Consider the following 54110-nt stretch of genomic DNA (forward strand, 5'->3'; position numbering starts at 1 on the left):
TGGCTGAAAACTATCTTGCCGCTCTCAAACTCGTCGCAGTCCGCCTCTGGTTACGCGATAATGAGTCTACGGCCTAGGCCTTCCCTGGATGATGGCGCGTATCGCCCTGGCCCTTGCACCGCACCAGCGATTTGCTAAGCGCTGAGGATCAGCGAGGCATATCGTCATGAAAAATCCGCACGGTGTTCTGGTCATCGAGACCGAGCGAACCATTCTAAGGGCGCACCAACTGGAGGATTTCGACGCCTATACCGCCATGTGGGCCGACCCCGTCGTCACCCGCTTCATCGGCGGCAAGCCGCGCACGCGTGAGGAAAGCTGGATGCGCTTCCTGCGCCATGCCGGCCTGTGGTCGCTGCTTGGCTACGGCTTCTGGGCCATCGAGGAGAAAGCGACCGGCCGTTTCATCGGTGAGGCCGGGTTCCACGATCTGAAGCGCGACATGGAGCCGTCGATCGAAGGCATCCCCGAGGCGGGGTGGGCGCTCGCACCGGCCGCGCACGGCGCCGGCCTTGCCACGGAGATCGTCAGCCGCGTGCATGGCTGGGGCGACGAGACGTTCGGACGTGCCAGAACCGTCTGCATCATCGATCCCGAAAATACGGCTTCGCTGAACGTCGCCAGGAAGTGCGGCTATATCGAGCTGACGCAGACCCTCTACCATGATGCGCCGACCATGCTGCTGGAGCGGCTGCCCTGAGGGGTGTCAGGCGAGGCGAGGGCGCCGACAATCACCCGGCCAGGCGCTACAAACGCGTAATCCGGACGGAAAACCGCTGCACACCTTGACCTGCCGCAACCGGCCTTGGGCGCGCAGCTTCCTTACAGGGGCGGCGAGCGGAAGTTGGAGGCCTTTCCGACGCCATAACCGCGGAGCTAGGGCTAAGCCTCCGTCGCGAGGCTCGCCTGCTCCAGCATGGAGGCATCCTCGCCGAAGGCGCGAGTGGCGCGGGCCGCCGCCTCGAGCAGCGGGCGCTTCATGCGCTCAAGGAACGCAGCGTCGACGCGCGTGCTTGGACCAGCCAGCGTCAAGGCGCCAAGCAGCGCGTGTCCCGGCCCGAAAACCGGCGCCGAGACGCCTGCCGTTTCGGGGTCGCGGTCACCCACAGCGAGACAATTGCACGTTTTGCGGATGGTTTCGTAGGGTTCGCCCTGCTGTCCCGAAAACGCCGCCAGCACGCGCCCGCCCGAACCGGCCAGCAGAGGCAATACGTCGCCTTCGCGTATCGTGTAGCGGATCGGATGCTTGGATTCGACCCGGTAAAGACAGGTGCGCACGTCTCCTGAGCGGACGTAGAAGGCAACACTCTCCCAACTTCGTTCGGAGAGATCGCGCATGATCGGCAACAGGATGTCCACCGCCACCACCGAACGCTGGTAAAGCGCGCCCAGCCGAAAGGCGGCGGGTCCGACGCGATAGCGCCCATCGTCCAGGCGCTCGAGCAGTTGCCCGCGCAACAGCGAATTGGCGAGCCGCAGGATCGTGCTTTTGTAAAGACCGGTGCGCATCGCGATTTCAGCAAGACTTAGCGAGCGGTCGGCCGTGCTGAAGGCGTCGAGGATGGCGATCGCCCGGTCGAGTGCCGCAACACCTTCGACGGAGGTGCGCCGGATTTCCGCATCAGCCGAGTTGCCTGGTAAGTCCATTGCGGTTCCCAATTCGGTGAAGCCCGAGCGGAACCACTCTGTCGCGCCACCGGACCGTTCTGTCCAGCAGAATGTCGTTCCTGTTGACGGAACAAGGTAAAATCTGCTTGAACTTGATCACGGGTCTGTGAACAGGCGCGTTTTGGCAGGCACCGGAGGAGGTGTCGTGATCTGGAGGAATCCCATGCTGAACAGACGCAGATTTTTGATGAGTACGGCGGCGGCTGGCGCGGCCGGGCTGGTGGCATCGCATTTCTCACCCGCCTTCGCCGAAGGTGCGCCTCAAGTCCAGATCTTCGTGCCGGCGGCGCCCGGCGGCGGCTGGGACCAGACGGCGCGCACGATGGATCAGGTGCTGCGCGGCGAGAAGCTCATCTCCGGCTCGCAGATCACCAATGTCGGTGGTGCCGGCGGCACGGTAGGGCTGCCGCAGTTCATCAATCAGTGGAGCGGCAAAGGCAATTCGCTCATGGTCGCGGGCATGGTCATGGTGGGCGCCATCATCGCCAACAAGGCAGCCAACAACCTGACCCAAGTCACGCCCATCGCCCGTCTCACCGGGGAGTTCGAGGCGCTAGTGGTGCCGGCGGACTCGCCGTTCAAGACGGCCGCCGATTTCGTCGCGGCACTCAAGGCCGATCCAACGAAGGTTCCTGTCGCGGGCGGCTCGGCCGGTGGCTCCGACCACATCCTGTTCGGCCTGATCGCCAAGACGGTCGGCGTTCCGGCTCCCAGCCTCTCCTATGTACCGTTCGCGGGCGGCGGCGAAGCTCTGTCGGCATTGCTCGGCAACCAGGTGGCGGCCGGCATTTCCGGCTTCGGCGAGTTCTCCGAGCAAGTCAAGGCGGGCGCGCTAAGGCTGCTCGCCATTTCGGCCGACAAGCGCCAGGACGGCATAGACGCGCCGACGCTCAAGGAAGCCGGCATCGATGTGGAACTGTTCAACTGGCGTGGCGTCTTCGCGCCGCCCGGCATTTCCGACGCCGACAAGGCGGCGATGATCACGCTGGTCGAAACCATGGCCAAGAGCGATGCATGGGCGACCGAATGCAAGAACCGCAACTGGACGTCCATCCTGCTCACCGGCGACGACTATGCGAAATTCGTCACCGAAGATTCGGCTCGCATCGAGGCCATCCTCAAGGATCTCGGTCTCGCCTGATTTCCCCCAAGGGGGCGGCTCGTGCCGTCCCTCATTTTTCAACTGCAGCCGGCCGCAGGGAGACGATCGGTACTAGAGGGTACGGCGAAGGTTGGCCGCGGTCTCGGCCAACCGTAACGGGGAGGATATTCATGAGCACCATCAACCAGCCGGCGGCGCCCTCGCGCCTTGCCGTGCCGGAATTGCTGATCGGCGTCGGCCTTCTGGCCTGCGCCGGGGCCGTGGCCTGGCAGACGCTGGCGATCCCGGTCTCGCCGCTCTATTCCAAGGTTGGTCCGACCGTTTTTCCCTATCTGACCATGGTCGGCCTGGTTGTGCTTTCCCTGCTGCTCATCCTCACCGCGCTTCGCGGCGGCTGGCAGCCGGACGAGGAAAAGGAAACGCCGACCGACTGGAAGGCGATGGGCTTCGTCGTCATCGGCCTTCTGGCCAATCTTGTGCTCATCCAGCCGCTCGGCTTCACGGCCGCATCGGTCATCATGTTCGTTCTGGTCTGTTACGGCTTCGGCAGCAGGCATACGCTGCGCGATGTGCTCACCGGCCTGGTGCTGGCGCTGGCTGCTTATTTCGGCTTTGCCAAGGCGCTCGGCGTCAACATCGGCGCTGGTTTCGTCGAGAACCAGCTGAATATGGTGATCGACGCGTTCACCAGCACGCTGCGAGGCTGAGACCATGGATACGCTCGGCCATCTCGCGCACGGTTTCGCGGTCGCTTTCAGCCCGACCAATCTTTTGTGGTGCCTGCTCGGCACCACGCTTGGCACCGCCATCGGGGTGCTGCCCGGCCTTGGGCCGGCACTGACCATCGCGCTCCTCTTGCCGATCACCTATCAGGTGGCACCGGAGGCGTCCTTCATCCTGTTCGCCGGTATCTACTACGGCGCCATGTATGGCGGCTCGACGACCTCGATCCTGCTCAACACGCCCGGCGAGAGCGCAACCATCGTGACGGCGCTGGAAGGCAACAAGATGGCCCGCTCCGGCCGCGGCGGCGCAGCACTCGCCACCTCGGCGATCGGCTCTTTCGTCGCCGGCACACTCGGCACGCTGGGCGTCGCCTTCTTGGCCCCGGTCGTGGTCAAGTTCGCGCTGGCCTTCGGCCCGGCGGAGTATTTCTCGCTGATGGTGCTGGCATTCATCACGGTTTCGGCGGTGCTTGGGTCGTCGTCTGTGCGAGGCCTGACCAGCCTGTTTGCCGGCTTTGTAATCGGGATGATCGGCGTCGATCTGCAGACGGGCCAGCCGCGCTTTACTTTCGGCATGACCGAATTGCTCGACGGCGTCGACGTCATCATCGCCGCCGTCGGCCTGTTCGCGGTTGGCGAGACACTCTACATGGCCTCGCGCCGCTATGCCGGCAAGGACGAGATCGTGCCGCTGAAAGGCTCGCTCTACATGACGGCGGCCGAGTGGGGGCGTTCGTGGAAGGCCTGGCTGCGGGGAGCGGCGATCGGCTTTCCGATCGGCGCCATGCCGGCCGGCGGCGCCGAGATCCCGACCTTCCTGTCCTATGCCATCGAAAAGAAACTGTCGAAGCACAAGCAGGAGTTCGGTACGGTCGGCGCCATCGAGGGCGTTGCAGGCCCCGAAGCCGCCAACAACGCGTCCGCCGCCGGCGTGCTGGTGCCAATGCTGACGCTTGGGCTGCCGACCTCGGCGACGGCGGCGATCATGCTGTCGGCCTTCCAGAGCTACGGCATCAACCCCGGACCGCTGCTGTTGACGACACAGGCCGATCTCGTCTGGGGGCTGATCGCCAGCCTGTTCATCGCCAATGTCATCCTGGTCATCCTCAACCTGCCGCTGATCGGTCTGTGGGTGCGGCTGCTGAAAATTCCCGCGCCGCAGCTTTATGCCGGGATCCTGGTGTTCGCCACTGTCGGCACCTATGGCATCTCGCAGTCGCCGATCGATCTCGTCATCCTTTATCTCCTGGGCGCCGCGGGCTTCCTGATGCGGCGGTTCGATTTCCCGACCGCGCCCGTCATCATCGGCATGATCCTGGGGCCGCTCGCCGAAACCCAGTTCCGCCGGGCGATGACCATCTCGAACGGCGACTGGTCGGTGTTCTACAAGCATCCGCTGTCGCTGACCTTGCTGACGCTCGCCTTCATCGGCCTGGTCGGGCCGCATGTCTGGGCCTTCATCGAGCACCGGCGGCGGCGCGGTCCCGAACATGTGCCGGGCGATGCCTGAGCGATCTGAAAAGATATGACAGACCTGCTTTCCGGTATCCGCGTCCTCGACATGACCAATGTGCTCGCCGGGCCTTACTGTGCCTATCAGCTGGCCTTGCTCGGGGCCGACGTGATCAAGGTCGAGGGGCCGCATGGCGGCGACCTGGCGCGCCAGCTTGGCGGCTCGCCAAAGCTCAACAGCGCCGGCATGGGCGCATCCTTCCTGGCCCAAAACGCCGGCAAACGATCGGTCATGCTCGACCTCAAGAAGGAGACGGATCGCGAGCGCTTCCTGGACCTGGTCGCCAGCGCCGATGCGCTGGTGGAGAATTTTCGGCCCGGCGTGATGACACGGCTCGGGCTTGGCTACGAGATGCTGAGGGCGGTCCGCCCGGGCCTCGTCTATTGCGCGATATCGGGTTTCGGGCAGAGCGGGCCGATGCGCGACAACCCGGCCTATGACCAGATCATCCAGGGTCTTTCCGGGATCATGAGCATAACCGGCACGCCGGAAACCGCGCCGCTGCGCGTCGGCTATCCCGTCGCCGACACGCTGGGAGGCTTGGTCGGCGCGTTCTCCATCGCCGCGGCGCTGGTCAGGCAGAAGACATCGGGCGAGGGCGCGTTCCTCGACGTGTCGATGCTCGAATGCACGCTTTCCGCGCTTGGCTGGCCTGTTTCCAATTATCTGACGGCAGGGGTCGATCCCAAGCCGATGGGCAATGAGAACATGACGGCGGCTCCCTCGGGTGCCTTCCGCACCGGCGACGGGCTCATCAACATCGCCGCCAACAAGCAGGAGCAGTTCGTGACGCTGTGCCGGCTGATCGGACGGCCGGAACTGGCGTCGGACCCGCGCTTTGCCGAGCGCGAGACCCGCAAGCAGAACCGTGCCGCGCTCAAGGTCGAGATCGAGGATGCTCTGGCAAGCGATCCGGCGGCAATTTGGGAAGAGACGCTCAACCGAGCCGGCGTGCCGGCGGGCCGGGTACTGACGATCCCGCAAGTGCTGACCGAACCACAAGTGCTCGAACGCCAGGTGACGGCTCGTTTCGAGGATGTGGCTGGCATGGATGGGCCGCTGACCGTCCTGCGCGGCGGGTTCATGGTAGACGGTACGGCACCGTTGCCGACGCGGCCGCCGCCTGTGCTGGGCGAGCACATGGACGAGGTGTTCGCCGGCCTGCCGCCGCGCGCCAAGGCAAAGGCCCTGACATGAGCGGCGTGGAGAAGAAAACAGGCCGCGCGCGCGGCGAGGAATGGTGGCAGACCGGCATCATCGAGATGAGCCCCGGTGTGATCCGGCTGCGCGGCTACGAGATCCAGGACCTGATCGGCCGCGTCAGCTTCCCGGCTGTCATCTGGCTGATGCTGCGTGGCGAATTGCCCAGCGAAGACGAGGCGGCACTGCTCGGCATTGCCTTGGGGGCGGCCGTCGACCACGGGCCGCAGGCGCCGTCGATCGCCATCGCCCGCATGGCGGCCACCTGTGGCGTCGGCATCAACAGCGCCATGGCCTCGGCCATCAACGTGCTGGGCGACGTGCATGGTGGCGCCGGTGAGCAGGCGCTTTCCTTCTATGGCGATATTGCCGTGGCGCTTGATGGCGGGATGGGCCTCAATGAAGCGGTTTCGACACGTCTCGACCGGTTCTTCGGGCAGGAGAAGGGCTATGTGCCGGGGCTTGGCCATCGCTTCCATCCTGTCGATCCGCGCGCGCCGCGCCTGCTGGAACTGGTCAGAGATTTTGCCGCGCGTGGCGTGGTCAACGGCCGCTTTGCCGACATTGCCGAGGCGATCGAGGCCGACGTCGCGCGGCGCAAGGGCAAAAAAATCCCGCTCAACATCGATGGCGCCACCGCCGTCATCTATGGCGAACTCGGCTTTCCGCCGCCGCTGACGCGCGGACTCTTCGTGCTGTCGCGTTCCGTCGGCATCCTGGCGCATGCCTGGGAGCAATCTCAGCAGTCCGAGCGCAACAAGGGGCCGCTGCCGCGCGAATGGCTGTGGGCCTATAGCGGCCCGCCGGCACGGCCGCTTCCTGAAGATGAGGGCGCGGACAATTGAGGCTTATGCCTGCTCGAGCGGCGCGGGTCCGGGAAACTTCAAGGTGTTCACCAGCGTCGAGAGATCGGGCTCATCGATGAGCATCGCGGCGTCGGCCGGCGCCAGCCAGGCTCGCTGCCGCCGCTTGGCTTCCTGCCAATCGGCAAGCTCTTCCGTCACTTCCAGCAGAAACACGACGACGTCGACGCGGACAAAGCGGTTGGCCAAACGTTTCCAGTAGGAATAGGTGCCCGCCGGCTGCTTCAGCGTCTTGCCGAGCACGCCGGCTTCCTCCAGTGCCTCGATGGTGGCTGCCTTGCGCCCGCTCTTGCCTTTCATCGGCCATCCCTTGGGCACGATGAAGCGTCTCGTGGTTCTCGATGTGACCAGCATCACCTCGATGCCGCCATGCGCATTCAGCCGGAAGGGGATCGCCGCCACCTGGCGGATCCTTTCGCCTTTCTTGGCTTGGCGTACGGTCTTTTTCTTGGTGGCTGCCATCTCGATAATCCAGTCGCTGCAATGCCCCTTAGCGTGCTGCGAGGCCTTTGCAAAATCCAAACTGCCGCAGGGGCACCTGAAGTGCCCTATCATGTAAGTCGGCTAAATAAAAGAAGCTGCCGTTCGTCAGCGGCAGGTGCTCACGGCGGTGTTGCCGATTATCTGCGTCTGGCAGCTCGGCCTAACCTGCGGCACGACCGGCGGCGGTTGCTGGACGATGATGCGATCCTGGGCACGATACTGCTGTTGCTGCTGCTGAAACTGCTGCCGCTGAACCCGGTTTTGCAACGCCTGCAGATCGTTCTGCTGGATGGCTGTGTTGTTTCTGACCGTGGAATTGAGCACCTGCGCGGAAGCGGGCATCGCAAAGCCGGCGCAAACCGCTCCAGCCAGCACCACCAAGGTTGATATCATCGATGAACGACGCGCACACATCCATCTATTCCTGCAAAAAAATCTCATCACACCAGATATATAGGGCTTTTGCCCGACGATGCCATGCGAGAATGCCGATCACCCTCACACCGCGCCCGCTCAAGGGCTGCCACCCGCGCAGGCTGCGTGTTTCCGGCAAGGAAGAAGGGTCGGTTGCAGGTTTCAACTTTTTTCCACCAAGGAGTGGGAGATCGAAGGCCGCTTCGGCGCGGCGGAGAATCTGCTGGCACCCCCCGCATTGCACTTGACGGAGGCGATCGATTCGCCGCTCTATCGGGTCGGCGCCGGCCTCGAGCTGAATTGCGTCGATTGCGTCGTCATGTCCGTCAGATATAATGGCGCCTTCGGGGAAACGGTCAAACAGAATGCAGTCAGCGCGTCTCTCAAGGTCAGTTTCTAGGCTGGCTCGAGGCGGAGCCGGGCGGGAGAGATCTTGATGAGGAAATACGCGTATTTTGCAGCAGTGCTGGGTGCTGCCTGCATCGCAGGCCTGCCGGCCATGGCGGCGCAAACCAAGGGCGACAAGGTGGCGGCAACGCCGCCCGCCGCAGCTGACGTGCCGCAACTGCCGGGTGGTGCTTCGGCCTTGTCCGAAACCCATGGCGACTGGACGGTCAATTGCCAGATATCGGGCACGAACAAGGTCTGCAGCCTGTCGCACCAGCAGTTCAACAAGCAAAGCAACCAACGGCTTTTGGCGATCGAGCTGTCGAGCAAGACCGGCGAGGATGCGACCGGAACGCTTGCCTTGCCTTTCGGTCTGGCGCTTGCCAAGGGTGTCGCGCTGACCATCGACGATCAGAAGCTCGACGGCAGCCTGCCGTTCAGCACCTGCCAGGTGGTCGGCTGCCTGCTGCCGGTGGCGTTCGATGCCAATGTCACGCCGCTGCTCAAGAACGGCACCACACTCAAGATCGATGCGTTCGCGGCCGATACGGGGCAAGTCGTAAGCTTTTCCATTCCGCTCAATGGCTTCGGCGGTGCGCTTGCTCGCACGGCGGAGCTTTTGGCCAACTGACGGCTTAGCTCACCGCAAGCGACAGGGTGTTGGCGGCAAACGCTTCCGCCGACACTTGTCAGACGACGATGGTTTTCAATCGCTCGGCGATGACCGCGGCAAGCCGTGCCGCTACCTCGTCCTTGGTCATTTCAGGCCATTCCTCGACGCCGGCTTTCGACACGACCCGCACCCGGTTGCGATCACCGCCCATCACGCCTGAAGGACCGATGCCGCTTTGGTGGGACACATCGTTGGCGACGATGAGATCGGCCCCTTTCTTCGTGAGCTTGGCCTCGGCGTTGCGCAAGAGATCCTGCGTCTCGGCGGCAAAGCCGACGACCAGGCCTGGTCGCTGCTTGTGATGGCCGACACCCGCCAGGATGTCGGGGTTCTCGACCATGCGCAGCACCGGTGGGCCTTCGCCCGCGACCTTCTTGATCTTCTCACCGGCTGAATTCTCGGTCCGCCAGTCGGCAACGGCGGCGACGAACACCGCGGCGTCGGCGGGCAGAAGCTGTTCCACCGCGTCGCGCATCTCCTGCGCCCGTTCGACATGGAGGGTCTTCACTCCGGCCGGATCGGCGATGGTGACGGGACCGGAGACGAGGCGCACATCGGCGCCGAGCCTTGCCAATGCCGCGGCGATGGCGTGGCCCTGCTTGCCGGACGAGCGGTTCGCGATATAGCGCACCGGGTCGATCGGCTCGTGCGTCGGGCCCGACGTGACGATGATCTTGCGCCCCGCCAGTGGCCTGGGGCCGGCATCGAGTAGCGCCTCGACCGCGGCGACGATCTCAAGCGGTTCGGCCATGCGGCCTTCGCCGGCCTCATTGCTCTCAGCCATCTCACCCTTGGCAGGGCCGACGAAGGTGATGCCGTCCTTGCCCAAGCTCGCGCGGTTGCGGCGGGTGGCGGGATGCGACCACATCCTGGGGTTCATCGCCGGGGCCATCAGCACCGGCTTGTCGGTGGCGATGAGCACGGTCGAGGCCAGATCGCTGGCATGGCCATTGGCGAGCTTGGCCATCAGGTCGGCAGTGGCGGGCGCCACCACCAGGAGGTCCGCCTCGCGCGACAGCCTGATGTGGCCGACGTCGTGCTCGTCATTGCGGTCGAACAGGTCGGTGAAGACATGGTCGGCGGAGAGCGCACCGACCGACAGCGTGGTGACGAACTCCTGCGCCGCCGATGTCATGACGACGCGCACCGCCGCGCCGCGCTCGCGCAGCCGACGGATGAGGTCGAGCGCCTTGTAAGCGGCGATGCCGCCGCCGATTATAAGCAGGATGCGCTTGTTGGAAAGCGTGCCTCGCGGCAAGCTCTTGCCTGCTAATGCTGACGCCGGGGTCGGGGTGCCTTGCGAGGTGGCCAGTTCGTGCAGCGCTTTCTCGATCTGGTCGAGACGGCCAACAGGGCCGACCTGGCTGTCGACGGCGGCCCGGATCATCACCCGCGCCTGTTCTTCCATGGAGCGATCGTTTTCCGCCGCCAGGCGGCGCAGCAACTCCTTGACCTCATCGTCCAGGTTGCGGATCGTGATGCTGGCCATGTGATTGCACTCTACTCATCCCGCTTGATGGCGATGATAGCAATGCAATCAAATTGCCGCAAGCAGCTGGCTTGCCGCGAATACGGGCCTAATGAAGCTGCCAGGCAATGTAGACCAGCGTCAGCGCGATCACCCATAATGCGACACGGCCGGAACGGCTGTAGCGCGCTTCGGCCTTGCCTATGGCGCGGGCAGTCGCCTCATCGAAGCGCAGGCCGTGCTCGGCCATCAGGTCGATCTCTCGCGACAACCGTTCCGTACGGGCCGCGAGTTCCGGCGCCTGGCGGATCAGCGTCAGTATTGCCTTGCCGCCGTCGCGCGCGTCGGCGAGCAAGCCGCGTGGCCCGAGGTTCCCGGCTATCCAGCCGCCGACCACCGGTTCGGCGGTCTTCCACATGTTGAAAGCCGGATCGAGCGTGCGCGCCACGCCCTCGACAACCACCATGGTCTTCTGCAGCAGGATCAATTCCGGTCGTGTCGCCATGTCGAAGAGTTCGGTCACCTCGAACAGCAGCGTCAGAAGCTTAGCCATCGAAATAGTTTCGGCGGGTTGGCCGTGGATCGGCTCGCCGATGGCGCGGATCGCCTGCGCGAAGGCAGAGACATTGTGCTGGCGCGGCACATAGCCCGCCTCGAAATGCACCTCGGCGACGCGCAGATAGTCGCGTGTGATGAAGCCGTAGAGGATCTCCGCGAGGAAGCGGCGCTCCTTCTTGCCAAGGCGTCCGGCAATGCCGAGATCGACGGCAACGATGGTGCCGTTCGCCTCGACGAACAGATTGCCCGGATGCATGTCGGCGTGGAAGAAGCCGTCGCGCAGCGTGTGGCGCAGGAAAGATTGGATGAGGTTGGTGGCGATTGCCTTCAGGTCATGGCCGGCGCTTTGCAGGCCGGCGATGTCGTTCATCTTGACGCCGTCGACCCATTCCATGGTCAGCACGTCGCGGCCGGTGCGTTCCCAGTCCACCGAAGGGACGCGAAAGCCAGGGTCTTCCCTGGTGCTTTGGCCAAGTTCCGAGAGCGCGGCCGCCTCGAGGCGCAGGTCCATCTCGATCCTGGTGGTCTGCGCCAGCGTCTCGGTCACCTCGACCGGCCTCAGCCGGCGCGACGACGGTATGTATTTCTCCTGCAGGCGGGCGGCGAGGAAATAGCTTTCGAGGTCCTGGAAGAAGCGGCGGCGCACGCCCGGCCGGATGACCTTGACCGCTACCTTCCTGGCGACGCCACCATCGACGGTTTCAGCGGCATGGACCTGGGCGATGGAAGCCGCGGCGACCGGGTCGCCGAACCGCTTGTAAAGATCGCCGAGTTTGCGCCCGAGCGAGGCTTCGATGGCGGCGACCGCTTCGGCCGTCGGGAAGGTGTGCATCTTGTCCTGCAGCATGGCGAGATCGAGCGCCATGTCGTTGCCGACGACATCGGGCCGCGTTGCCAGGAACTGACCAAGCTTGACGTAGGATGGGCCGAGCCGGACCACCGCCTTGGCCAGCCGATCGCTGCGCTCATAGGCGAGCGCGCGACGGCGGGTGAACAGCCGCGCCAGCCGCCAGCCGAATTTCGGCAGGCCGGATAGTTCCTCGCCGGGCAAGGCGGCAACGACGCCCTCGCGCACCAGCACCCAACCGGCCCGTACGAGCCGGAACGCCGCGCTGACGGTGCTCATGGCCGCGTCCGCCCTACCGGTTCATCGAACTGGCGCAAGGCTCGTCGCGTGAGGAAGATCGGCGACGGCTTCAAAGCTTCCAGCCCGAATGCAGGGCCGCTATGCCGCCGGAATAGTTGCGGAAGGAGACGCGGTCGAAGCCGGCCCGAGAAATCATCGCCGCGAAGTTTTGCTGATTGGGGAATTTTGCGATCGATTCGACCAGATAGGAATAGGGCTCGCCGTCCCCGGTGACCAACTTGCCGATCCTGGGGATGGCATTGAACGACCAGGCTTCGTAGACCTTGTCGAGCAGCGGCATCTCGACCTCGGAGAACTCCAGGCACAGGATACGGCCGCCGGGCTTCAGCACGCGGAACGCCTCGCCCAGGGCCACGTCGATATGCGGGACATTGCGAATGCCGAACGCGATGGTGTAGGCGTCGAAGCTGGCGTCGGGGAAGGGCAGTTCCTCGGCATTGGCCTCGACGAAATCTGTGTTGCCGGACAACCCCTTCTTTTCAGCCCTGTCGCGACCGACGGCAAGCATCGAGCCATTGATGTCGAGCACGGTGGCATGGGCATGGCCATGGCTGGCATCGACGATGCGAAAGGCGATGTCGCCGGTACCACCGGCAACATCGAGCACGCGCCAGCCCGCGCGCTTAGGCGGATTGAGCCAGGCGACCATGGCATCCTTCCACAGCCGGTGCAGGCCAGCAGACATCAAATCGTTCATCAGGTCGTAGCGGTTGGCGACCTTGTGGAAAACATCGTTGACCAGGGATTGCTTCTCGCCTTCCCCTACACGCTTGAAACCATAGGAGGTTTCCATGCCGCCGGCGGCCGTGGCTCTCTCAACTGACATTTTTTTGATCCGTCATAAAACCGGCGGGACCATAGCCGATCGATGATGCGGGCGCTATTGTTTAAGGCGCGGTGTTCAGCCGCGCTTCCAGGTGGTGGGTTTTAAGACCTGGACTGACCGACGGGATGTTTGAATGCCTCTGAAAGCGGAACTGCACTGCCACATCGAAGGGGCAGCGGCGCCCGATCTCGTCATCCGCCAGGCGCAGAAATACGGCAAGGACACCTCGCCTTATATCCAGAACGGTTGTTTCGTCTGGCACGATTTCACCTCCTTTCTCGCCGCCTATGACTTCTCCGCCGACCTGTTCCGGACCGAGGAGGATTATGCGCGGCTGGCCGACCACTATCTGACCAGCCTGGCCCGCGATGGCGCCATCTACTCCGAGGTGTTCACCTCGCCCGACCACGCGACGAAAGCCGGGCTGTCATCCAAGGCCTACACCGATGCGCTCGGCGAAGGCATGCTGCGCGCCAAGGCAAAGACCGGCATCGAGGGCCGCATGATCGTCACCGGCGTGCGCCATGTCGGTGTCGAGTCGATCGAGCGCGCGGCACGCTTCGCGGCGCGTTGCGGCCATCCGCTGGTTACCGGGTTCGGCGTCGCCGGCGACGAGCGCATGGGCGAGATGGAGGACTATGTCAGGGCTTTCGAGATCGCGCGCGAGGCCGGGCTCGGCATCACCGTCCATGCCGGCGAACTGACGGGCTGGGAAACCGTCCAGGCGGCACTCGACCATATCCGCCCGTCGCGCATCGGCCATGGCGTGCGCGCCATCGAAAACCCCGACCTTGTCCGGCGCATCGCCGACGAGGGTGTCGTGCTGGAATGCTGCCCCGGCTCCAATATCGCGCTCAAGGTGTTCGACAGTTTCGCCGACCATCCCTTTCCCGCCCTGCAGGCGGCCGGCTGCAAGGTGACGCTCAACTCCGACGACCCGCCCTATTTCTGGACCTCGCTGAAGCGCGAATACGATATCGCCGCCGAACATTTCTCGATGAGCGAAAAGGCGCTTGCCGCCGTCACCAGGACCGCCATCGAAGCCGCCTTCGTCGACAGGAAGACCAAGACAGCGCTTCTTGGTCGGTTGGACGCGAAAGTTCGGTGAACAGTGAGTAGTCAGTAGTCGGTAGTGACGGTGCACGCATCGAGCGGTTGAAGGCCGGCGCTTTCACTGACGCAGGGACTCGCAAATCGGCTCACTATTCACTACTCACTGTTCACCACTCACTATTCCGTCGGAGCACATCATGAAGGGCGTCACCGTCGTCGATCATCCGCTTGTCCAGCACAAGCTGACCATCATGCGCAAGAAGGAGACCTCGACGGCCGGCTTCCGGCGGTTGCTGCGTGAGATATCGCTGCTGCTCGGCTATGAGGTCACCCGCAATCTCGAACTGACGACGACAACGATCGAAACGCCTATGGAGACGATGGAGGCTCCGACGCTGGAGGGCAAGAAGCTGGTCTTTGCCTCGGTGCTGCGCGCCGGCAACGGCTTGCTCGAAGGTTTGCTCGACCTGGTGCCGGCGGCCCGCGTCGCCCATGTCGGCCTCTACCGCGATCATGAAACGCTGGAGGCCGTCGAGTATTTTTTCAAGGCGCCGAGCGACCTCGCCGACCGGCTGGTCATCGTCGTCGACCCGATGCTGGCGACAGCCAATTCGGCGATCGCGGCGATCGACAAGTTGAAAGAGCGCGGCGCCACCAACATCCGCTTCCTGTGCCTGCTGGCGGCGCCCGAAGGCATCGAGCGCTTTACCAAGGCGCATCCGGATGTTCCGGTCTTCACCGCGTCCATCGACCGCCAGCTTAACGAGAAGGGCTACATCATGCCCGGCCTTGGCGATGCCGGCGACCGCATGTACGGGACGAAGTAATACCGAACAATGTGCTTGGTTTTTTTTTACCAGGCGTTTACGCAAAGACGTGGTTCCGGCGCGCGTTAAAGCGGCAAACACCATCCGGCGCTAATGATCAGCTCTTCACAAAGGCCGATCCATGCTGCGCAAGCTTCTCATTCTCAGCGTCTTTGCCGGTGCGTCGGCATCGATCCCGGTCGTCTACCAGTCGAATCCGCGAATATTCGAAAACCTGCTGAAATCGGCGGTGACGGCCAAGCCAGCGGCCGAGACGCAACCGGATGTCAGCCTGGCCTCCGTTCCCGACAAGCCGGTAGCGCCGCTGCCGACCGGCCGGAAGGTCGTGGTCGCGGCGGACGGGCGCGGACACTTCTCGTCGACCTTCAGGCTCAACGGCCGTCAAGTCGACGGCATGATCGACACCGGTGCGACGCTGGTCGCGGTCAATATGTCGACGGCACGCCGGATCGGACTGTCGCTCAGTCCCTCCGATTTCAGCCACGAAGTCAACACCGCCAACGGCACCATCAAGGCAGCCGTGGTGACGATTGATCGTCTGCAGATCGGCAGCATCAGCGTCGAAGGTGTGCAGGCGATCGTGCTCGACGACAAGGCACTGCGCACCAACCTGATCGGCATGAGCTTTCTCAACAGGCTCGGCAAATACCAGGCTGAGAACGGCACATTGCTGCTGGTTCAGTAGGTCCACTCAGCCACGCGGCAGAATCCGCCGGATGACCGACTTGTCGGCGGCCGGCTTCGAAGCACCGATCGCATAGGCTGAAAGCACGGTCGCGGCTGCCGTCTCGGCATCTAACGGTGAGCGGGCGTGGATCAGAGCCAGCGCATCTCCGGCGTGTACTTCCGCGCCTATGGGCAGCAGCCTGGTGATGCCGACCGAGGGGTCGATCCTGTCCTCGGGCCGGGTGCGCCCGCCGCCCAGGCCGACGACCGCGAGACCGATGTCGCGGGTGGCGATGCCAGTGACGAACCCCTCCGACGTCGCCTTCACCGCGATTTCCGTTGCTGCTTCCGACAGATATTTCTCTGGCTTCTCGATGAAATCGGCGGGGCCGCCAAGCACCGTCACCATGCGCGCGAAGGTGGCGGCTGCGCGGCCGCTGGCGAGTGTCTCGGTGGCGCGTCGCATGCCGTCCTGGTTCGACGACACCAGTCCCGCCGACTGCAGCATTTCGGCTGCCAGCGCCAGCGTCACGTCCTCCAGCCGCCGGTCGCGCAGGCGGCCGGTCAGGAAATCGACGGCATTGCGCACCTCGACGGCATTGCCGGCGGCGGAGGCAAGCGGTTCGTTCATGCCGGTGATCAGTGCCGAGACTTTCAGTCCGGCGCCGCTGGCGACCTCGACGAGGCTGTTGGCAAGCGCGGTCGCATCCCGGGATTTCTCCATGAAGGCGCCATTGCCGACCTTGACGTCGAGCACCAGCGATTGCAGGCCCGCCGCGAGCTTCTTCGACAGGATCGATGCGGTGATCAGCGGCACGGACTCCACGGTTCCGGTCACGTCGCGGATGGCGTAGAGCCGGCGATCGGCAGGTGCCAGGTCGGCGGTTTGGCCGATGATGGCGCAGCCGGTTTCAAGCACGGCTTTGCGGAACAGCGTGATGTCGGGTTGGCTGATGTAGCCGGGAATGGCATCCATCTTGTCCAGCGTGCCGCCGGTATGGCCGAGACCACGGCCCGAGATCATCGGCACATAGGCGCCGCAGGCGGCAACGATCGGCGCCAGCATCAGCGAGACATTGTCGCCGACACCGCCCGTCGAATGCTTGTCGGTGACAGGGCCTGGCAAATCCGACCAGTCGAGCACGTCGCCCGAATCGCGCATGGCCAGCGTCATCGCCACCGCCTCGTCGCGGTTCATGCCGTTGAAGAACACCGCCATGGCGAAGGCCGCGACCTGGCCATCGGTGACGGTACCAGACGTCACGCCGTCGATGAAGGCGGCGATCTCGTGAGGCGCCAGCTTGTGGCCGTCGCGCTTGTGACGGATGATTTCCTGTGGAAGCATCAGCTCTCCAGCAGCCCGTCACGGAACACGCGCTGCAGCACCGTTGCCAGCCGCGATCCGCCAACCGGCGCCATGTCCTTGGTTTCCTGGTGCGAAAGCTCGGCTCCGGTCATGCCGGCGGCCAAATTGGTGATGACCGAACAGGCAGCGACGCGAAGGCCGAGGAAACGCGCGAGAATCACTTCCGGCACGGTCGACATGCCGACGGCGTTGGCGCCCATGATGCGCGCCATGCGGATTTCGGCCGGCGTCTCGAAGCAGGGGCCCGAGAACCACATGTAGACGCCCTTGTGAAGCGCAGTGCCGGTCGCCTTCGCCGCGCCTTCGATCGCGTCGCGGATGCCGGCATCATAAGCTTCGGTGAGGCCGACGAAACGGCGGTCGCTGGGCTCGCCGATCAGCGGGTTGGTGCCGGAGAAGTTGATATGATCAGTGAGCAGCATCACCGAACCCGGCGGCATATCCGGATCGACCGAGCCGGCCGCGTTGGTGAGGATCAGTTTCGTGATGCCGATGCCGGCGAGCACTTCCAGCACCGGACGCATCGCCGCGGCGTTCCCATGCTCATAGTAGTGGGCGCGGCCGGACAGCATAAGCACGGGAACGCCGGCAAACAGCCCGGCGACCACTTGGCCGGCGTGGCCGCTGACACCGCTCCTGGGAAAGCCGGGCAGGTCGGCATAGGAGACGCGGATCGGATTCTCGATCCGGTCGACCAGGCCGCCCAGGCCCGAACCCAGCACAAGCGCGGTCGACGGCGCCAGGCCGTCCAGCCTTTCGATAAGGTGGTCGACCGTTTTTTGCGTCATATCAGCCAGCTCTTCATTTCAGAATGTCGCCGCGGAAGCCGTAGGGCAGCATGTCGCCCATGGTCACGGTTTCGGCCACGCCGGTGTTGTCGCAGAGATAGAGCTTCGTTTCCGGGCGGCAGAATTCGGCCAGTCGCTGGCGGCAGCCGCCGCAAGGCGAGCATTTGGCCATGCGTTCGGCAAGGACGGCGATTTCAACGATCTTGCCGCCGCCGCCCATGATGTAATGGCCAAGCGCGGTGGTCTCGGCGCACCAGCCTTCCGGATAGGAGGCGACCTCGATATTGGCACCGGTGAAGACGCGTCCGTCCTCGGTGCGTATGGCGGCACCCACCGGGAACTTGGAATAAGGCGCATAAGCCTTGGCCATGGCAGCCTTGGCCGCTTCGAACAGATCATGCGACATTCAGGTGTTCTCTCCGATGATCGTGTCCAAAACCCGGCGCTTCGTCTGCGCCGAACTGTCGACCTTTAGCGTTCCTTGACATAGGGCACGCCGCCGGCGCGCGGCGGGATGGCCTTGCCGATGAAGCCGGCAAGCAGGATGACGGTGAGGATATAGGGCAGGGCCTGCATGAACTGCACCGACACCTTGCCGACTATGGGCAGCGGCGTTCCCTGCAGGCGGATCGACGCCGCGTCGAGGAAGCCGAACAGCAGACAGGCGAACATGGCGTTGACCGGCTTCCATTTGGCGAAGATCAGCGCGGCCAGCGCGATGTAGCCCTTGCCCGCGGTCATGTCCTTCACGAAGCCGCCATTCTGCACCATCGAAAGATAGGCGCCTGCAAATCCGGTCAGGATGCCCGTGCAGATCAGCGCGCGATAGCGCAGCCAGGCGACCGAGATGCCGGCGGTGTCGACCGCGGCCGGATTCTCGCCGACCGCGCGCAGCCTGAGGCCAAAACGCGTGCGAAACAGCACCCACCAGGTGAACGGCACCATCGCAAAGGCGAAATAGACGAGGATTGAATGGCCGGAGATCAGTTCGGCATAGATCGGACCGATGATCGGCACGCCCCTAATTGCATCGGCGCCGGGCCAGATGATCGCCTCGAATCGTTCGCCCGGTTGCAGCGCCGGCGTGCGGCCACCCTGCTGGAACCATGCCTGGCCGAGAATGATGGTCGATCCAGCGGCGACGAAGTTGATCGCAACGCCCGAAACGATCTGGTTGCCGCGATGGGTGATCGAGGCAAAGCCGTGCACCAAAGCGAAGGCGACAGAGATCAGGATCGCCATGCCGAGACCGATAAGCGCCGAATGGAACACGGAGGCAGCGGCAGCACCCGCGAAGGCGCCGACCAGCATCTTGCCTTCGAGGCCGATGTCGAAAATGCCGGCCCGCTCCGAATAGAGGCCGGCGAGGCAGGCAAGCAGCAGCGGCACCGACAGGCGGATGGTAGAGTCCAGCACCTGGATGATCGCGTTGAAGATATCCATCTCAGGCGCCCTTCCCGTTGACAGCCTGCATGCCCACCGATTTCGGGCTGAACGAGGCGAACAGAGCCTGGATATAGGGCCTGAACATATGCTCCAGCGCGCCGGCGAAGAGGATGACCAATCCTTGAATGATGACGATCATGTCGCGGCTGATTGCCGGCATCTCGAAGGCGAGTTCGGCGCCGCCCTGGTAAAGCATGCCGAACAGGATCGCCGCCAGCACGATGCCGACCGGATGCAGGCGGCCCATCAGCGCCACGGCGATACCGACGAAACCGGCGCCAGAAACGAAGTCGATCGCGACATTGTGCTGGTCGCCCATCACCGGGTTGAGCGCCATCATGCCGGCCAGCGCGCCCGAGATCATCATCGCAGTGATGATGATGCGGGTTTCCGAAATGCCGGCATAGCGGGCCGCTTTCGGGCTGTGGCCATAGGTGCGCATCTCATAGCCGAGCTTGGTACGCCAGATCAGCAGCCAGACCAGGAAAGCCATCACCAGCGCCAGCAGGAAGCAGATGTTGAGCGGGGCCGAGCGGATCTTGGCGCCGAACAATTCGATGATCCAGTTCAGTTTCGGCAGCTCCGCGCCGGCGAGGAAGTTACGCGTCTGCGGCGCCTGCGACCCTGCCGGCTTCAGCGGGCCGACCAGCAGGTAGACCATGATCGAGGCGGCGATGAAGTTGAACATGATCGTCGTGATGACGATGTGCGAGCCCCGCTTGGCCTGCAGATAGGCGGGAATCAGGGCCCACAATGCGCCCACGAGCGCCGAAGCGACGATGGCCAGCGGAAATGTCAGCCACCAGGGCAGTGTGCTGTCGAAGGAAAGGCAGACGATGGCGATGCCGAGGCCGGCGATGTAGGCCTGCCCCTCGGTGCCGATGTTGAACAGTCCGCAATGCGCCGCCACCGCCACCGAAAGCCCGGTGAATATGAAGGTCGTGGCGTAGAAGAGGGTGAAGGCGATGCCGGTGCCCTTGCCGAAGGCGCCTTCGACCAGGATGACGGCGGCACGGAAGGGGTTTTCGCCGACCAGCATGACGACGAAGCCAGCGACGATGAAGGCGACCGACAGGTTGATCAGCGGGATCAGCCCGTAGTCGGCCCAGGCCGGCAATTTGGCGTAAGGCGTGCTCATTGCGCCGCCTCCCGATGCTCGACACCGGCCATCAGCAGGCCAAGCTCGCCTTCGGTCGCGTCGGGGCCGCGCTCGCCAACGACCCGGCCGGCAAACATCACCAGGATGCGGTCGGAGAGCGAGCGGATCTCGTCTAGCTCGACCGATACCACCAGCACCGCCTTGCCCTGGTCGCGCATGGCGATCAGGCGCTTGTGGATGAACTCGATGGCGCCGACGTCGACGCCACGCGTCGGCTGGCCGACGATCAAGACGCCGGGGTCCTGCTCTATTTCACGCGCGAGCACGATCTTCTGCTGGTTGCCGCCGGAAAAATTGGCCGTCTTCAGGCGCGGATTGCCGGGACGAATGTCGTATTTCTCGATCTTGCCCCTGGCATCGTCCATGATGGCATCGATGTTGAGAAACGGTCCCCTGAGGTAACGGGGATCGTCGTGGTAGCCGAGGATGGAATTCTCGTTCTCCTCGAAGGCCAGCACCAGCCCGACATGGTGGCGGTCTTCCGGTACGTGGGCGAGGCCACGGTCGCGCAATTCGCCGGGATCGGCCTTGCCGGTGAGATCGATCGGCTTGCCGTCGAGCGTCACGGAACCGGAAACGGCATGCCTGATGCCGGAAATCGCCTCAAGCAACTCGGATTGCCCGTTGCCGGCAACGCCGGCGATGCCGACGATCTCGCCGGCGCGCAAATCGAAGGAGACGTCGTCGACCATGGTGACGCCACGGGAATCCCTGACCGTCAAGTTCTTGACCGCGAGCTTGACGGCACCGGCCTCGGCTTCGCCCTTTTCGACCCTCAAGAGGACACGCCGCCCGACCATCAGTTCGGCCAGTTCCTCGACAGTGGTTTTCCTGGTCTCCCGGGTCGCCACCATCGTGCCCTGACGCATCACCGACACGGTGTCGGTGATGGCCATGATCTCGCGCAGTTTGTGGGTGATCAGCACCACCGTCTTTCCCTGTTCCTTCAACTGCCTGAGGATGCGGAACAGGTGGTCGGCCTCGGCCGGCGTCAAAACGCCTGTCGGCTCGTCGAGGATCAGGATTTCGGCGCCGCGATAAAGCGCCTTCAGGATTTCCACGCGTTGCTGCAGGCCGACCGGCAGTTCTTCGATAATCGCATCGGGATCGACTTCCAGCCCGTATTCGCGCTCCAGCCGGTCAAGCTCGGAGCGCGCCTTGGCGATGCTGCTCTTCAGAAGCGCATCGGTTTCGGCGCCGAGGATGATGTTCTCCAGCACGGAGAAATTGTCGACCAGCATGAAATGCTGGTGCACCATGCCGATGCCGAGCGCGATCGCGTCGTTGGGTGTCTTGATCGATGCCGGCTTGCCGCCGACGCGGATCTCGCCGCTGTCGGCCTGGTAGAAACCGTAGAGGATCGACATCAGCGTCGACTTGCCGGCGCCGTTCTCGCCGACGATGCCGTGGATGGTGCCGCGCGCGATCTCCAGATTGATGTCGCGGTTAGCGCGCACCGCGCCGAAACTCTTGTTGATGCCGATCAGTTCGATTGCGGCTTGCGCCATGCAGCCTGTCCCACTCTTATTTTTTTATCGCTTGGTCAAAACGCCTAGCATGGCACTCCGCCCATGCCAATTGTCCGGAGCAGCATCCACTCTCGACAAATCCCCGCGCGCTTGTCAATTTCGAACGTGGCCGAAGCTCTCACATTCGCTACTATGGCGAGGTCGATTTGACGTTGCGGCGCAAGGTGTCGCGGTACAAACTGGGGACTTTGCATGATCATGCCCGCCGACCGGCTGACGACGCTGGAAATCCGCGCCGCGGAGCAGGAGAAGACCATCGAGGAACTGTCGGGCCAGATCGCCGAGCAGTGGAAGGTGATCGAACGCATGCAGCGCAAGCTTGATGCGCTGACAGACCGCTTCCTGGCGCTTGAAGAGCAGGCGGCACCGGATGTGCCGGTGACCAAGCCGCCACACTGGTGAGGGAGGGGGAGGGCACGGATCATGGCCGGTGAGAGCGATCGTATCGCAAGGGCCGGCGACTATGTGCTGGGCCTGATGAACGATGCCGAGCGCGAGCGGGCCGAGCGCGATCTCGAGATCGACCCTGCGTTCCGCGACGCGGTGGTGCAACTGGCCGAGCGCATGCATGTCTTCGATCGCGCCGAAAAACCAGCCGGCGTCAATCATTGGGAACTGGTTACGCAGCGACTCGCCGAATTGCCGCAGATGCAAGGCGTTGGCCTGGGCGGCAATGATGCCAAGTCGCCGACAGTGATCCGAAGCTTGTCCCGTCAGCCGTACGGCGTTGGTGTGCATTCGCTTGGCGGTAGGCGTGGACTTGTCGTCATGGCCGGGCTGATTGCGGCCTTCGCGCTCGGCTATCTCCTGGGCACATTGTGATGGAGCCGGCGCGACATCAGCATCATCGTGTCGCCGTCCTGCTCGCACAGCTCGATCGTGTCCCAGCCGAGCGCCGCGTAGAACTCGCGCGCTTGCCAAGTGTAGAGGTAGAGCGTCTCGACGCCGGCTGACGCTGCATGCGCTTCGATCGCCTCGACCAGCGCGGTGCCGGTTCCCTTGCCTCGATGGCCGGCGTCGACGACAAGCCCGGCCAGCCACGGTGTCAGATCATGCGCCGGTTCCAGTTCGTGGCGGACCAGCAGGCAGGTGCCTATCGGCACATCGTTCACACGGGCAACCAGAGCCTTTTCGAGGCCGTCGCTGGTCAGCAGGTTGCGGAGCCCTGCCGCATCCTCTTCCAGCGTCCTTCCCGTGCCCTCGAAGAAGGCGGCAATCCGCAGTCGCGCGACGACTTCGATGTCATGCCCGCGCATGGGTTCGATCGTTGGCTGCATTCCTCGCTCCATGCCATTTGCGAGCTTCGTTCAATCGGCAAAAGCAAAACCGCCGGGCTTTCGCCCAGCGGTTGCAGATCATGGCCGTACGCTGCCGCCGATCAATAGGGGCAGGCGTTGTCGGCTGTGTAGTCGTGCACCTTGACCGTGCCGGCGATGATGTCGGCCTTGGCTTTTTCGACGGCCGCCTTCATTTCGTCGGTCACCAGTGCCTTGTTGTTGTCGTCCATGGCGTAGTCGACGCCGCCTTCCTTGAGGCCGAGATTCTCGACGCCACCCTTGAAGGTGCCGTTCTTGCCATCCATGAAGGCGGTGTAGACGGCAACGTCGACGCGCTTCAGCATCGAGGTCAGCACCTTGCCGGGCTGCAGGCCGTTCTGGTTGGAATCGACGCCGATGCCGAGCTTGCCGGCATCGGCCGCCGCCTGCAGCACACCGACGCCGGTGCCGCCGGCGGCCGCGTAAACCACGTCGGCGCCCTGGTCGATCTGCGTCTTGGCGATCTCGCCACCCTTGGCCGGATCGTTCCACGCCGCCGGCGTATCGCCAGTCATGTTCTGGATGACGTCGGTCGCGCCAGCGGACTTGGCGCCGCCGACATAGCCGCATTCGAACTTGCGGATCAGCGGGATGTCCATGCCGCCGACGAAGGCAACCTTCTTCGACTTCGACGCCATCGCGGCCATGATGCCGACGAGATAGGAGCCTTCATTCTCCTTGAACACCAGCGAGCGGACATTGGGCAGGTCGACCGCATCGTCGATGATGGCGAAGTTGAGGTCCGGGTATTCGGCCGCGACCTTCTTCAGCGCATCCTCCCAGGCAAAGCCTGCCATGACGATCGGGTTGTGGCCGTCCTCGGCGAAGCGGCGCAGCGCCTGCTCGCGCTGCGAGGCGTTGGACACTTCGAACTCGACATAGGCGACGCCGGTCTCGGTCTTGAATTTTTCGGCGCCATGGTAGGCAGCCTCATTGAAGGATTTGTCGAACTTGCCGCCCAGATCATAGAGGATGGCCGGCTGGACATCCGCGGCGAAAGCCGGAAGAACCATTGCGGTTGCGGCCAGAAGGCCGAGAACGATACGTTTCATGTGATCCACACCCTGTCGGTTATTTTTTCCGTTGCACACCGCCTGCAGCCCGGTTCTCCGGCAAGCAAACGACGTTAGCCAGGAGTGTATTGCCCTCCCGCTCCCGGGCAATCTGGCACGGCCCGAAACAAAATTCACGCGGAATTTTGACCTTTTGGAAAAGCGTGCCACGGGCAAGCCACGCCGCGATCCGATCTTGCGTGCAGCTTTCAGCAGCCGGCCGGAATGGTGCGGGAGATGGGTTCAGTTCGCGGCGAACTGTCCCGTGCGCCGCTGCCGCCGATAGCCGATGGCGTACAGCAGGAAGGCCAGCACCGCGAAGACGGCAAAGCCCGGCTGGTTGAGCACCCAGGCGATGACTGTGTCCCACAGCAGCGGACTGGCCTTGGCGCGGACGAAGGTTTCGAAGGCGGCCCGCGTGTCCGGCGAGACGGCCAGCCAACTGGCGTTGAGCGGGGTCAGCACAAGGGCCGAAGCCGCCACCGTGCGCGTCGTGTCGAGCACCGCCATGATGACGGAAACCGATAGCGCGACCATGGCCGCAAGACGAAAGACGAAGCGAAACATCAAGGCTCTCCCCCGGTTCCCCCTGGACGCTGACCAGAAGACCGCCGGCACATGTCCGAACAGAAATAGAATGCGTGCGGTTCAGCTGCAATCGCGATACGCGAATTTAAGGCCCGCGCTTTTCTGGGCCCTATGCGACCGGCTCGCGCCTGGGGCGGTGAACGAGCCAGACGGCAAGAATGCCTCCGGCAATGGCGCCGACCACCAGCCCGGCCAATCCGATGAAGGCGGCAAAGTAGCCGCAGCCGCCCTCGAAGCAACTGACCTCGGCGACATCGGCGATCACCGAGCCAGCCAGGAAGCCGCCAACCGCGCCAATGATCGCGCCCAGGACGATGCCGAGCAAGGCAGCCACGATGGAAACGAAGACCGACGGCGCTTCGATCCGCGATCTGGCATAGACGCCCTCGGCGCCGGCCCCACGGCGCAGCAGATAGATGCAGAGCAGGCCGATGGCGATTTCGGCGCCGCCGATAAGCAGGCTCCTGGCGGAAAAGACGAAATCGGGCACGGCGAGCACATAGGCCTGCCTCGCCAGCACCCAGGCGATGGTCGCCACCTGCCAGATGATGAACTGGCGCGGGAAGCGCGCCGAGCGGCCAAAGGCAAGGCCGAGCAAATAAAGCCCCCACAGGATGGTGATGATGTCGACGGCAAGCCCGCCAAGGAGGAAATAGAAGATCCTGTCCGGCAGGCCGGAATTGCCGGTCAGCCACCAGGCCGAGGCCAGGCCGTAAACCGACCACGCCATGACGAAGATGAGCCAGCCCACCGGCACGTAGGACAGCCCGCTGTCCGGGCGCCCGGTTGGCGCCTGCCCCGGCATCCCGCCGCCCGGTTGTTCACTGCCTGATGTCATGCCCGGACGATGCCCCCCCGCAAAGCCTCCGTTTCACTCGACAGGTGGCCCGCGACGAAGTCAAGCGCGGCCGGCCTTGCCGGCCCGCCTGTGCACATCATTTGGGGCGTCGGCACCTTGAAACGGATGACGCCGCGCCCTCGCGAAGCGCTGTATGGCCGGCAAAGCGAATAGACTGTCGTTATGGCTTGGCATTCGGCGCGGGATCGACTAGATGAGCCCCGCGCCTGTTGCTTTGACGGCTCAGGTGCCGGGGAGAGGTGTCCGCTGGTTGGCGGCACCCATAGCGCGGAAATCGCTACTCCTCCCTGAAGGGACTGCATTGTCCCCAACCCGCGCGGCGAAACCGGCCGTCGCGAAAAATGCAAGGACGGAGAGGTGGCCGAGTGGTTGAAGGCGCACGCCTGGAAAGTGTGTTTACGGGAGACCGTAACGCGGGTTCGAATCCCGCTCTCTCCGCCAGTTTCTCTTTTCGCCGGGCGCTTCTGGGTGCAGTCTAGCATACTAGCATCTCGACTATCGAACCTTAATCCGTCTTCTCGCCGGTCCGACGGAGTAGCAGCCATGGCCGGTGGATCAGGATGCAAGATTTCCGGCGCACTCAGGCGTGCGTTCCGCAAACGGTCCTGTTTGCTCCGGAACCTCCCGGCTCGCGATGCGTTACCCGGCGTCTCATCATAGATCCCCGCCAGGATTTTCTCCGAGAACCCGCGTCCAATCAGGAGCCCGCTTCATGTATGACAAGTTGTTTCATCCGCCCGTCGCACTGACCGTCGGTCTCGGCTTCAAGCGCGAAATCGCCTCGCTGGCCGAAATGCACGATTTCCTGACCAACTGGACGACCTCTCGCCGTGGTCCGCTTTATCGCAATGCCGTCGAGGCGTGCGGCTTGGCCCTGGAAGGCTGCATCACGAGGGACGAGGCGCGCCATGCGCTTGTTGAATTCGCGGAAGCCACCGGTATTCTCTGGCCCGAGATCGAGCCGGTCATCGTGGCGCGCGCCGTCGCACGCGGCCATGGCGGCTACGCCGCCTGATCGTTCGAGCTGTCATTGCGATGGCCGGTTCGTACGGCCGCTCCCCCGAAAGCCCGGCTTGGCCCTCCGAGCCCGGCTTTTCCGTTCCATCTTGCGGAGGGTCCGCAGACCAGGCCGCGGTCAATCGCACCAGTTCGATGAGATGACGAGCGATGCTTCGAAGACATGGCGCCCGCTCTCGTCGCGCACCTTCACGGTGATGGCCGTTCGGTCGTTTTCGATCATCTCGTCGCGAATGATGTCGGGCAGGATGAGGATTGCCTCGCGCCGCAGACGCTCGCGCGTGTCGAACACCTGACCATGGTCATCCACCGTCAGGCCATCGCCATTGTAAAGGTCGAGGAAGTATCTGGGCATGATGCGGCCGGATCCCGAGCTGATGAAATTTCCAAAAGAGACTTGAGCGACAATTCGCGGGCTAAGCCGTTGTTCCATCAGAGATGATCTTCGTTGGCGAATAAGCGCCTTCTAACAAATGTTAATGCCCGCCGGCGCCCGACAACCTAGTGCTTCGGTAGCCGCCTCTTGCTTTCGACAGTTGGCGATCGGCTCTGAGCCCTTTCGCTGGAGATAGCGGTGCTGGAATCCCTGTATCTGAATCTCGCCCAGCACGACGCGCTTTCCGATGCCGAAAAGGCGCTGCTGGCTGAGGCCATGACTTTCGAGCGGCATTTCGCGGTCGGCCAGGATATCGTCGCATCGGGCGCACGGCCCACCTATTCGACCCTGATCCTCGACGGTTTGGCGGCGCGCTACAAGGTGCTCGAGAATGGCGGCCGGCAGTTCACCTCGCTGCAGGTGCCTGGCGATTTCGTCGATCTCCACGCCTTCCTTCTGAAGACGATGGATCACGGCATCGTTGCCATGTCGCCATGTCATGTCATGTTCGCCGATCACAGCCGGCTTCGTGCCATCACCGAGGAAGCGCCGCATCTGACGCGGCTGCTGTGGCTGGACACGCTGGTCGACGGCGCCATCCATCGCGAGTGGATCGTGGCGATGGGCCGCCGCTCCAAGACCTCACACCTGGCCCATCTCCTCTGTGAGCTTTTCGTACGGCTGCAGGTGGTGCAGCGCACCAACGGCATGAGCTTTCACCTGCCGCTCTCACAGGCCGAGCTGGCCGATGTGCTCGGTCTTTCCGTCGTACACATGAACCGCGTCATCGGTGCCTTGCGCAAAGTCGGCGTCGTCAACTGGGCAAATCACACGGTGACAATCCTGGATTGGCACAGGCTCCAGGAAATCGCCGAGTTCGATCCGACCTATCTCAGCCTGACGCGGGAGCCGCGGTAGAGCGTTCCCAGCAAGGCCGCAAAGCGCGGCGGCATATCCTTCCCGGCAATCCGCGTCGACGAGCTGCTCTTCGACGGCGAGCCGCGCCGGAACCTTTATAGAATTCCTATTTCTTTCCCATCCGCCCCGTCTCGAACCTTTATGGCGATCGGGTCATATTCACGTCGAGCAAAAGCCGTCGGACGCCGCCCAGTGCGGCGCGCCGTCTCACGGTATTGCCGACCTGTCTTTGGCGGGCGAACAGTAGAAACTGGAAGCAAGGAAAAGCACAATGGACATTATTGTTCTTGGGATCGGGGTTTTGTTCTTCGGCCTGTCCATCGTCTACGTCAAAGCTTGCGACAGAATTTAAGCTGAAGGATCGAACCATGCTTGTCGATTACATCCTCGGCGGTGGCGTGACCCTGTTCCTGCTCGCCTACCTCACCTACGCGCTCATTCGTCCAGAACGCTTCTGAAGGTACGGAAAGCCACAGCCATGACACTGAACGGATGGATACAGATACTCCTCTATTGCGGGATCCTCGTTTTGCTGGTGAAGCCGCTTGGCTTCTACATGCACCGCGTCTTCAATGGCGATCGCACGCCGCTTTCACCGGTCCTCGGCCCGCTCGAGCGCGGGCTCTACCGCATTTGCGGAACCAGCGAGCGCGAGGAGCAGCACTGGACCACCTATGCGGTGGCTCTCCTGCTGTTCAACCTGGCGGGCTTCCTGGTGCTCTATGTCCTACAACGCCTGCAAGGCAGTCTGCCCTACAATCCGGCCGGCATGAGCGCGGTCGACCCAGCGCTCGCCTTCAACACCGCCGCCAGCTTCATGACCAACACCAACTGGCAGAACTACGGCGGTGAAAGCACGATGTCCTACCTCGTGCAGATGGCCGGGCTGACGGTCCAGAATTTCGTTTCGGCCGCCACCGGCATCGCCATTGCAATCGCGCTGGTCCGCGGCTTCGCCCGCGCTTCCGGAAGATCGATCGGCAATTTCTGGGTCGATATGACGCGCGCCACGCTCTATGTGCTCTTGCCGCTCTGCGTCGTGCTCACCCTAATCTATGTCTGGCTCGGCATGCCGCAGACGTTGGGGCCTTACGTGGACGCCACGACGCTTGAGGGCGTCAAGCAGACTATCGCGCTGGGGCCGGTGGCCTCGCAGGTCGCCATCAAGATGCTCGGCACCAATGGCGGCGGTTTCTTCAATGCCAACGCGGCACATCCATTCGAGAATCCCGACGCCGTCTCCAACCTGATCCAGATGCTGTCGATCTTCGTCGTCGGCGCCGCATTGACCAACGTCTTCGGCCGCATGGTCGGCAATCAGCGCCAGGGCTGGGCGATCCTCGCCTCCATGGGCGTGCTGTTCATCGTTGGCGTCGCTGTCTGCTATTGGGCGGAAGCCGCGGGCAATCCGCTGGTGCATGCGCTGGGCATCGACGGCGGCAACATGGAAGGCAAGGAGATCCGCTTCGGCATCGCGCTCTCGGCTTTGTTCGCCGTCATCACGACGGCCGCTTCCTGCGGCGCGGTCAACGCCATGCACGATAGCTTCACCGCGCTCGGCGGCATGATTCCGCTCATCAACATGCAACTCGGCGAGGTCATCGTCGGCGGCGTCGGCGCCGGCTTCTACGGCATGCTGATGTTCATCCTGATCGCCGTCTTCGTTGCCGGCCTGATGGTCGGCCGCACGCCCGAATATCTCGGCAAGAAGATCGAGGCGAAGGAGGTCAAGATGGCGATGCTGGCGATCCTATGCCTGCCGCTGGCGATGCTGATCTTCACGGCGATCGCGGTGGTGTTGCCGAGCGCGGTGGCGTCGATCGCCAATGGCGGGCCGCACGGCTTCTCCGAGATTCTCTACGCCTACACCTCGGCGGCGGCCAACAACGGTTCGGCTTTCGGCGGCCTCAGCGGCAACACGCCCTGGTACAACATCACGCTCGGCATCGGTATGCTGATGGGCCGCTTCCTGGTCATCATCCCGGCGCTCGCCATCGCCGGCGCGCTGGCGGCGAAGAAGACCGTCCCCGCCTCAGCCGGCACCTTCCCGACCGACGGTCCGCTGTTCGTCGTGCTGCTGGTCGGCGTCATCGTCATCGTCGGCGGCCTGACCTTCTTCCCGGCGCTCGCCGTCGGACCTGTCGTCGAGCACCTGGCGATGATCCATGGACAGACATTCTGAGGCAGACATGTCCTGGTTCAGCAACAAGCGCCGCAATATCAGGCATCGGGCCGATCCGGGGAAGGAGGGGCTGCCGCCTCCCTTCCCGACCATGTCGACGTTTCTTGGGCTTGCCGCCGCCATGATCGCGCTTTGGCTGCTGGCCTACGGGCTTCCTCATCTTTTTTCGGCATCCGACCAATCGCCGCCGCACACCAACACTGAAGCCGGAGCTTCAAAATGAGTCAGTCAAAGTCAGCCAGCATCATGGATGCCGGCATCCTGTGGCCCGCCATCGGCGGCGCCTTCCGCAAACTCGATCCGCGCACGCTGGCCCGCAACCCGGTGATGTTCGTCGTCGCCGTCGTCTCGGCGCTGACATCGGTGCTGTTCGTCAAGGACCTCGTCACCGGCGGCGGTGATTTGCTGTTCACGCTGCAGATCATCATCTGGCTGTGGTTCACCGTGTTGTTCGCCAATTTCGCCGAAGCCGTCGCCGAAGGGCGCGGCAAGGCGCAGGCGGATTCGCTGCGCAAGGCTCGCACCGAAACCCAGGCTAAGCTTTTGACCGGCGTGGACCGCACCAGGTTCAAGCTGGTACCCGGCACCAGCCTGAAGGTCGGCGATATCGTTCTCGTCGAAGCCGGCGACATCATCCCGTCCGATGGCGAGGTGGTGGAAGGCGTCGCCTCGGTCAACGAGGCGGCGATAACGGGCGAATCCGCGCCGGTGATCCGCGAATCCGGCGGCGACCGATCGGCCGTCACCGGCGGCACGCAGGTGCTGTCGGACTGGATCCGCGTGCGCATCACCGCCGCCGCGGGCCACACATTCCTCGACCGCATGATCTCGCTGGTCGAAGGCGCCGAGCGCCAGAAGACGCCCAACGAGATCGCGCTCAACATCCTGCTCGTCGGCATGACGCTGATCTTCGTGCTGGCCACAGCGACCATCCCGAGCTTTGCCCACTACTCGGGTGGCTATATTTCGGTGACCGTGCTCGTCGCGCTGTTCGTGACGCTTATCCCGACCACGATCGGCGCGCTGCTGTCGGCCATCGGCATTGCCGGCATGGACCGGCTGGTGCGCTTCAATGTGCTGGCCATGTCGGGTCGCGCCGTCGAAGCCGCCGGCGACGTCGACACGCTGCTCCTCGACAAGACCGGCACCATCACGCTCGGCAATCGCCAGGCGACGGAATTCCGCCCGGTCAAGGGCGTCAGCGAGCAGGAACTGGCGGACGCGGCACAGCTTGCCTCGCTCGCCGACGAGACGCCGGAAGGCCGCTCGATCGTGGTGCTGGCCAAGGAGAAGTATGCCATCCGTGCCCGCGACATGGCGACATTGCATGCTGCTTTCGTGCCCTTCACCGCGCAGACCCGCATGAGCGGCGTCGACATCGACGGTTCGTCGGTACGCAAGGGCGCGGTCGATTCCGTGCTCGCCCATGTCAGCCAGGCGACATCGGCCAGCTGCGCGACGCGCCCGAACAGCGACACGATCAGGGATTTGCAGGCGATCGCCGACGACGTCGCGAAATCCGGCGGCACGCCGCTGGCGGTCGAGCGGGGCGGGCGCCTGCTGGGTATCGTGCACCTCAAGGACATCGTCAAAGGCGGCATCCGCGAGCGTTTCGCCGAGCTGCGCAAGATGGGCATCCGCACGGTCATGATCACCGGCGACAACCCGATGACGGCAGCCGCCATTGCGGCCGAAGCCGGCGTCGACGACTTCCTTGCCCAGGCGACACCGGAGGACAAGCTGAAGCTGATCCGCGACGAGCAGGCCAAGGGCAAGCTGGTCGCCATGTGCGGCGACGGCACCAATGATGCGCCAGCCCTTGCGCAGGCCGATGTCGGCGTCGCCATGAACACCGGCACGGTCGCTGCTCGCGAGGCCGGCAATATGGTCGACCTCGACAGCGATCCGACCAAGCTCATCGAGATCGTCGAAATCGGCAAGGCGCTGTTGATGACCCGCGGTTCGCTGACCACCTTCTCGATCGCCAATGACGTGGCCAAGTATTTCGCCATCATCCCGGCCATGTTCGCCGTCTTCTACGTCGCGCCCGGCCAGACCACAGCTCCGCTGCAAGCGCTCAACATCATGCATCTGGCGACACCGCAGAGCGCCATCCTGTCGGCCATCATCTTCAACGCGCTGATCATCATCGCGCTGATCCCGCTGTCGCTGCGCGGTGTGAAGTACCGGGCGATCGGCGCGGGTGCGCTGCTCAGCCGCAACCTTCTCGTCTACGGTCTCGGCGGCATCGTCGTGCCGTTCGTCGGCATCAAGACAATCGACATGGCCGTCACCGCCCTTGGCCTTGCATAAGGATCATTCCGATGCTCAAGCAGATCAGACCCGCGATCATCATGATCGTTTTCTTCACCGTGCTGACCGGGCTCGTCTATCCCATCGGCATGACCGGCATCGCCCAGGCGCTGTTCCCGCGCCAGGCCAATGGCAGCCTGATCGAGAGGGACGGCAAGGTGATCGGCTCCGAACTGATCGGCCAGGCCTTCGCCAGCGACACGTATTTCCACGGACGGCCGTCGGCCGCCGGCAACGGCTACGATGCCAGCGCCTCCGGCGGCTCCAACCTTGGCCCGACCAACCCGAAGCTGATCGAACGCATAAAGGGCGATGCGGAAAAGCTGAAGTCTGAGAACCCGGACCAGCCGGTGCCGATGGACCTGGTGACGACGTCCGGCAGCGGCCTTGATCCGCAGATCAGTCCGGAGGCCGCTTATTTCCAGGTTCCGCGCGTGGCCAAGGCAAGGCGCATCGACGAGGCCAAGGTCAAGGCGCTCGTCGACAGCCAGGTCGAGGACCGGGAATTGGGCGTGCTCGGCGAGCCGGCGGTTAATGTGCTGGCCCTCAACCTGGCGCTGGATGCCGCGAAATAGGTGATGTCCGGCGCCGGGGATCGACACGGTCCCCGGCGCCATTCATGATCGGACCCGATGCCGGACGACAGAAGCAACGTCGAAAACAGACCATCTCCCGACGCGCTGCTAGAGCATGCCGAGCGGGAAGGGCGCGGCCGTCTGCGCATATTCCTGGGCGCGGCACCCGGTGTCGGCAAGACTTACGAGATGCTGATGTCTGGTCGCGCCAGGCTGGCCGACGGTGCCGACGCGGTGATCGGCGTGGTCGAGACGCATGGCCGCAAGGAAACACAGGCCCTGGTCGAGGGGTATGAAGTCATTGCCCGCCGCAGGGTCGACTACAAGGGGCGCGTCCTCGACGAGATGGATATCGATGCCATCCTTGCCCGGCGTCCGGCGCTGGTCCTGGTCGACGAACTCGCCCACACCAACGCGCCCGGCAGCCGCCACCCCAAGCGCTATCTCGATGTCCAGGAAATCCTGGCGCGGGGCATAGACGTCTATACGACGCTGAACATCCAACATGTCGAAAGCCTGAACGACGTCGTCGCCCAGATTACCCGGGTCAGGGTGCGCGAGACGGTTCCAGACTCCATCATCGACCAGGCGGATGATGTCGAGATCATCGATCTGACGCCCGACGACCTGATCAAGCGGCTGGAGGAGGGCAAGGTCTATTTCCCCAATACCGCGCAGCGTGCCGTCGAGAACTATTTTTCGCCGGGCAATCTGACGGCGTTGCGGGAACTGGCGCTGCGCCGAACCGCCCAGCGCGTCGACGAGCAACTGCTCAACCACATGCAGTCCCACGCCATCCAGGGTCCGTGGGCGGCGGGGGAGCGAGTTCTTGTCTGCGTCGATGCACGTCCGGGCGGGGCAGCCCGCATTCGCTACGCACGCAGGCTGGCCGACAGGCTTCGTGCACCCTGGACGGCGCTTCATGTCGACACGCCTCGCTCCGCCGGCATGTCCGAGGATGACAAGGACAGGCTCGCCACACTGCTGCGCCTTGCCGAGCAGCTCGGTGCCGAGGTGACGACCATCCCGGGCCAGAGCGTCGCGCAGGACATCGTTCGCCATGCGATGGCCAACAATTTCACCCACATCGTGGTCGGCAGGCCGACCCGGTCGCGCTGGCGCGAACTGATCGAAGGGTCGCTCACCTATGATCTGATCCGCAATGCCGGCGACATCAGCGTCCATGTCATCTCCGGAACGGAGCGGGACACCGAAACGTCTTCCAGGAGAGTGAACGCGGCAGCCGAGGAAAGGCATTTCCAGGCCAAGCCGTATTTGCTCGCCACGGCTTACGTTGCCGGATCATTGGCCGTCAGCACCGTTCTCGACCAGTTCCTCGACGTTCGCAATCTGGCGATCGTCTTCCTGCTCTCCGTGCTGACGTCGGCGGTGGCTGGTGGTCTCTGGCCGGCGCTTTACGCCTGTTTCCTCAGTGTCCTTGCCTTCAACTATTTTTTCCTCGAGCCACGCTACACGCTGACGATCCGCGATCCCGAAAGCATCGTCGCGATTGCCGTCTTCGTCGCCGTTGCCGTCATTGCCAGCAACCTGACGGCGCGCGTGCAGCGTCAGGCTGCCGCCGCCCGCTCGCGGGCGCGGGCAACCGAGGACATCTATCTGTTTTCCAAGAAGCTCGCAGGCGCCGGCACGCTCGACGACGTGCTCTGGGCCACCGCCTTCCAGATCGCCTCGATGCTGAAGCTGCGCGTGGTGCTGCTGCTGCCGGAAGACGGCACGATCACCGTCAAGGCAGGCTATCCGCCCGACGACACGCTGGCCGAGGCCGACATTGCCGCCGCACGCTGGGCCTGGGAACACAACCGTGCCGCCGGACGCGGCGCCGACACGCTTCCTGGCGCCAAGCGCCTCTATCTTCCCTTGCGCACGGGACGCACCGCAATCGGCGTCGTCGGCCTCGACAATGACAAGCAGGGCCCGCTTCTGACGCCCGAGCAGCAGCGGCTGCTCGACGCGCTGGCCGATCAGGCGGCGGTGGCGATCGAACGCATCCAGCTCGTCGCCGATGTCGACCGCGCCAAGCTCGCGGCAGAAGCCGACCGGCTGCGCTCGGCGCTGCTGACCTCGATTTCGCATGACCTGAAAACGCCGCTCGCCGCCATCATGGGCGCGGCCGGCACGCTCAAGGAATTCGCGCCCGACCTCCCCGAGCAGGACAGGGCGGAGCTGCTGTCGACCGTGATCGACGAATCGGAGCGGCTGAACCGCTTCATCGCCAACCTGCTCGACATGACCAAGATCGAATCCGGGGCGATGGAGCCGAACTACGCCCTCCATTATGTCGGCGATATCGTCGGCACGGCGCTCGACCGTGCCCGCAAGATCACCAGCGAGCACAAGATCGAGGTCGATATTCCGCCCAACTTGCCGATGCTGCGGCTCGATCCCGTGCTGTTCGAACAGGTCCTGTTCAACCTTCTCGACAATGCCTCGAAATATTCGCCGCCCGGCTCGACGATCCGCGTCCAGGCCTGGGCGGACAATGGCTCCGTCATCGTGCGGATCATGGACGAGGGACCGGGCATTCCGGCGCAGGACCTGGAACGCGTCTTCGATACCTTCTACCGGGTGCGCAAGGGCGATCAGGTGCGCGCCGGCACCGGGCTCGGCCTGTCGATCTGCCGTGGCTTCGTCGAGGCGATGGGCGGCACGATCGCGGCCGCCAACCGGACCGACCGCCCCGGTGGCGCCTTCACCGTCACGATGCCGGTGCCGGCGCAAGCGCGCGATATCGGCAACCGCGGCGACGAGCCCGGCATGGATCAGCCTCGATGACCAATTCGAATGTCAGGATACTGGTCGTCGACGACGAGCCGCCGATCCGCAAGCTGCTGCGGGTCGGCCTTGGCAGCCAGGGTTACGCGGTCAGCGAGGCGCCGAACGCCAAGGCGGCGATCGAGCTGATGGAACAGGAGACGCCGGATCTCGTGCTGCTCGATCTCGGCCTGCCCGGCATGGGGGGCCATGAACTCCTGCGCAAATGGCGGGAGGAGGGCGTCGACGTTCCCGTCGTCATCCTCTCCAGCCGTACCGACGAGGCCGGCATCGTCAGCGCGCTCGAACTCGGCGCCGACGACTATGTCACCAAGCCGTTCGGCATGAACGAACTGGTGGCACGCATCCGGGTGGCGCTGCGCCACAAGTTCCAGCAACAGGGTGAGAAGCCGATATTCCAGAGCGGTGACCTCAGCGTCGATCTTGTCAAGCGCGTCGTCAAGGTCGAGGACAGGGAGGTAAAGCTCTCGCCGAAAGAGTACGACATACTGCGCATCCTTGTGCAGCATGCCGGCAAGGTGCTGACCCACCACTTCATCCTGAAGCAGATCTGGGACGATTCGACAGACGTGCAGTACCTCAGGGTCTATGTCCGTCAGCTCAGGCAGAAGATCGAAAAAACCCCCGACCAGCCGCGCTACATCACCACCGAGACCGGTGTCGGCTATCGCCTGCGTGTCGAGTGAAATAGCCTGTCCGATAAACCTGCGTCAGCCGATGGCCTCCAGAGGCCGATTTGCCGCCGCCGATATCCGCAAGGCGGCGAGACAGCCCAGAATGCCGAGTGGCACGAAGGCAAGGAACAGCCAGCTCGCGACATTGGCCGCCGCGTCGTGATTCAGGCCTTGCGAAAAGCCGCTGGCATTGGCGACGATGCCGGCAATGGCGGCGCCCACGGCATAGCCGATGCGCTGCATGGTCGGCACCGCCGCCGAGGCGATGGTCTGCTCGTCGTCCGGTGCGGAGGCGACGATGACGCGGGTCAGGAACGGCCAGGCAATGCCGAAGCCGCCGCCCTGCAGCAGGGCGCAGACCAGGATCAGCGGGATCGAGCCCAGCGGTATCGTGTAGGCGAAGCCGGCGATGCCCGCCGCGATCATCAGCGCGCCGCAGACGATGATCAGCCTTTCGCGTCGCGGCGGCGCGTTGGCGACGAGGATCGACAGGATCGACCAGGCGATCGATTCGGCGGCGATGATGTAGCCGGTGGTCAGCAGCGGAATGTCGTGCAGGCTGGTCAAGAGCAGCGGCCCGTAGACGCCGAAGGAGCAGGTCGCGATGGAAAAGGCGGCGACCATCGTCATGCCGGCGCCGACCGGCGTGCGCCAGGAGAACAGCCGCGCCGGGAACAGCCTGGAGCGCGGCTTCAGCGCGTCGACGTAGAAAAACAGCGCGAGGCCCGTCAGGCCCAACACGATCAGCAGCGAGGAACGTAACAGGGCGATGTCGACGCCGGCCGAGGCGATCAGCACCACGGCGACGGCAAGACAACCAAGCGCCACGAAAGGGAAGGGCGGCGCCTTGCCGGCACTCGTGCTGGGTTTCTTCGCCTCCGGCGTGTTGAGTACGAGGAAGCTTGCCAGCGCCATGGCGGCGCCGCCGAGTGTGAAGACGCCGAAGGCCCAGCGCCAGGACAGCACTTCGGTCATAACAGCGCCGAGCAACGGTCCGCTGAACGCGGCGACGCCCCAGATAGCCGACATGATGCCGAAAAGCTGCGGCCAGATGGCACGCGAAAACAGCCGCTCCACAGAGACGAAGGCCAGCGACACCAGCGCGCCGCCACCGAGGCCCTCGATCAAGCGGCCGGCAAGGAACAATTGCATCGAGGGCGAGGTGGCGCAGATCAGCGCCCCGGCGGCATAAAGCAGGGCCGCGACCACCATGTTGGTGCGCAGCGGAACATAACTCACCAGGCGTCCGGCGGCGGCACCGGCGACGATGGCGCCGAGTTCGTAGATCGCCAGGGACCAGCCGACGAGCTGTACGCCGGCCAGTTCGCCGACCATGGCCGGCATGACCGTCGCCACCATCGTCTCATTGGTGGCGTGCAGCAGGATGCCGAGGCTGATGAAGCAGAAGCGGGCGAGGTCGCCGCTTGCCCACAATGCGCGCCAGTCTACCTTGTTGCTGGTGATTTCAGTCATGTTCACCCCTGCCTTTGCCTATCTCGCTTGTAGCGCATGGTGCCAGAGGCCAGTGCGGGCTTCCGGCAGGACCATAAGGATCGACAGCGCCGTATCCAGGCGCTGCCTACCCAAGGGCAGGCTTCTAAAACCTCAAGCATGGTTGAGTTCAAGCGGCGTTTTTGCAGACGTTCGCGAAGCCTCTCAATTTCGTCATCCACGGGCGAAGCAGCCGCGTAGCGGCGTCGCGAAGACCCGAGGATCCATGCCGCGACCTGGCTGAGGGGTGCAGCGGTGCTGAGTCCTGCGCTGCAGCGCTTCGGAGCCCCGGCATGGATCCTCGGGTCTGCGCCGCGTCGCTGCGCTCCTAGCTCCGCCCGTGGATGACGAATCGCCGCGGAAGCCGCCCTCATGGCCCAGTCAATTTTCGGTGCTGCGCAACTGGAACTGGCTGACGCCGATGGCGAGATTGATGCCGGTCTGCGTCTGCAGGCTGAGCGGCTGCAGGGTAAAGGCCTGCGAGGAGCCGCCGACCAGGAGATTGGCGCCGGCGCCGACCGCGGCGGTCACTTCGGCGCTGGCGCCGATATAGTCACCGGCCAATGCACCCGGCGCGTAAATGTTCTTCAGCGGCGTCAGCACCAGCCAGCGCATCACCGCCTGCTTGGTCGTGCCGATGTCGAGGCCGTATTTGTTGACGGCGCCGAAATAGGCTTCCGGCGCGAAGCTCCTGTCGGCCGGGGTGAAGGTGCAGCTCAAATCCTTGCTCGAGCCGAAGATGAAGCCGGTGCCGCCTGAAATGGCGCATTCAAGCGCACCGAGTTCGATACCCTGGTCCTGCGCTCGTGCGGCGCCCGCAAGCATGATCGTGGTCGCGGCAGCGGCGATGGCTGTCCTGAACATGGCGGTCCCCTCAAAATCAAACGGCGCGGAACCATACTATCTGGTTCCGCGCCGCAGGGTGAGGGGTCGTGGAGCGCGTGGCTCCGTGCAATCACTTGAGCGAGTGGATCAGCTCCAGCGAGGTGACGGCGACCGCCAGGTTGACGCCGGTCTGCGCCTGGACGCTGAGTGGCTCCAGCATGAAGGCGCTGTCGAAGCCACCGACCAGCAAGTTGGCGCCGCCACCGGTGACGACGCTCGCCTCGGCGTTGACGCCGTAGTAGCTGCCGGCAAGGTCGCCCGCGTCACGGTCGCGGGTCGCGGCAAACACCGCCCAGACCAACTGGCCCTGGTGCGTCTTGCCGAGATCGACGCCGAGTTTCGAGATGACGCCGGTGTAAATTTCAGACGGCCCGTGATGATAGGGCCGGAACACACAGGACACGCCCTTGTTGGAGGTCACGAGATAGCCGGTGCCGCCATCGATGGTGCAGTCGAGCGTGCCGAGCTGCAACCTGCCGGCGCTGGCCGGGGCGGCAGCGAACATAGTCGTTGCAAGGGCGGCGGCGCAGACGAGTTTCTTGATCATGGGAGGGTCCTTTCGCAATCAGTCTTCAGTAACGTCTCGAGCGCCGCGACCGTTCCGCCGAAAACTTGGCGCGAACAAGGCGAGGGTTAACGGCTTGTCGCGGGGGTTAATACAGGGTTGCCGGATTGGCGGCGATCTTCAACGCCGCGTGTCCTTTCGGATACGCACGATGCAGTGCGCACCTTGCCGTGGGCCTGATGAGCCGACGTCAGCTGACGCGGGCGAGGCCATCCTTGGCCGGCTGGTAGCTGGGGTTGAGGCGCACAGCCTCGCGATAGGCCTTCGCCGCCTTTGCCTTGTCGCCGCGCCGTTCGTAGATCAGCGCCTGGTTGGCCCAGGCCTCGGCGTTCTGGCCGTCGAGCTTGATGGCCATGTTGAAATCGGAGAAGGCGTTATCCTCGTCGCCGGTCGCCAGATAGGAGAGGCCACGGCCGTTGTAGGGTTCGGCGGCGTCGGGGGCCAGCGAGATGGCGGTCGAGAAATCCTCAATGGCGAATTTGTGCTGGCCCTGGCTCTGATAGATCAGGCCGCGATTGTGATAGGCGCGGGCGTCCGTCGTGTCGAGCTGGATCGCCTTCTGGAAGTCGTTGAAGGCATCCTGGGTGCGGCCCGCCTTACGGTAGAGATTGCCGCGGCCGATATAGGCGGCGTCATAATTGCCGTTGATCTGGATCGAGCGATTGTAGTCGGCAAGGGCTGCTTCCTGGTTGCCGAGGAAACGCTGGATGAGGGCCCGGTTCGAATAGGCCTGGTAGAAATTCGGATTGAGCAGGATGGCCTGGTTGAAATCCTTGAGCGCCGCCTGGTACTGGCCGCCGCGGCCATAGGCCGAGCCGCGGACATTATAGCCTTCCGGATCCTGGGGATTGCGCTGGATGACCGCCGACAGCGAGGAGATGTTCTCGCTCGACCCTTGCGCCTTGTCGATGTTGTTGAATTCACCGGCCGGCCCCGATGTCTGGCAGCCGGCAAGCATCAGTCCGGAAAGCAGGGCCGCTGTCAGGGCGAAACCACGCAATGCGGTCCCGCGCTCCACGCTTGTTGCGTTCATGTCTGCCCTGTCCTCACTTGCGCCGTCGTTCAGGTCCGGTTCCCCCTCCGGGCCGGGTCACATCAAAATAAAAGGGTGGCGGCGATTCCGCATCGCGCCACCCTGGTATCCTTCGAAAAGGACGAAATATTGGCGATAATCAGCGCGGCGGACGCGCTGCACCGGCGGCACCGCCAGCAGCGACCGGACGCGGGGTCATCGGCAGCAGGCCTTCGCGCTGTGCGCGCTTGCGGGCCAGCTTGCGGGCGCGGCGAACGGCTTCGGCCTTTTCACGGGCGCGCTTCTCGGAAGGCTTCTCGTAGTGGCCGCGCATCTTCATTTCGCGGAAAATGCCTTCGCGCTGCATCTTCTTCTTCAGCGCGCGAAGCGCCTGATCAACGTTATTGTCGCGGACGAGTACCTGCACGGGCAATCCTGTCTTTCGGGTTTGATATCAATAGGCAAGCAGCCATAGCCGCAAGCCTCCGCGGCGCTCGACACCACGAATTGTGGCGGCTGATAGCAGAATCAAGCCTCGCTGTCCACAGTCGAAATGAGAGACGACAGCCAAATTGCCACGTCGCCTGGAGATAGTGTGCCCGTTACGCCGTCGCCAAGTGCAGCCGCTCGAAATCCTCGAAGAACTCACCGTAGTCGCAGGTGATCTCCTCGCCGATGGCGATATCCCGGGTCGCGGTCGCACCGCCATATTGCGAAAAGTCGGTGTTCGGGGTCGCCGAATGGTTCATGAAGCGGCCATTGTCGACCTCGTAGACCATGAAACCGGGCTTGTCCGGGCTCGGATAGGCATAGCGGTCGAGCAATTCCTTCAGGGGCTGGGGTGCGGCCTCATATTTGTCCATCGGAATCAGCCGGTCGAAATCCGGATCCAGGCGCCAGATCGAGGCGCCCTTCCGGATTGGTTCGGCGGCGAACATGCCGACGCCTTCGATCGCGCTCTGGGCGACATAGGTTCGGACCAGCATCATGGTTTCACAACCCGTCTTGGCAAGAAGACCCGTTTCGACAGGAAACGGAATCGCCAAATCGCGCCGAAAAAGCAAGAGCGGCGGCCTGCGTCACAACGACGAACAGGCAGTTCTCCGTAAAAATCCTTCACGTCCGGTTGATCGACACACCGCCATCGGCAAACAACGCGGTACCCGTGGTGAAGCTCGAGGCGTCAGAGGCAAGGTAAAGCGCCGAGCGGGCGATCTCTTGCGGCTGGGCCATGCGTTTCAGGGCATGGAGGCCCTCGACGAAGGCGCGGGCCTCGGGTGTGGTCGTCGTCGCCCCCGGTGTGTCGGTGCCACCCGGCAGCAGCGCGTTGACGCGCAGTCCCTTCGGTCCATATTCGGCGGCCAGCACCTGCGTCAAACCGATCAGGCCTGCCTTGGCGGCAGCGTAGGCGGCCATGCCGGGCATGCCGGCGGTGTAACCGACAAAGCTCGATGTGAAGATCAGCGAGCCGCCGCCGCGCTCCAGCATGGCCGGTATCTGATACTTCGCGCCGAGAAAGGCGCTGGTCAGATTGGTATCCATCGTCCCGTGCCATGTCTGTGCCGACATGTCGGGGACGGAGCCCATCAATCCGACGGAGCCGGCATTGTTCAACGCGATGTCGAGCCCGCCGAAGCTGCCGACCGCCAACTCGACGAGGGCTTTCGCATAGGTCTCGTCGGTGACATCTCCCGCGAGAACGACGGCCGTGCCGCCGGCGTCCTCGATTTCGACTGCGAGTGCATCAAGCGCCGTTTGGCGGCGAGCGGAAATGACGAGCTTGGCGCCTTCCTCGGCGAACAGCTTTGCCGTGGCGCGGCCGATGCCGGAACTGGCACCGGTGACGATGGCGATCTTGTTGGCGAGTGCGAGCATGTTTGGCATCCTTGTCCTTCGCGCCAGCTTCGCCGGCGATCGGATGCTTGGTCGCAAATCGGCAGAACAGCAGCCACCCGAAAGCTGCAGAGATTCGCGCCACTACCGCCGCAGCAGCCATGCCAGACGATCCAGCGAGAACGCGTAGCTGATGACGATCAGCAAGGCCATGATGATGGCCGTAATGGTATGGCCCGCCAAATGGAAACCCGCGGCGCCGCCGAACAGGACGATGAATTCCAGCGCCAGCCTGACAGCGCCCGGTACAGGCACCGGTGCCCGGCCCGACCGGCTTGGATCGTTGAGGACCGCGAAGATACCCCATGCCGCGGCTGCGGCGAGCGGCAAGGCAATGGCGAGGACCCAACGCCACGCTTCGTCCGAAAGGCTCCAGCCTGCCATGCCGAGGCCGAGCAAGGCGGCAAGCTCCAGCAGGAAGCGCAATGTGAGATTCCACCAGGCGTTGCCCATCATCATCCTCCGAATCCCAGCGCCGAGAAGTGTGACTGAAGGCAATCGTGGGAGCCAGGCCGGATAGCTCTTTTTCAGCGCGGCGCAAAACGGCAAGCGCCGTCGCAAACAGCGCAAGGGTGGCAGCGCTGTTTCGCTAGTGATACACCTCGCGCGCCGGGGCTTGATGATGAACGCCCGGCTGCCATTTGCGAGGCTGGAACGTGAAGAAATATTCGGTATTCGCCATCGCCCGCGAGGCCATGCGCGGCCACAAGGGCTGGGAGGAACAATGGTCCTCGCCGGAGCCGAAGAAGGAATACGACGTTATCATCGTCGGCGCCGGCGGCCATGGGCTGGCAACCGCCTATTACCTCGCGACCGTGCACGGCATCACCAATGTCGCGGTGCTGGAAAAGGGCTGGCTGGGCGGCGGCAATACCGGCCGCAACACCACCATCATCCGTTCCAACTATCTCTATGACGAGAGCGCCGGGATTTATGACCATGCGCTGAAGCTCTGGGACGGGCTCTCCCAGGAGCTCAACTACAACGTCATGTATTCGGCGCGTGGCGTCATGATGCTGGCGCACAATGTGCACGACATCCAGGTGCTGAAGCGCCATGTGCACGCCAACCGGCTCAACGGCATTGACAATGAATGGCTGACACCCGAGCAGGCGAAAGCATTCTGCCCGCCGCTCAACACCTCCAAGGACGCACGCTATCCGGTGGTCGGTGCGGCGCTGCAGCGTCGTGGCGGCACGGCGCGCCATGACGCGGTCGCCTGGGGTTATGCGCGCGGCGCCTCGGCGCGCGGCGTGCACATCATCCAGAACTGCGAGGTGACCGGCGTCAAGCGGGCCGCCAATGGCGCGGTGACGGGCGTCGACACGACGCGCGGCTTCATCGGCGCCAAGAAGGTTGGCGTCGTCGCCGCCGGACACTCCTCCGTCATCATGAACATGGCCGGCGTGCGCATGCCGCTGGAAAGCTATCCGCTGCAGGCGCTGGTGTCGGAGCCGATCAAGCCGGTCGTGCCTTGCGTTGTGATGTCGAACACGGTGCACGCCTATATCTCGCAGTCCGACAAGGGCGAACTGGTGATCGGCGCCGGCACCGACCAGTATGTCTCCTATTCGCAGACCGGTGGGCTGCACATTCTTCAGCATACGCTCGACGCCATCTGCGAAATGTTCCCGATCTTCACGCGCATGAAGATGCTGCGGTCGTGGGGCGGCATCGTCGACGTCACACCCGACCGCTCGCCGATCCTGGCCAAGACGCCGGTGCCCGGCCTCTACGTCAATTGCGGCTGGGGCACGGGCGGCTTCAAGGCGACGCCGGGGTCCGGGCATGTCTTTGCCCACACCATCGCCAAGGACGATCCGCACCCGATCAACGCGCCCTTCACCATCGAGCGCTTCCGCACAGGCCGCCTCATCGACGAGGCGGCGGCCGCGGCGGTGGCGCACTGATGATGATGGCCGAGGTGGCAGTCGCGGTGCCGCTGATGCTGGCGGGGGAACAGGGCATGTTCCATGTTCCGACGGCGCAGGAAGTGCGGCTGCAGCCGATCAGCCGTGCGGGAAACGAGACCGGCTGGCCGTTTTCTGTCGACGAGGGAATGCTCGCCTGCGTCTGGAGTGTCGGCCAGAAAGTGGTGATGTTCTTCGAAGGCAGGCCGCATGGGCTGGATGAAGACGAGGATTTCCAGCCGCGTGGCGTCATCGTTACGACAGATCCGATGCAGCTGACGCTCGGCAACATGGCCAACCGCGATCTGTTCAGCGCGGCGACGAGCGTCGAGGAGCGGCTGCGGCTCGTCGCTCCCTTCATGACCATGGGCCAGAAGCTTTGCGATCAACCGGCTGGCGCGCGCGTCGGCCACGGCGAATTGTAGGAACAAACACGATGCTTCTCATCCGCTGCCCCTATTGCGAGGAAGAGCGCCCGGAACTCGAATTCCGCAACGCCGGCGAGGCGCACATCGCACGCTCGGCCAACATATCAGGCGAGAGCGACGACGACTTCGAGAAGTTCTTCTTCATCCGCTCCAATCCAAAGGGCATTATCTATGAGCGCTGGCGCCACATGCATGGCTGCGCGCGCTTCTTCAACGCGGTGCGTGACACCGTGACTGACAAGTTCGTCATGACCTACAAGGCCGGCGAACCGAAACCCTCCAAGCTGCCCGGAGTAGCGAAATGAGCGGCGCGTTGCGCATTCCCGGCGCCGGACGCCTTAGCCAGGCCAAGACCGCGCGGTTCAGCTTCGACGGCCAGTCCTACGCGGGCATCGAGGGGGACACTCTGGCATCGGCGCTGCTCGCCAATGGCGTGCATCTGGTCGGCCGATCGTTCAAGTACCACCGCCCGCGCGGCATCCTGTCGGCCGGCGCGGAGGAGCCGAACGCGCTGGTGCAGATCGTGCGCGACGACGCGCGCAAGACGCCGAACGTGCGCGCCACCGTGCAGGAGCTCTATGACGGGCTCGCCGCCAATTCGCAGAACCGCTGGCCGTCGCTGTCCTTCGATGTCAGCGCGGTCAACGACCTGGCCTCGCCGCTGTTCTCGGCCGGCTTCTACTACAAGACCTTCATGTGGCCGAAGGCGGCCTGGAAGAGCCTTTACGAACCCAAGATCCGCGAAGCCGCCGGCCTCGGTGTTTCGCCCGACAAACCCGATCCCGACCATTATTCGTCGCGCTACGCCCATTGCGACGTGCTGGTGCTGGGCGGCGGCGCGGCCGGCATCGCGGCGGCACTTGCCGCGGCGGAGACCGGCGTGCGCGTCATCCTGGCCGACGAGCAGGCCGAGTTCGGCGGCAGCCTGCGCTTCGAATCTGGTGCGAAGATCGACGGCCAGGACGGCTTTGCCTGGGCACAAGCGGCGATCGCCAGACTGAGCGCGATGGACAATGTCCGGGTGCTGCCGCGCACCACGGCGTTCGGCTATTACGCGCAGAATTTCGTCGGTCTGGTCGAGCGCGTCAGCGATCACCTGAAGGTCCCCGGCCACGATCTGCCGCGCGAACGGCTCTGGCAGGTCCGCGCCAAGCGCGTGGTGCTGGCCTCCGGCGCCATCGAGCGTCACATGGTGTTTGCCAACAATGACAGGCCCGGCATCATGCTGGCGGGTGCGGCGCGCACCTTCCTCAACCATTATGGTGTCGCGGTTGGCCGGAATGTCGGCGTCTACACCGCCAACGATTCGGCTTACGGCGCCGCGATCGACCTGAAGAAGGCCGGCATCAACGTGGCGGCGATCGTCGATTTGCGTGACAACCCGACCGGCCCGGTGATCGATGAGGCCAGGGCCCTCGGCATCGAGATCAATTTCGGCCGTGCCGTGATCCGCGCCGGCGGCAAGCTGCGCGTGTCGTCGATGACGGTGCAGCCGAAGAATGGCGGCGGCGAACGCACTATTCCCGTCGATGCGATCCTGATGTCCGCCGGCTGGACGCCGTCGGTGCATCTGTTCTCGCAATCGCGCGGCAAGGTCGCCTTCAACGACGAGACCAAGCGCTTCGTGCCTGGCACCTACGCGCAGGACTGCGTGTCGGTCGGCGCCTGCAACGGCACCGACGGCCTGACGGCGACCGTGGACGAGGCCTATGCGGCGGGCGCCAAGGCGGCGAAAGAAACAGGCGGCAAGGCGTCCAAGGGCACCAAGCCGAAGGTCGAAGCCTCGGAAAGCTGGTCGCGCGGCATGCTGGGTGCTGGCCCCGGCGCCGGGCCGGACAAGACGGTGAAAGCCTTCGTCGATTTCCAGAACGACGTGACCGCCAAGGACATCCGCCAGGCGGTGCATGAAGGCATGCGCTCGATCGAGCATGTCAAGCGCTTCACCACCAACGGCATGGCGACCGACCAGGGCAAGACCTCTAACATGCACGGACTGGCGATTGCCGCCGAAACGCTGGGCAAGCCGATCCCGGAAGTCGGCCTGACCACGTTCCGCGCCCCCTACACGCCTGTCACCTTCGGCGCGATCGTCAGCCACGCGCGTGGGCCGCTGTTCGACCCGACACGCAGAACCGCGATCCATCCCTGGGCCGAGGCGAAAGGCGCGGTGTTCGAGGATGTCGGCCAGTGGAAGCGCGCCTGGTACTTCCCCAAGGCAGGCGAGGACATGCATGCGGCGGTCGACCGCGAATGCGTCGCCGTGCGCAACCAGGCCGGCCTGTTCGATGCCTCGACGCTGGGCAAGATCGAAGTGGTCGGCCCCGACGCGGCGAAGTTCATGGAACTGCTCTACACCAATCCGTGGGAGAAGCTGGAGCCGGGCCGCTGCCGCTATGGCATCATGCTGCGCGAGGACGGCTTCATCTATGATGACGGCGTCGTCGGCAGGCTGGCGCCGGACCGCTTCCATGTAACGACGACGACGGGCGGCGCGCCGCGCGTCATGAACCACATGGAGGATTACCTCCAGACCGAGTTCCCGCATCTTAATGTCTGGCTGACCTCGATCACCGAGCAGTGGGCGGTCATTGCCGTTCAGGGGCCGAAGTCGCGCGACATCATCGCGCCGCTGGTCGAAGGCATCGACATGTCCGACGAGGCGCTGCCGCACATGTCGGTGCGCGAGGGCAAGATCTGCGGCGTGCCGACGAGGCTGTTCCGCATGTCGTTCACCGGCGAGCGCGGTTTCGAGGTCAATGTGCCGGCCGACCATGGCCAGGCGGTCTGGGAAGCGTTGTGGGCCGAGGGCCAGAAGCATGGCGCCGCCGCCTATGGTACCGAGGCGATGCACGTGCTGCGCGCCGAGAAGGGCTACATCATCGTAGGCCAGGATACGGACGGTACGGTGACGCCAAACGATGCCGGCCTCGACTGGGCGGTCGGCAAGAAGAAGGCCGATTTCGTCGGCATTCGCGGCCTGACGCGGCCTGATCTCGTCGCCAAGGGGCGCAAGCAACTGGTCGGCCTGAAGACCAAGGATCCAAAGGTGGTGCTGGAAGAAGGCGCGCAGATCGTCGAGGATCCCAAGCAGGCGATCCCGATGAAGATGCTCGGCCATGTCACGTCGAGCTATTGGTCGCAAAATTGCGGCCGTTCCATCGCGCTGGCGCTGGTCGCCGGCGGGCGTGACCGGATGGGCGACACGCTCTATGTGCCGATGCCGGACGGGGTGATCGAAGTGGAGGTTACCGGCATGGTGTTCTTCGACGAGACGGGAGGGCGCCTCAATGGCTAAGGCTGCTGCAAAGACGGCCACGATGGCTTCATCATCAGCAGAGCGGCGTCCGGCATTGGCCGGGCGCACTGTCTCCGCAACGAGTGTCAAGGTCGAAGTGCTGCCGCCGGCCGAGCGTATCTCGCTGCGCGCCCCGGAGGCTTCAGTCGCCGCTTTGTCGAAGGCGCTCGGCCTGACCTTGCCGAAGAAGCCGAAAACCTCGGCGTCGAAGGGCGGGCGTACGGCGTTGTGGCTTGGCCCGGACGAGTGGCTTGTCATCGACGAGGCCGGCAAGGACCCACTCGCCGATTGCGCAGGAGTTTCCGCCTTGCATTCGTCGGTCGGCATCTCGCATCGCAACATCGCGATTTTAGTCGCCGGTCCGGCGGCGGAAGCCGCGATCAATTCGGGCTGCCCGCAGGACCTGTCGCTCGACGCCTTCCCGGTGGGCGCCGCTTCGCGCACCATTCTCGGCAAGGCCGAGATCGTGCTGCTGCGCACGGCCGACGAGGCCTTCCGGGTCGAGTGCTGGCGTTCCTTCTCGGACTATGTCTTTACTTTCCTGTCCGAGGGAGCCCGCGACGCCGCCGGCTGACCCCGGAACGTTTGCCGCCCGCGTCCGTTGAGCGGCGACAGTCGAGGGAGAGATGCCGATGCCGTCGAAGTCCGCGCCGAAATCGCCGAAAACCGCGGCGGTCCGTTCGCTCGAACATGAGCGGCATTACGAGGCTGACGCCGAAGAGGAACTTGAGGAAGGCCTCGAGGACACGTTCCCGGCCAGCGATCCCGTGTCGATTACCGGGTCGTCCATTCCTGGAGCACCGGCGAAACCCGGCAAGGCCAAGACCGTCCCCGGCCGCAAGACCCGCAAACCCTGATTTCAGAATTTTTGGCTGACGGCCTCTTCCCAAGACCTCCGTGGATGCGATATTCAAAGCGCTTTGGAGAGGAAAATGCCTGTTAGAGCCGTTGTCTGGGGTGAAAACGTCCATGAACAGACCAATGCTGCCGTGCGCGACCTCTATCCGCTGGGTATGCATGGCACCATTGCCGCCGCACTCAACCAGGACAAGGGCGTCGAAGCGACCACCGCCACCTTGCAGGAACCCGAGCATGGCCTGAGCGAGACGCGCCTGGCCGCCACCGACGTGCTTTTATGGTGGGGCCATGCCGCCCACGGCGAGGTCAAGGACGAGATCGTCGAGCGCGTGCAGAAGCGGGTCTGGGAAGGCATGGGGTTGATCGTGCTCCATTCCGGCCACTACTCGAAGATCTTCAAGCGGCTGATGGGCACGCCCTGTTCGCTGAAATGGCGCGAGGCGGGCGAGCGCGAGCGTGTCTGGGCGATCAACCGCGGCCACCCGATCGCGCAAGGCATCGGCGAATGCCTGGAGATCGGCGAGACGGAAATGTATGGCGAGCCGTTCGCGGTGCCGGAGCCGCTGGAGACGGTATTTGTCTCCTGGTACCAAGGCGGCGAGGTGTTCCGATCGGGGCTGACCTATCAGCGCGGGGCGGGAAAAATCTTCTACTTCTCGCCGGGCCATGAGACCTATCCGATCTATCACAATGAAGGCGTTCAGCAGGTGCTGCGCAACGCCGTGCATTGGGCGCACAACCCGGCCCCGGCCTGGTCCGGCATCACCAATGCGCCAAACGTGTCGACGGACAAGGCCAAGGAGAAGATCGTCCAGAAAGGCCTGCGCCTGCATGCGGACGGTGACAAGGGACTGAGCTGATGCACCGCCTGCTTTTGCTCGGCACCGGTTGGATCGCGGCGCATCATATCGAGGAGTTCGGTCAGGTCCCGGGCTGCGCCATCGTCGCTTGCGTGGACCACCTGCCGGGCCGCGCGGCGGCGTTCGCAGCCGCCAACAAAATAGGCACTTTCTTTGAAAGCCTCGATGCGGCGATCGCTTGGGGTGAGTTCGATGCCGCCATCAACGCCACGCCCGACCAGGTTCACAAGGCGACGACGCTGGCCCTGCTGGCCGCCGGGAAACATGTGTTCTGCGAAAAGCCGCTGGCGCCGAACCACGCCGATGCGCTTGCGATGAGCGATGCCGCCGAGGCGGCCGGGCTCGTCAACATGGTCAACCTGACCTATCGCAACACTCCGGTGATCCAGGAGGCGCGGCGCATGGTGCAGGCCGGCGAGATCGGCGAGTTGCGCCATGTCGAGGCGAGCTACCGGCAAAGCTGGCTGGTCAGCAAGTTCTGGGGCGATTGGCGGGTCGACGACAAATGGCTGTGGCGCCTGTCGGGCCGGCACGGTTCGACAGGCGTTTTGGGCGACGTCGGCATCCATATCCTCGACTTCGCGACCTATGGGGCGGCCGAGGATATCGTCAGCCTGCATGCCGATCTGGTGACGTTTCCGAAGGCGGAGGGCGACCGCATCGGCGACTATGTGCTCGACGTCAATGACAGCTTGGCGATAACGGCGCGGCTCGGTTCAGGCGCGCTGGCCACGATCATGGCCAGCCGCTACACGACAGGCCACGGCAATGATTTGTCGCTGGCCCTGCACGGTACCAAGGGCGCGATCAAGGTCGAGACCGACGGCAAGGTTTCGAAACTGTCCGCTTGCCTGGGTGACGACGTCGATCAGCACCGTTGGCGGACGCTGACGCCTCCAGGCGTCAAGCACAACGCCCAGCGCTTTGTCGATGCGCTGGACACGGGACAGAACGGCGATCCGTCGTTCCGGCGGGCCGCCGACATGCAAAGGCTGATCGACGCCGCCTTCGAAAGTTCAGCGACCAAACTGCCGGTCTCGATCGGCTGAAATCACCATCCGGCCGGCTGAGCCGGCCAGAACCTACTTTCGAAAAATCTCAGTAGGCGCTCGGCATGATCCACGGGTTCACCGTGATGCCGAGCCGGGGACCCTTGCCGTCGGTCGTGGCTTCCGTGGAGGCCTTCTTGTCGACCGAGCCGGTCGAAGCGCAATCGAGCTTCATATTGGTCTTGGTGTCGACGCAGGTCGCGGCGGGAACGTGCTTGACCGCGTGGGTGCCGTTGGCGGCAAAGGCCGAGCCCGAAAGTGCCAGCACGGCGGCGAGGGTGAGGAGTGTCTTTTTCATGGCCTGTCTCCGGTTTCGGCGGGTGAATTTTTTTCGTACATGTACGTTATTCCGTACAAATACGTCCGTCGATCGCGAAGTTCAAGAGAAAATCGTACGCGTACGGTAGTTTTTTGTTAACCAAGAAAGTCGCCGCGGAAGGCTTGGAGGGCGGTGCGGAATCTGGGAGAACAAAGGATATAGCGCTCAGCAGTTGACCGGTGTCTCGGTCAATGGCGGCACATATTGCGTGCTGAGCGTGGCAAGGGTGAAGTCGCACATTCGCTTCACGAAAGCCTGCGGGTCGCCGAACGGGTAGAAGGGGAAGGTGATCAAAAGCGAGATCGTGCCATGGCCGACGGCCCACAGTATGGTGGCGATGGCGCGTGGATCGCCATGCAATTTGCCGGCGGCGACACAGGCCTCGACCCTGCTGATCAGCGCCTTCATTGCGGGGTTGCTTTCCTCCATGTCCTCGTAGCTCCTGCCTTCCGGCAGCTTGGTCTTTTCGGTCATGAAGACGGTGCGGTATTCGTTGGGGTTGCCGAGCCCGAAGGCGGCATATTCGGTCATGACCGCCTGCAAGGCCTCGATCGGATCGTCGGACGGGTGCTCCTCGATGCGTCGGGCGAGCGTTTCGAACGCGTCCTCGGCCAGGGCGAACAGGATGTCCTGCTTGTCGGCGAAGTAGGAATAGACCGACATCGGCGCATAGCCGACCCGCTTGGCCAGCTTGCGGATGGTCAAGCCTTCATAGCCTTCTTCCTGGACGAGCTTGTGCGCGGCCGCGACAAGCTCCGAGCGCAGTTCGGCCTTTTGTTTCTCGCGGCGTTTCTGGACGCTCAGCGGCAAGTCCGTTGCCCTTGTCTGGTTGGTGCCTGGCTAAATTATATACGCTGTACGGAAACGGACAAGGGCGCCGCGGGTTCCCACGCGGCAGGCGTCAGATCGCGCCGACACCGCCATCGATGGCCAGCGCATGGCCGGTCATGAAGGAATTGGCTGGGTCGGCGGCAAACAGGATGGCCGTGGTGATCTCGTCGACTTCCGCCACGCGCTTCATCGGTATGCCACGGGTCAGCTCGGCCAACGCCTCTGCCTCCGGAATGCCGGAGACGCTCACGAAACCGTCTATCATGCCCGTTCTGGTGTGGGCGGGGCAGATGGCATTGATGCGCAGACCCTTGCTGGCATATTCGACCGCCGCCGACCGGGTCAGGCCGATCACGCCATGCTTGGCGGCTGCATAGACCGAAAGCTTCGGCGCGCCCGAAAGGCCGGCGGCCGAGGCAATGTTGACGATGCCGCCCTTGCCGGTCGCCTTGAACTGCCGCTCCATTTGCGGGATCTGGTGCTTCATGGCGTAGAAGACGCCGAGCAGGTCGATCTCGAGCACCCGGCGGGCTTCGTCCGATGGAACCTGCGGCAGGCGCACGAAACTCTGAACGATGCCGGCATTGTTGACGGCGACATCCAGGCGGCCAAATTTTTCCAACGCCAGCGCCACCAGCGCTTCCGACAGTGCCTCCTCGGCAATGTTGCCTGCCAGCATCGCGGTCCCGGTATCGAGCGTCTCGGCGAAACTCATCAGGGCCGTTTCATCCAGGTCCGAGAGAACCAGCCGGGCGCCTTCGGCGGCAAAGCCCTTGGCGGCGCCACGGCCGAGGCCGCCGGCCGCGCCCGTGATCAGCACCGTGGTTCCATCAAAGCGGCCCATTGCTTAGTCTTCCTTGTCGATCAGCTCGGCGGCGAGGTGCGACAGCAGCTTCACCGCCTCGCCATAGGTCCTGGCTTTTTCCGGATTGGAAGCATTGCCGTCCAGCGCCCGCTTGTAGACACCCTGGCAGATTGCCGCCAGGCGGAAGAAGGAGAAGGCGAGGAAGAACGTCCAGTTGCCGATGCCGGCGAGGCCGCGCCGCCGGCAATAGGCAGCGACATAGTCTTCTTCCAAGGGCAGGCCGAGGGCCGGGCGATCGATGCCGCCAAGGCCGCGAAAGCCGGAGGCATGCGGCAGGCGCCATTGCATGCATTGATAGGCGATGTCGGCGAAGGGGTGGCCCGATGTCGACAATTCCCAGTCGAGCACCGCCAGTATCCTCGGCTGGTCCGGCGCAAAGATCAGATTGTCCAGCCGATAGTCGCCATGCACCAGCGATATCAGGCCGTCATCGACCGGCAGGTGGGTTTCCAGCCAGGCGATCAGCCGGTCCATGTCGGCAATGATGCCGGTTTCGGAAGCACGGTACTGGCCGGTCCAGCGTGCCAGCTGCCGCTCGAAGTAATTGCCGGGGCGTCCGAAATCGCCAAGACCCACGGCCTCGACATCGACATCGTGCAGGGCGGCGAGCGTGGCGTTCATGGCGTCGTAGATCGCGGCGCGTTCCTCGTTGCCGTGCGCCTCCGGCAGTGCCGGATCCCAGAAGATGCGGCCGTCCAGGAAATCCATGACGTAGAACATGCGGCCGATGGGCGAATCCTCGGTCGACAGGTGCAGCATTTCGGGCACTGGTACGGCGGTGCCGGAAAGCGCCTTCATCACACGGAATTCGCGGTCTACCTGGTGAGCCGATTTCAGGAGTTGGCCTGGCGGCTTGGCGCGCAGCACGTAACGGCCGCTTGCCGCCGTCAGGAGATAGGTCGGGTTGGATTGGCCGGATTCGAATTTTTCGATGGCCGCGAGTCCGGAAAAACCCGGGATATGCGCGTCGAGGTAAGGCGCGAGCGTCGCCTGGTCGAGCGCGTTGGCGTCGTTCATGCTGTCTCGGGCTGGCGTTCAAGCAAGGTCAGCGTCAGCCAACGGGCGGTGAGCGCCGGTTTTTTGGAGCCCTCGATCTCGATGGTCACGTCGTGCGCCGTCTGCACCCAGCCCGACGGCCTGACCTTGACGTCGGCCAGCACGAAACGGGTGCGGATGCGCGCGCCGGTCTTCACCGGGGCGAGAAAGCGCAGCGAATCGAAACCGTGATTGACGCCCATCTTGCCGTTTTCCAGCGGCGGCATGGTCTCGAACGTCATCGCCGACAGCAGCGACAGCGACAGGAAACCATGCGCGATGGTGCCGCC

The 54110-nt window shown here is 64.0% G+C and carries 59 protein-coding genes and 1 tRNA gene (1 of these 60 running past the window's edge); 30 read left to right on the forward strand and 30 right to left on the reverse strand.

Annotation, left to right across the window (positions count from 1 at the left end; all coding sequences use genetic code 11):
* Positions 1-166: 166 nt before the first annotated feature.
* Positions 167-700, forward strand: coding sequence for a GNAT family N-acetyltransferase (locus LB554_RS03910; RefSeq protein WP_140823878.1), 534 nt, complete (start codon positions 167-169; stop codon positions 698-700).
* Between the two features lie 182 nt (positions 701-882).
* On the opposite strand, the gene LB554_RS03915 is transcribed toward LB554_RS03910, so the two are convergent.
* Positions 883-1647, reverse strand: a complete 765-nt coding sequence (locus tag LB554_RS03915; protein WP_140823877.1) for an IclR family transcriptional regulator — start codon at positions 1645-1647, stop codon at positions 883-885.
* 184 nt (positions 1648-1831) lie between these two features.
* Between LB554_RS03915 and LB554_RS03920 the strand changes: the two genes are divergently transcribed.
* From LB554_RS03920 to LB554_RS03940, 5 genes are all read left to right on the forward strand, one after another.
* Positions 1832-2809 carry a Bug family tripartite tricarboxylate transporter substrate binding protein gene (locus LB554_RS03920; RefSeq protein ID WP_224583209.1) on the forward strand — a complete coding sequence of 326 codons (978 nt, stop codon included), beginning with the start codon at positions 1832-1834 and terminating at the stop codon, positions 2807-2809.
* A gap of 131 nt (positions 2810-2940) precedes the next feature.
* Entirely contained in the window at positions 2941-3477 is a 537-nt protein-coding gene (locus tag LB554_RS03925) for a tripartite tricarboxylate transporter TctB family protein (RefSeq protein ID WP_224583211.1), read from the forward strand.
* 4 nt (positions 3478-3481) lie between these two features.
* The gene (locus tag LB554_RS03930) at positions 3482-5005 is read left to right on the forward strand and encodes a tripartite tricarboxylate transporter permease (RefSeq protein ID WP_224583213.1); all 1524 of its coding nucleotides are present in this window, start codon (positions 3482-3484) and stop codon (positions 5003-5005) included.
* A 15-nt stretch (positions 5006-5020) separates the two neighbouring features.
* The gene (locus LB554_RS03935; RefSeq protein ID WP_224583215.1) at positions 5021-6205 is read left to right on the forward strand and encodes a CaiB/BaiF CoA transferase family protein; all 1185 of its coding nucleotides are present in this window, start codon (positions 5021-5023) and stop codon (positions 6203-6205) included.
* Positions 6202-7053 (forward strand): citryl-CoA lyase, encoded by an 852-nt coding sequence (locus LB554_RS03940; protein WP_140618843.1) that lies wholly within the window; start codon positions 6202-6204, stop codon positions 7051-7053. The genes LB554_RS03935 and LB554_RS03940 overlap by 4 nt, the downstream gene beginning before the upstream one ends.
* Positions 7054-7056: 3 nt before the next feature.
* Here LB554_RS03940 and LB554_RS03945 read toward each other — a convergent pair whose 3' ends face one another.
* Together LB554_RS03945 and LB554_RS03950 are read right to left on the reverse strand one after the other, a co-directional pair.
* Positions 7057-7533: an NUDIX hydrolase gene (locus LB554_RS03945; protein WP_140618841.1), complete on the reverse strand. Its 477-nt coding sequence runs from the start codon at positions 7531-7533 to the stop codon at positions 7057-7059.
* A gap of 126 nt (positions 7534-7659) precedes the next feature.
* Entirely contained in the window at positions 7660-7968 is a 309-nt protein-coding gene (locus LB554_RS03950; RefSeq protein WP_224583217.1) for a hypothetical protein, read from the reverse strand.
* Between the two features lie 436 nt (positions 7969-8404).
* Here LB554_RS03950 and LB554_RS03955 point away from each other — a divergent pair, with 436 nt between their 5' ends.
* Complete coding sequence (locus LB554_RS03955) at positions 8405-8986, forward strand: invasion associated locus B family protein (protein ID WP_224583219.1); 582 nt, start codon at positions 8405-8407, stop codon at positions 8984-8986.
* 58 nt (positions 8987-9044) lie between these two features.
* Here the strand turns inward: LB554_RS03955 and coaBC are convergent, their stop codons facing one another.
* The 3 genes from coaBC to ubiE all read right to left on the reverse strand — a co-directional run bounded on the left by coaBC (position 9045) and on the right by ubiE (position 13027).
* A complete protein-coding gene (coaBC, locus tag LB554_RS03960; protein WP_224583221.1) occupies positions 9045-10517 on the reverse strand; it encodes a bifunctional phosphopantothenoylcysteine decarboxylase/phosphopantothenate--cysteine ligase CoaBC in 1473 nt (490 codons plus the stop codon).
* An 88-nt stretch (positions 10518-10605) separates the two neighbouring features.
* The gene (ubiB, locus tag LB554_RS03965; protein WP_224583223.1) at positions 10606-12180 is read right to left on the reverse strand and encodes a 2-polyprenylphenol 6-hydroxylase; all 1575 of its coding nucleotides are present in this window, start codon (positions 12178-12180) and stop codon (positions 10606-10608) included.
* 70 nt (positions 12181-12250) lie between these two features.
* A complete protein-coding gene (ubiE, locus tag LB554_RS03970) occupies positions 12251-13027 on the reverse strand; it encodes a bifunctional demethylmenaquinone methyltransferase/2-methoxy-6-polyprenyl-1,4-benzoquinol methylase UbiE (RefSeq protein ID WP_224583225.1) in 777 nt (258 codons plus the stop codon).
* A gap of 133 nt (positions 13028-13160) precedes the next feature.
* On the opposite strand from ubiE, the gene LB554_RS03975 reads away from it, so the two are divergent.
* From LB554_RS03975 to LB554_RS03985, 3 genes are all read left to right on the forward strand, one after another.
* Positions 13161-14135 carry an adenosine deaminase gene (locus LB554_RS03975; RefSeq protein ID WP_224583227.1) on the forward strand — a complete coding sequence of 325 codons (975 nt, stop codon included), beginning with the start codon at positions 13161-13163 and terminating at the stop codon, positions 14133-14135.
* Positions 14136-14277: 142 nt separating this feature from the next.
* The gene (gene upp, locus LB554_RS03980; RefSeq protein WP_015315749.1) at positions 14278-14907 is read left to right on the forward strand and encodes a uracil phosphoribosyltransferase; all 630 of its coding nucleotides are present in this window, start codon (positions 14278-14280) and stop codon (positions 14905-14907) included.
* Positions 14908-15028: 121 nt separating this feature from the next.
* Positions 15029-15592, forward strand: a complete 564-nt coding sequence (locus LB554_RS03985) for a TIGR02281 family clan AA aspartic protease (protein WP_224583230.1) — start codon at positions 15029-15031, stop codon at positions 15590-15592.
* Positions 15593-15598: 6 nt separating this feature from the next.
* On the opposite strand, the gene deoA is transcribed toward LB554_RS03985, so the two are convergent.
* The 6 genes from deoA to LB554_RS04015 form a co-directional block, all read right to left on the reverse strand.
* Positions 15599-16918, reverse strand: coding sequence for a thymidine phosphorylase (deoA, locus tag LB554_RS03990; protein WP_140721210.1), 1320 nt, complete (start codon positions 16916-16918; stop codon positions 15599-15601).
* Complete coding sequence (locus LB554_RS03995) at positions 16918-17727, reverse strand: purine-nucleoside phosphorylase (RefSeq protein WP_140713251.1); 810 nt, start codon at positions 17725-17727, stop codon at positions 16918-16920. Before LB554_RS03995 ends, deoA begins: the two co-directional genes overlap by 1 nt.
* Before the next feature lie 13 nt (positions 17728-17740).
* Complete coding sequence (cdd, locus tag LB554_RS04000) at positions 17741-18133, reverse strand: cytidine deaminase (protein WP_015315753.1); 393 nt, start codon at positions 18131-18133, stop codon at positions 17741-17743.
* Between the two features lie 65 nt (positions 18134-18198).
* Positions 18199-19170, reverse strand: a complete 972-nt coding sequence (locus tag LB554_RS04005) for an ABC transporter permease (protein WP_015315754.1) — start codon at positions 19168-19170, stop codon at positions 18199-18201.
* 1 nt (position 19171) lies between these two features.
* Positions 19172-20311 (reverse strand): ABC transporter permease, encoded by a 1140-nt coding sequence (locus LB554_RS04010; RefSeq protein WP_015315755.1) that lies wholly within the window; start codon positions 20309-20311, stop codon positions 19172-19174.
* Entirely contained in the window at positions 20308-21840 is a 1533-nt protein-coding gene (locus LB554_RS04015; protein ID WP_140875137.1) for an ABC transporter ATP-binding protein, read from the reverse strand. The genes LB554_RS04010 and LB554_RS04015 overlap by 4 nt, the downstream gene beginning before the upstream one ends.
* A gap of 216 nt (positions 21841-22056) precedes the next feature.
* Here LB554_RS04015 and LB554_RS04020 point away from each other — a divergent pair, with 216 nt between their 5' ends.
* Both LB554_RS04020 and LB554_RS04025 read left to right on the forward strand, forming a co-directional pair.
* Complete coding sequence (locus LB554_RS04020; protein WP_123151274.1) at positions 22057-22263, forward strand: SlyX family protein; 207 nt, start codon at positions 22057-22059, stop codon at positions 22261-22263.
* A 21-nt stretch (positions 22264-22284) separates the two neighbouring features.
* Positions 22285-22683 carry a hypothetical protein gene (locus LB554_RS04025; RefSeq protein ID WP_140618821.1) on the forward strand — a complete coding sequence of 133 codons (399 nt, stop codon included), beginning with the start codon at positions 22285-22287 and terminating at the stop codon, positions 22681-22683.
* Here LB554_RS04025 and LB554_RS04030 read toward each other — a convergent pair.
* The 4 genes from LB554_RS04030 to LB554_RS04045 form a co-directional block, all read right to left on the reverse strand.
* On the reverse strand, positions 22662-23138 hold the full coding sequence (locus tag LB554_RS04030; RefSeq protein WP_140618819.1) for a GNAT family N-acetyltransferase: 477 nt from the start codon (positions 23136-23138) through the stop codon (positions 22662-22664). The two genes, LB554_RS04025 and LB554_RS04030, sit on opposite strands and share 22 nt — an antisense overlap.
* Before the next feature lie 101 nt (positions 23139-23239).
* Entirely contained in the window at positions 23240-24229 is a 990-nt protein-coding gene (locus LB554_RS04035) for a BMP family protein (RefSeq protein WP_015315759.1), read from the reverse strand.
* A 243-nt stretch (positions 24230-24472) separates the two neighbouring features.
* Complete coding sequence (locus LB554_RS04040) at positions 24473-24796, reverse strand: hypothetical protein (protein ID WP_015315760.1); 324 nt, start codon at positions 24794-24796, stop codon at positions 24473-24475.
* 130 nt (positions 24797-24926) lie between these two features.
* Positions 24927-25655, reverse strand: coding sequence for a DUF2569 domain-containing protein (locus LB554_RS04045; RefSeq protein ID WP_224583232.1), 729 nt, complete (start codon positions 25653-25655; stop codon positions 24927-24929).
* Positions 25656-26027: 372 nt separating this feature from the next.
* Here LB554_RS04045 and LB554_RS04050 point away from each other — a divergent pair.
* Positions 26028-26117, forward strand: a tRNA-Ser gene (locus tag LB554_RS04050).
* Positions 26118-26388: 271 nt separating this feature from the next.
* A complete protein-coding gene (locus LB554_RS04055) occupies positions 26389-26691 on the forward strand; it encodes a DUF982 domain-containing protein (protein ID WP_224583234.1) in 303 nt (100 codons plus the stop codon).
* Between the two features lie 120 nt (positions 26692-26811).
* Here the strand turns inward: LB554_RS04055 and LB554_RS04060 are convergent, their stop codons facing one another.
* Complete coding sequence (locus LB554_RS04060) at positions 26812-27048, reverse strand: DUF6894 family protein (RefSeq protein WP_224583236.1); 237 nt, start codon at positions 27046-27048, stop codon at positions 26812-26814.
* Positions 27049-27267: 219 nt separating this feature from the next.
* Here LB554_RS04060 and LB554_RS04065 point away from each other — a divergent pair, with 219 nt between their 5' ends.
* The 8 genes from LB554_RS04065 (at position 27268) to LB554_RS04100 (ending at position 36536) form a co-directional block, all read left to right on the forward strand.
* Positions 27268-27987 carry a Crp/Fnr family transcriptional regulator gene (locus tag LB554_RS04065; RefSeq protein ID WP_140661737.1) on the forward strand — a complete coding sequence of 240 codons (720 nt, stop codon included), beginning with the start codon at positions 27268-27270 and terminating at the stop codon, positions 27985-27987.
* Positions 27988-28355: 368 nt separating this feature from the next.
* On the forward strand, positions 28356-28445 hold the full coding sequence (kdpF, locus tag LB554_RS04070) for a K(+)-transporting ATPase subunit F (protein WP_015315765.1): 90 nt from the start codon (positions 28356-28358) through the stop codon (positions 28443-28445).
* Between the two features lie 20 nt (positions 28446-28465).
* Positions 28466-30169 (forward strand): potassium-transporting ATPase subunit KdpA, encoded by a 1704-nt coding sequence (gene kdpA / locus LB554_RS04075; RefSeq protein ID WP_224583237.1) that lies wholly within the window; start codon positions 28466-28468, stop codon positions 30167-30169.
* Positions 30170-30176: 7 nt separating this feature from the next.
* Complete coding sequence (locus LB554_RS04080) at positions 30177-30392, forward strand: hypothetical protein (protein ID WP_015315767.1); 216 nt, start codon at positions 30177-30179, stop codon at positions 30390-30392.
* A complete protein-coding gene (gene kdpB, locus LB554_RS04085; RefSeq protein WP_224583239.1) occupies positions 30389-32482 on the forward strand; it encodes a potassium-transporting ATPase subunit KdpB in 2094 nt (697 codons plus the stop codon). Before LB554_RS04080 ends, kdpB begins: the two co-directional genes overlap by 4 nt.
* An 11-nt stretch (positions 32483-32493) precedes the next feature.
* Complete coding sequence (kdpC, locus tag LB554_RS04090; protein WP_224583242.1) at positions 32494-33057, forward strand: potassium-transporting ATPase subunit KdpC; 564 nt, start codon at positions 32494-32496, stop codon at positions 33055-33057.
* Positions 33058-33114: 57 nt separating this feature from the next.
* On the forward strand, positions 33115-35850 hold the full coding sequence (locus tag LB554_RS04095) for a sensor histidine kinase (protein ID WP_224583244.1): 2736 nt from the start codon (positions 33115-33117) through the stop codon (positions 35848-35850).
* Positions 35847-36536: a response regulator transcription factor gene (locus tag LB554_RS04100; RefSeq protein ID WP_140713324.1), complete on the forward strand. Its 690-nt coding sequence runs from the start codon at positions 35847-35849 to the stop codon at positions 36534-36536. Before LB554_RS04095 ends, LB554_RS04100 begins: the two co-directional genes overlap by 4 nt.
* 24 nt (positions 36537-36560) lie before the next feature.
* On the opposite strand, the gene LB554_RS04105 is transcribed toward LB554_RS04100, so the two are convergent.
* The 8 genes from LB554_RS04105 to LB554_RS04140 all read right to left on the reverse strand — a co-directional run bounded on the left by LB554_RS04105 (position 36561) and on the right by LB554_RS04140 (position 42829).
* A complete protein-coding gene (locus LB554_RS04105; protein WP_224583245.1) occupies positions 36561-37997 on the reverse strand; it encodes an MFS transporter in 1437 nt (478 codons plus the stop codon).
* A gap of 399 nt (positions 37998-38396) precedes the next feature.
* Positions 38397-38879 carry a DUF992 domain-containing protein gene (locus tag LB554_RS04110; protein ID WP_140618787.1) on the reverse strand — a complete coding sequence of 161 codons (483 nt, stop codon included), beginning with the start codon at positions 38877-38879 and terminating at the stop codon, positions 38397-38399.
* A 91-nt stretch (positions 38880-38970) separates the two neighbouring features.
* Entirely contained in the window at positions 38971-39447 is a 477-nt protein-coding gene (locus tag LB554_RS04115) for a DUF992 domain-containing protein (protein ID WP_023770564.1), read from the reverse strand.
* Between the two features lie 208 nt (positions 39448-39655).
* Positions 39656-40498: a tetratricopeptide repeat protein gene (locus LB554_RS04120; RefSeq protein WP_224583248.1), complete on the reverse strand. Its 843-nt coding sequence runs from the start codon at positions 40496-40498 to the stop codon at positions 39656-39658.
* Between the two features lie 139 nt (positions 40499-40637).
* Entirely contained in the window at positions 40638-40904 is a 267-nt protein-coding gene (rpsU, locus tag LB554_RS04125) for a 30S ribosomal protein S21 (RefSeq protein WP_010911429.1), read from the reverse strand.
* Positions 40905-41079: 175 nt separating this feature from the next.
* Positions 41080-41466: an SET domain-containing protein gene (locus LB554_RS04130; protein ID WP_140618786.1), complete on the reverse strand. Its 387-nt coding sequence runs from the start codon at positions 41464-41466 to the stop codon at positions 41080-41082.
* A 127-nt stretch (positions 41467-41593) separates the two neighbouring features.
* Complete coding sequence (locus LB554_RS04135; protein WP_140713330.1) at positions 41594-42352, reverse strand: SDR family oxidoreductase; 759 nt, start codon at positions 42350-42352, stop codon at positions 41594-41596.
* 102 nt (positions 42353-42454) lie between these two features.
* Positions 42455-42829 carry a DUF2568 domain-containing protein gene (locus LB554_RS04140; RefSeq protein WP_224583250.1) on the reverse strand — a complete coding sequence of 125 codons (375 nt, stop codon included), beginning with the start codon at positions 42827-42829 and terminating at the stop codon, positions 42455-42457.
* Positions 42830-43026: 197 nt separating this feature from the next.
* Here LB554_RS04140 and LB554_RS04145 point away from each other — a divergent pair, with 197 nt between their 5' ends.
* From LB554_RS04145 to LB554_RS04180, 8 genes are all read left to right on the forward strand, one after another.
* On the forward strand, positions 43027-44280 hold the full coding sequence (locus LB554_RS04145) for a sarcosine oxidase subunit beta (protein ID WP_140661744.1): 1254 nt from the start codon (positions 43027-43029) through the stop codon (positions 44278-44280).
* A 2-nt stretch (positions 44281-44282) separates the two neighbouring features.
* Positions 44283-44705 (forward strand): hypothetical protein, encoded by a 423-nt coding sequence (locus LB554_RS04150; RefSeq protein ID WP_140619005.1) that lies wholly within the window; start codon positions 44283-44285, stop codon positions 44703-44705.
* Between the two features lie 11 nt (positions 44706-44716).
* Positions 44717-45013: a sarcosine oxidase subunit delta gene (locus tag LB554_RS04155; protein WP_015315781.1), complete on the forward strand. Its 297-nt coding sequence runs from the start codon at positions 44717-44719 to the stop codon at positions 45011-45013.
* Positions 45010-48003 carry a sarcosine oxidase subunit alpha gene (locus LB554_RS04160; RefSeq protein ID WP_224583252.1) on the forward strand — a complete coding sequence of 998 codons (2994 nt, stop codon included), beginning with the start codon at positions 45010-45012 and terminating at the stop codon, positions 48001-48003. The genes LB554_RS04155 and LB554_RS04160 overlap by 4 nt, the downstream gene beginning before the upstream one ends.
* Complete coding sequence (locus LB554_RS04165) at positions 47996-48577, forward strand: sarcosine oxidase subunit gamma (RefSeq protein ID WP_015315783.1); 582 nt, start codon at positions 47996-47998, stop codon at positions 48575-48577. Before LB554_RS04160 ends, LB554_RS04165 begins: the two co-directional genes overlap by 8 nt.
* Before the next feature lie 58 nt (positions 48578-48635).
* A complete protein-coding gene (locus LB554_RS04170; protein WP_041163323.1) occupies positions 48636-48860 on the forward strand; it encodes a hypothetical protein in 225 nt (74 codons plus the stop codon).
* Between the two features lie 75 nt (positions 48861-48935).
* Positions 48936-49721 (forward strand): ThuA domain-containing protein, encoded by a 786-nt coding sequence (locus LB554_RS04175; RefSeq protein ID WP_140661746.1) that lies wholly within the window; start codon positions 48936-48938, stop codon positions 49719-49721.
* Positions 49721-50770, forward strand: coding sequence for a Gfo/Idh/MocA family protein (locus tag LB554_RS04180; protein WP_140661747.1), 1050 nt, complete (start codon positions 49721-49723; stop codon positions 50768-50770). Before LB554_RS04175 ends, LB554_RS04180 begins: the two co-directional genes overlap by 1 nt.
* A gap of 49 nt (positions 50771-50819) precedes the next feature.
* Here LB554_RS04180 and LB554_RS04185 read toward each other — a convergent pair whose 3' ends face one another.
* The 5 genes from LB554_RS04185 to LB554_RS04205 form a co-directional block, all read right to left on the reverse strand.
* The gene (locus LB554_RS04185; RefSeq protein WP_140792638.1) at positions 50820-51068 is read right to left on the reverse strand and encodes a DUF680 domain-containing protein; all 249 of its coding nucleotides are present in this window, start codon (positions 51066-51068) and stop codon (positions 50820-50822) included.
* A gap of 186 nt (positions 51069-51254) precedes the next feature.
* Complete coding sequence (locus tag LB554_RS04190; RefSeq protein WP_140618770.1) at positions 51255-51899, reverse strand: TetR/AcrR family transcriptional regulator; 645 nt, start codon at positions 51897-51899, stop codon at positions 51255-51257.
* A gap of 91 nt (positions 51900-51990) precedes the next feature.
* A complete protein-coding gene (locus LB554_RS04195; RefSeq protein WP_224583254.1) occupies positions 51991-52764 on the reverse strand; it encodes an SDR family NAD(P)-dependent oxidoreductase in 774 nt (257 codons plus the stop codon).
* Between the two features lie 3 nt (positions 52765-52767).
* Positions 52768-53802: a phosphotransferase gene (locus tag LB554_RS04200; RefSeq protein ID WP_224583255.1), complete on the reverse strand. Its 1035-nt coding sequence runs from the start codon at positions 53800-53802 to the stop codon at positions 52768-52770.
* Positions 53799-54110, reverse strand: partial view of a MaoC family dehydratase gene (locus LB554_RS04205; protein ID WP_023770549.1) — the 3' portion only. It continues 174 nt past the right edge of the window; the window shows 312 of its 486 coding nt (coding positions 175-486); its start codon lies off the right edge, out of view; the stop codon is at positions 53799-53801. The genes LB554_RS04200 and LB554_RS04205 overlap by 4 nt, the downstream gene beginning before the upstream one ends.

Origin of the sequence: Mesorhizobium sp. CO1-1-11 (assembly GCF_020164995.1) — a bacterium.
GTDB classification, from domain to species: Bacteria; Pseudomonadota; Alphaproteobacteria; order Rhizobiales; family Rhizobiaceae; genus Mesorhizobium; species Mesorhizobium australicum.

What these genes read in the sequence shown, in the direction of transcription:
- LB554_RS03910 (WP_140823878.1), top strand. Translation starts at nt 167, where the DNA reads ATGAAAAATCCGCACGGTGTTCTGGTCATCGAGACCGAGCGAACCATT.
- LB554_RS03915 (WP_140823877.1), bottom strand. Translation starts at nt 1,647, where the DNA reads ATGGACTTACCAGGCAACTCGGCTGATGCGGAAATCCGGCGCACCTCC.
- LB554_RS03920 (WP_224583209.1), top strand. Translation starts at nt 1,832, where the DNA reads ATGCTGAACAGACGCAGATTTTTGATGAGTACGGCGGCGGCTGGCGCG.
- LB554_RS03925 (WP_224583211.1), top strand. Translation starts at nt 2,941, where the DNA reads ATGAGCACCATCAACCAGCCGGCGGCGCCCTCGCGCCTTGCCGTGCCG.
- LB554_RS03930 (WP_224583213.1), top strand. Translation starts at nt 3,482, where the DNA reads ATGGATACGCTCGGCCATCTCGCGCACGGTTTCGCGGTCGCTTTCAGC.
- LB554_RS03935 (WP_224583215.1), top strand. Translation starts at nt 5,021, where the DNA reads ATGACAGACCTGCTTTCCGGTATCCGCGTCCTCGACATGACCAATGTG.
- LB554_RS03940 (WP_140618843.1), top strand. Translation starts at nt 6,202, where the DNA reads ATGAGCGGCGTGGAGAAGAAAACAGGCCGCGCGCGCGGCGAGGAATGG.
- LB554_RS03945 (WP_140618841.1), bottom strand. Translation starts at nt 7,533, where the DNA reads ATGGCAGCCACCAAGAAAAAGACCGTACGCCAAGCCAAGAAAGGCGAA.
- LB554_RS03950 (WP_224583217.1), bottom strand. Translation starts at nt 7,968, where the DNA reads ATGTGTGCGCGTCGTTCATCGATGATATCAACCTTGGTGGTGCTGGCT.
- LB554_RS03955 (WP_224583219.1), top strand. Translation starts at nt 8,405, where the DNA reads ATGAGGAAATACGCGTATTTTGCAGCAGTGCTGGGTGCTGCCTGCATC.
- coaBC (WP_224583221.1), bottom strand. Translation starts at nt 10,517, where the DNA reads ATGGCCAGCATCACGATCCGCAACCTGGACGATGAGGTCAAGGAGTTG.
- ubiB (WP_224583223.1), bottom strand. Translation starts at nt 12,180, where the DNA reads ATGAGCACCGTCAGCGCGGCGTTCCGGCTCGTACGGGCCGGTTGGGTG.
- ubiE (WP_224583225.1), bottom strand. Translation starts at nt 13,027, where the DNA reads ATGTCAGTTGAGAGAGCCACGGCCGCCGGCGGCATGGAAACCTCCTAT.
- LB554_RS03975 (WP_224583227.1), top strand. Translation starts at nt 13,161, where the DNA reads ATGCCTCTGAAAGCGGAACTGCACTGCCACATCGAAGGGGCAGCGGCG.
- upp (WP_015315749.1), top strand. Translation starts at nt 14,278, where the DNA reads ATGAAGGGCGTCACCGTCGTCGATCATCCGCTTGTCCAGCACAAGCTG.
- LB554_RS03985 (WP_224583230.1), top strand. Translation starts at nt 15,029, where the DNA reads ATGCTGCGCAAGCTTCTCATTCTCAGCGTCTTTGCCGGTGCGTCGGCA.
- deoA (WP_140721210.1), bottom strand. Translation starts at nt 16,918, where the DNA reads ATGCTTCCACAGGAAATCATCCGTCACAAGCGCGACGGCCACAAGCTG.
- LB554_RS03995 (WP_140713251.1), bottom strand. Translation starts at nt 17,727, where the DNA reads ATGACGCAAAAAACGGTCGACCACCTTATCGAAAGGCTGGACGGCCTG.
- cdd (WP_015315753.1), bottom strand. Translation starts at nt 18,133, where the DNA reads ATGTCGCATGATCTGTTCGAAGCGGCCAAGGCTGCCATGGCCAAGGCT.
- LB554_RS04005 (WP_015315754.1), bottom strand. Translation starts at nt 19,170, where the DNA reads ATGGATATCTTCAACGCGATCATCCAGGTGCTGGACTCTACCATCCGC.
- LB554_RS04010 (WP_015315755.1), bottom strand. Translation starts at nt 20,311, where the DNA reads ATGAGCACGCCTTACGCCAAATTGCCGGCCTGGGCCGACTACGGGCTG.
- LB554_RS04015 (WP_140875137.1), bottom strand. Translation starts at nt 21,840, where the DNA reads ATGGCGCAAGCCGCAATCGAACTGATCGGCATCAACAAGAGTTTCGGC.
- LB554_RS04025 (WP_140618821.1), top strand. Translation starts at nt 22,285, where the DNA reads ATGGCCGGTGAGAGCGATCGTATCGCAAGGGCCGGCGACTATGTGCTG.
- LB554_RS04030 (WP_140618819.1), bottom strand. Translation starts at nt 23,138, where the DNA reads ATGCAGCCAACGATCGAACCCATGCGCGGGCATGACATCGAAGTCGTC.
- LB554_RS04035 (WP_015315759.1), bottom strand. Translation starts at nt 24,229, where the DNA reads ATGAAACGTATCGTTCTCGGCCTTCTGGCCGCAACCGCAATGGTTCTT.
- LB554_RS04040 (WP_015315760.1), bottom strand. Translation starts at nt 24,796, where the DNA reads ATGTTTCGCTTCGTCTTTCGTCTTGCGGCCATGGTCGCGCTATCGGTT.
- LB554_RS04045 (WP_224583232.1), bottom strand. Translation starts at nt 25,655, where the DNA reads ATGACATCAGGCAGTGAACAACCGGGCGGCGGGATGCCGGGGCAGGCG.
- LB554_RS04055 (WP_224583234.1), top strand. Translation starts at nt 26,389, where the DNA reads ATGTATGACAAGTTGTTTCATCCGCCCGTCGCACTGACCGTCGGTCTC.
- LB554_RS04060 (WP_224583236.1), bottom strand. Translation starts at nt 27,048, where the DNA reads ATGCCCAGATACTTCCTCGACCTTTACAATGGCGATGGCCTGACGGTG.
- kdpF (WP_015315765.1), top strand. Translation starts at nt 28,356, where the DNA reads ATGCTTGTCGATTACATCCTCGGCGGTGGCGTGACCCTGTTCCTGCTC.
- kdpA (WP_224583237.1), top strand. Translation starts at nt 28,466, where the DNA reads ATGACACTGAACGGATGGATACAGATACTCCTCTATTGCGGGATCCTC.
- LB554_RS04080 (WP_015315767.1), top strand. Translation starts at nt 30,177, where the DNA reads ATGTCCTGGTTCAGCAACAAGCGCCGCAATATCAGGCATCGGGCCGAT.
- kdpB (WP_224583239.1), top strand. Translation starts at nt 30,389, where the DNA reads ATGAGTCAGTCAAAGTCAGCCAGCATCATGGATGCCGGCATCCTGTGG.
- kdpC (WP_224583242.1), top strand. Translation starts at nt 32,494, where the DNA reads ATGCTCAAGCAGATCAGACCCGCGATCATCATGATCGTTTTCTTCACC.
- LB554_RS04095 (WP_224583244.1), top strand. Translation starts at nt 33,115, where the DNA reads ATGCCGGACGACAGAAGCAACGTCGAAAACAGACCATCTCCCGACGCG.
- LB554_RS04100 (WP_140713324.1), top strand. Translation starts at nt 35,847, where the DNA reads ATGACCAATTCGAATGTCAGGATACTGGTCGTCGACGACGAGCCGCCG.
- LB554_RS04105 (WP_224583245.1), bottom strand. Translation starts at nt 37,997, where the DNA reads ATGACTGAAATCACCAGCAACAAGGTAGACTGGCGCGCATTGTGGGCA.
- LB554_RS04110 (WP_140618787.1), bottom strand. Translation starts at nt 38,879, where the DNA reads ATGTTCAGGACAGCCATCGCCGCTGCCGCGACCACGATCATGCTTGCG.
- LB554_RS04115 (WP_023770564.1), bottom strand. Translation starts at nt 39,447, where the DNA reads ATGATCAAGAAACTCGTCTGCGCCGCCGCCCTTGCAACGACTATGTTC.
- LB554_RS04120 (WP_224583248.1), bottom strand. Translation starts at nt 40,498, where the DNA reads ATGAACGCAACAAGCGTGGAGCGCGGGACCGCATTGCGTGGTTTCGCC.
- LB554_RS04130 (WP_140618786.1), bottom strand. Translation starts at nt 41,466, where the DNA reads ATGATGCTGGTCCGAACCTATGTCGCCCAGAGCGCGATCGAAGGCGTC.
- LB554_RS04135 (WP_140713330.1), bottom strand. Translation starts at nt 42,352, where the DNA reads ATGCTCGCACTCGCCAACAAGATCGCCATCGTCACCGGTGCCAGTTCC.
- LB554_RS04140 (WP_224583250.1), bottom strand. Translation starts at nt 42,829, where the DNA reads ATGATGATGGGCAACGCCTGGTGGAATCTCACATTGCGCTTCCTGCTG.
- LB554_RS04150 (WP_140619005.1), top strand. Translation starts at nt 44,283, where the DNA reads ATGATGGCCGAGGTGGCAGTCGCGGTGCCGCTGATGCTGGCGGGGGAA.
- LB554_RS04155 (WP_015315781.1), top strand. Translation starts at nt 44,717, where the DNA reads ATGCTTCTCATCCGCTGCCCCTATTGCGAGGAAGAGCGCCCGGAACTC.
- LB554_RS04160 (WP_224583252.1), top strand. Translation starts at nt 45,010, where the DNA reads ATGAGCGGCGCGTTGCGCATTCCCGGCGCCGGACGCCTTAGCCAGGCC.
- LB554_RS04165 (WP_015315783.1), top strand. Translation starts at nt 47,996, where the DNA reads ATGGCTAAGGCTGCTGCAAAGACGGCCACGATGGCTTCATCATCAGCA.
- LB554_RS04170 (WP_041163323.1), top strand. Translation starts at nt 48,636, where the DNA reads ATGCCGTCGAAGTCCGCGCCGAAATCGCCGAAAACCGCGGCGGTCCGT.
- LB554_RS04175 (WP_140661746.1), top strand. Translation starts at nt 48,936, where the DNA reads ATGCCTGTTAGAGCCGTTGTCTGGGGTGAAAACGTCCATGAACAGACC.
- LB554_RS04180 (WP_140661747.1), top strand. Translation starts at nt 49,721, where the DNA reads ATGCACCGCCTGCTTTTGCTCGGCACCGGTTGGATCGCGGCGCATCAT.
- LB554_RS04185 (WP_140792638.1), bottom strand. Translation starts at nt 51,068, where the DNA reads ATGAAAAAGACACTCCTCACCCTCGCCGCCGTGCTGGCACTTTCGGGC.
- LB554_RS04195 (WP_224583254.1), bottom strand. Translation starts at nt 52,764, where the DNA reads ATGGGCCGCTTTGATGGAACCACGGTGCTGATCACGGGCGCGGCCGGC.
- LB554_RS04200 (WP_224583255.1), bottom strand. Translation starts at nt 53,802, where the DNA reads ATGAACGACGCCAACGCGCTCGACCAGGCGACGCTCGCGCCTTACCTC.